Below are 40,830 nucleotides of genomic sequence, written 5' to 3'. Positions count from 1 at the left end.
TCTCCATTGCTTGGTGACCATAGCGTCAGTGACCCACCCGATCCCATCTCGAACTCGGCCGTGAAACCTGACAGCGCCAATGGTACTAACGCTCAAGCGTTGGAAGAGTAGGACGTCGCCAGGCATTGAAGCCGGCGTGCTGTAAAAAACCCATCACAATGACAAAGGGCAAATGCCCTCMAACAGGGCCCCATAAGGGCCCTGTTCGCGTTCATGACGAACGCAGCCATCATCACGCGGGGAAGAAGCACCCCGCCGTCCACGCCGGCACCGCCCGAAACGGACGACAAAACACGCTTCAAGGCTGACACGCTCAGCCCTCAATGGTGACGCGGGGTGGAGCAGCCCGGTAGCTCGTCAGGCTCATAACCTGAAGGTCGCAGGTTCAAATCCTGCCCCCGCAACCATGAACAACCCCCCCACACACACGACAGCCCAGCCCAGGCAAGCGCGCTCGTATGCGCGCGCCTTGGTGCCGCACGCGCGGCAGTAGAACCTGAGCAGGAGCACGCCGCAGGGATGGCACCTTGCGTGTGCAACTGACCTTACACCGACGCGCCCGGCAACTGGACCTGGTCCTTCCGAACTGCATGCTCGACAACATCATCCTGACGGACTTGTTGGGAAAAGTCTGACGACGCCAAACCTGCGCCGGGCCTTCGTCCTGATTGGCGTCGATCCCAGGACCGTCCGGCGCAAACGTCCGCCAGACCATAGCGCTATCCGGGCCACCATCCGTGAAGTCGCCGCCAAGCGGCGACGCTTGGGCTGTCGCCGGATCGGCATCATGCTCGAACGCTCGGGATTGATGATGAACCACAAGAAACTCTCCCGGCTGTACCAAGGGTGCTGTCGGTCTGTTGGTCCGCCGCCGTCGCGGTGGAAAACGGGCGCGTGGCGGTTGCACACCGGCGCATCGCGCTCGCTTCATGCGGCGGCTCAACCTTCGGCCCCTGACCGTGCTCATCCATTTCGCACAGGCGGCCGGGATCGCGGCTTCGTTCCAGGCGGCTCGCGCAGAGGCAGCACCGCCCCGACCCTTGCAACCTTACATCCGATTTTCACGCCGCTCCTGCACCGCTGGATCGACTTCGCCTTCGCCACATGTCACATCGCCATGGAAGAGATCCGGACGACGGGACGGTGAAATCGATATCGGGGCGGAGAGCAAAGTGCTGAGATCATTTCCTGGCAGCGAAACGGAGGCCAGCGCCGCGTGGATCGATCTGATGTCGCCCGACGAGGCCGAAAAGGCCCGGATCGAGAAACGGTACGGCATACGTATCCCCGACCTGGACACGCTTCGGGAAATCGAGACTTCGAGCCGTCTGCGCGTCGATGGCCATGTCCTGTACATGACCGCGCCCCTGATCGCCGGCACCACGACAAATCACTGGAAGCTGGCGCCCACGGGCTTCATTCTTACGCCGGACGTGCTCGTAACGGTCCACTATTCCGACCTTGCACCGTTTGACGCCGTCGCCGGCCAGCTGCGGGACAGCGCGGACCTGACTCCGCCGAGCGTATTGATCACGTTGCTGGAGGACGTGGTGGACCGCGCGGCAGACCATCTCGAGCACGCTTCGGAAATTCTCTCCCGCGCTTCGCAGGCGCTGTTCTTCGAGGAAGAGGCACGACCGGGCCTTCGCAAGGAAACGCGAAAGATCCGGGAGATCATAAGGGATATGGGCCAGGCCAGCGACCGTGCCTCGCGCGTGCGCTACGCGTTCCTGAGCATCGGCCGGATGATAAGCTTCGTTCTGGACCGATGCACGCCCAAGCTCGACGAGAACCTGCGCGAAAGGTTCGAATCGATCCGCCATGACATCAATTCGCTGGACGAATTCGAGACCAGCCTGGGCGGGCGTATCCAGCTCCAGCAGGATGCCGCTACCGCCTTCATCAACATCGAACAGAACGATGTCGTGAAAGTGCTGACGGTGGCCTCGGTCGTCGGCATTCCGCCGGTGATGGTGGTCGGGGTCTACGGCATGAATTTCAAGCTCATGCCCGAACTGGACTGGCCGCTGGGCTACCCCTTCGCGCTGGCGCTCTGCGTGCTGTCGACCGTGATTCCCTATCTTTGGTTCAAGTGGCGCGGTTGGATCTAGGCCTGGGAACGGCGACCCGGCCATTACAGCCCGGCCTGTCGGCGCATCGCGGTTAGCGGTCGAGATTTTCCGAGGCCAGGCCGGGTGACGCTCCGTGTGGTCTTGTTCAACAACCGCGCGCCCCGGCGGCATGGGCGCCGTGGAGAGGCTTGGCACCGCCTGCCGCATTGTTGAGGCCTGTTCATCGGTGCGTTGCCGGAGGCGGGGCTAATGGCGGCGGCCCGGAAAGCCTAGATGAGGAGCCGGCGGTTCGCGCGTGCGGGCCGGCCATCAGCAACGTCGAAAAGGGCGGTCGGCATGATCGGATGGCCGCGCTCTCGGCGCCCGTTTGCACCGCTCAAGCTCAGGAAGGCACTCGCCCCATGGATATCACCCGCAAGGCAGACATGAAGACCGTCGAAGGCCCCGAGGCCTGTTTCACCGGCAAGGTCACGATCACCGGCCAGTTCCAGCGCGAGGATCCCTCGCGCGTGTCCGGCGCCATCGTGCACTTCGAGCCGGGCGCGCGCACGGCCTGGCATAGCCATCCGGCCGGGCAGACGCTGATCGTGACCGAGGGCGTAGGCTGGACGCAGATCGAGGGCGGCGCCAAACTGGAATTCCATGCCGGCGACATCCTTTGGTGTCCCGCCGAGCACAAGCACTGGCACGGCGCCACGCCGCATGAGGGCATGACCCATATCGCCGTGCAGGAAGTGGTCAACGGCACCCCTGTCACCTGGATGGAGAAAGTGACCGACGAGCAGTATCTCGCGCCACTGGCGAAGGATTGAGCCGATGCCGCATGTCATCGTGAAGCTGTGGCCGGGCAAATCCGAGCAGCAGAAGCAGGCCCTGTCCGATTTTATCGCGCAAGGCGTGATGAACCATCTGGGCTACGGCGAGGGAGCGATTTCCATCGGCTTCGATGAGATCGCTGCCGAGGACTGGGAAGACCAGGTCGTGAAGCCCGACATTCTCGGCAAATGGCCGAGCCTGTCGAAGCGGCCGGGCTATGTCGACCCACCTGCCTGAGCCGCGCGGCGTATCGCGAAGCCAGCGCCTATGGCCCGGCTTCGCGCCTCTCGCACTCAATCCATCCCGACTTTGCCGGGTGCCCAATAGGCTTTGGTCCTGATCCGGCCCGGCGGCACGCCATGCCGTTTCAGCGCCAGCCGCAGCCGTTGCACCGTTCCGGCCTTGCCGGTCAGGACGAAGGCATGGCCCGCGCCTGCCAGCGCGGGAAGGGCCGCCTCCATGTCGGCAAGGTGGGCATCGTCGGCCGATCGTTGGAAGATGTGCACTGCGCCCATGCTCAGTTGGTCGGCCACGGCGGTGCTCTCCGTCTCGTCATCGACTTCGAAATATCCCGAGACGATGCGCCGGGGATCGTGCCGCGCCGCCGCGCAGGCCAGTCCGAGGGAGGTTTCGTCACCAAAGAACGCGATCGGACCGTCAAAGGGGCGCAAGTCGAGCGAGGGACGGGGGCCGAACAGGTGGCACTCGTCGCCTTCGCGGGCCTCCCGGAGCCAGTGGCTGCCCGGCGCGCTGCCATGCGCAAAACCCAAGAACTGCATTCGGCCCCTATCGGCATCCCAGTCCATCGGCGTGTAGGTGCGTGCGACGAAGGCGGAATCCATGGCGATCTGCACTTTCTGACCGGGCGCCCATTGCGCGGACCGAAGCGCGGGACCTTCCAGCGAGACGAGGCGGAAGCGCTCGCCCAGCGGCGTATTGGCGGCGATGGCGGCGCGCTTCATGAGCAGCCCGATCAGGGCCTTGCCGATGCGGCCCGGCTTCCGTTCGGGCGCGGCGGGATCGTTGTGGGCTTCCACCATCAGGCGATCCTCACCGTGAATTCATTGCCGCGCCCCTCGCCGATCGGCAGCGGCTGCGAGAGATAGCCGTTCGCCGGATCATGGATATAGGCCTGGTAGGCAGGGTCGAAGGCATTTTCGCCAATGACCGCGGCGCCCGTTCGCAAGCGGGGTTCGATCAGTTTGAGAACCGGCAGGTACAGCGACATGGCGCCATCGATGAGGGCCAGGTCGATCCCGCCGCCCGTGTCGCGCAGCGTTTGCAAGGCGTCGCCTTCCCGGATCTCGACGAGGTCGTCCAGACCGGCTGCGGCCAGATGGTCACGGGCTTTCGCGACTTTGCCGGGCTCTAGTTCGGTGCCGATGACGATCCCGCCGCCATTGTCGCGCAGGCCGGCCGCGAGATAGAGGGTGGAAATGCCCATCGAGGTCCCGAATTCCACGATGCGCCGCGCTCCGGTCGCGCGGACGAGGGCATAGAGGAAGCGGCCGAATTCCGGCGATATCGCCAGGAAATTCCCGGCATAGCTCTGGTAGATGGCCGGATAGTCCTGCCGTTCCGCGGCCAGGTGCTCCCTGACGACCTCTTCGATCGTGGCGCCCGGGGCGTTCAGCTTGGCCATCATCATCGCAAGGTGTTCGCGATCCGATGCTTCGGCGGTCTCATGCAGTCGTTCGAGAAGCGCGGCCACGCGCGGGCTGTCCAGAGTGTTCACGGCTGTTCCTTCAGGGATGGGCGAGGACGAAGGCGCCTCGACGGTGCCTGCCGTCCGGGATAAGGACGCGGCCGGGTGGCGTCATTACGAAGGCTTGCCATGTTGTTATTCAATACCGCCAATGCGGCGTCGCAGCCGGGATCATGCCTGTGCCGGTTCTGAATCCCGCCGATGTCACGGAGTGGGTCGAGCCCGATGACGTCCCGCGGCCGATCGTGGCCTTCGGTGCAGCGATGACGGACGAGGAGGACTTCGAACTCGATCCTCACCGGCATCGGAAGGGTCAGATCCTGCTGGTCCTGCGGGGGGCGATCAGTTGCGAGGTCGAGGGCGGTCTCTGGATCGTGCCTCCGCGCAGCGCGATCTGGATTCCCRGCGGCGCCTTGCATTCCTTCCGGATCACGGGCGCGCTGGAGGGATATTGCGCCTTCGTCGATCCCGCCCTGAGCGGTGCGCTGCCCAAGGCGAGCTGCGCCGTGGCGGTGACCCCGCTGCTGCGCGAGCTGCTCGCGCGCGCTGCCCATCTCAGTTATCTCTACGAAGAGGACGGTGCCAATTCCCGGCTCGTTTCGGTCATCCTCGACGAACTTGCCGCGGCGCGCGTGGAGGATCTCCACCTGCCGATGCCCAGCGACAGCCGCCTGCGCCGGATCATGGATGCGATGATCGCCGCGCCTTCGGATCGCGGCTCCGTTGCGAGCTGGGCAAAGTGCGCCGGGCTCAGCGAGCGGACCATGCTGCGCATCGTCCATCGCGAAACCGGCATGAGCTTCGGGCAGTGGCGCAGGCAGTTGGGCGTCGTCCTGGCGATCAAATGGCTGGCCGGCGGCGCCACCATCCAGCAGGTCGCCGCCGACCTCGGCTACGAGAGCGTGCCGAGCTTCGTGACCATGTTCCGCAAGACGCTGGGGACTTCGCCCGCCCGATACATGGCCGAGCGCCATGCCGGGTGAGCCTGCAAATCGAGTGAGGGGAAAGTCTTAATGCCCTTTACGGGGCGACGGGCCGTTCTGCCGACATACCGCTGTCCTGCTTCCCGGACGCGATCAGGGTCGGCGCATCGGCGATGAACCGGTCCAGGACGCCGTCGGCCAGCTTGATCGCGCCGCCGAACCGGGTTGCGCCGGGAATGGTCTGGATCGCAGCGGCTTCGGCAGCAAGGCGCTGGGCGCCGGCGAAGTAACGGGAGGCCGCCTCGCTGCCCCGATCCGCCGCGTCTAGACCGGCAGCGGTCAGCTGAAGCGCGCGGCCCCAGAGGGCCATGGCATCCAGCCAGGGGCGGGATTGTTCGGCGAAGCCGGGATCGACGGTGCCCGAGCGGATGATGTCGGGCGCGCCGGCGATCTCATCGGCCCGGCGCCCCAGCTCCGCGATGGCGAGGCGGCGCGCGGTACCGTCACCCTGCGCGATGGCGTCGCGCGTCCGGTCGAGCGCGGCTTTCAGGGCCGGCGCCTGCTCCTGCCAGGGCTGACTGCCGAACGTCGGCGCCATGTGCTGGGTGTCGAAGAACAGCAGGAGTGCGGCCGCGGCCTGCGCGTCGCCGCCGGCCAGTTCGCGGGCAGCGGCGCGCCAAGTGCGATCGGCGTCGTAGTCCTTGTCGTTCCACCCGAAGGCGGCAACGCCGGTCACGGCGACGCGGCTGGGCGCCTCCTGGTTCATCGGGTTCGACAGGATGCCGGTCAGCTCCTCGGACAGCCCGGCCTCGCGGCGGGCATAAGGGGCCAGCAGCAGGCGTCCGGTCGTGGTGGCGTAGTCGTTCACGGGGTAGTTGTCCCAGAGCAGCGTCTTGCGGCCGAAGGCCTTGGTCGCGGCGCGGGCATCCGGGATCGAGATGGCGGGAGGCACCACGTCCGTGCCGGTCCACTGCACCACGACCCGGGGATCGAGATGCTTGCGCAGGGCGGCCTTGTACGGGCTTTCTTTCGCATCGTAATACTCGGTCGGCACCATGATCAGCGGGCGCGATGCCTTGTCCTTCCGCAGGAGGTCCGCCTGCACCGCGTTAAGCAGCGCCGCCTGGGCGACACCGGCCGCTTCCGCCCCCGAAGGCCCGAAGGCAGCCGCGTCCCGGTCGCAATTCCACTTGGTGTATTCGATATCGTCGAGCGCCACGTAGAAGCTGTGGACGCCGATCGTCCGCAGGGCATCGAGCTTTCGCTCCATCGCGTCGCGGTCCGCCGGATCGGAGAAGCAGACCGACGGTCCGGGGGAGATTGCGTAGACGAAGTCCACATGGTTTCGCCGCGCCGTCGCGGCCAGCTTGCCCAGCGCGGCCAGGGTCTCGGCCGGGTAGGGCTCCCGCCAGCGGTCGCGCGCAAAGGGATCGTCCTTGGGGCTGTAGACGTAGGTGTTCGCTTTTACGCTGGCGAGGAAATCGAGATGCCTGGTTCTGTCCGCCATGGTCCAGGGCGCGCCGTAGAACCCCTCGATCGTGCCGCGGATGGGCATTGCCGGATGGTCCTGGATGACGAGCGCGGGCAGGACGGGCTGTGCGGCGATCTGGCGAAAGGTCTGCACGGCGTGGAACAGTCCGTCGCCATCGCGGCCGGCCAGCGCGATCAGGCCGCCGCTGCCGATCGGGCGGCTGGCGATCGTATAGCCTTCGGCATGCGTGTCGAGCGAGGCACCGGTGCGCGCCAAGGCATCGCGGACGAGGGCGTTCTCCCCCGTCCCGAGCACGATATAGGGCTGCTGGAAAACCGAAGGGAGCTTGCGCGCCGTGGTGATGGTTTCCACGCCGGCGGCCGATAGAACCTTGCGAAGCAGCACGACGGTCTCGGGGTCGACTCCGGGCGCTGTCACCAGGACGACCGAAGTGCCCAGGGCCAAGGCGCCGCCCGTCAGCTTGATCGAGGTCGGGGCCGGTATCACGACAGGCAGTGTCACCGTGCCGGCCAGGGCGGGGCTCGCCGAAAGGGCCAGTCCCGCAGCCATCAGGATCATGGACGAGCGTGCGACCGCGCTGCCGTTACCTTGCATCAACCCCATTCTCCCCGGTATCATAGTGGTATTATCGGAAATGGCTAATCGCTTTGGCGGTTGGCCGCAACCCATTAAGACCGCGCAAGGCGAGGCGCGCGATGCGATAACGCCAACCTAGGTCCAATCCGAGGGTGGCCCGCGCCGCAACCGGGCGATTCCGTCGCTCCGGAGGCATCGGACCCGTTCTGTTCATCGCTGGCCTCTCCGCAGGCCATAGCTCGTGCGAGCGGGAGGAGGGAAGCAACGGAACGGCTGGGTGTACCGCGCGTTCAGAACGGACTTCCCGCATTCGAGGAACGCTTCATGGCTCAGGGACATCAGCGCCGCGCAGCCCGCGATGGGAGCCTGAAGCGGGTTCGCGGCCGGACTGTGCCGACCGGCCCGACCGCACGCACTCGCGGCGAAACAAGGAGACATTCATGACCGAAATCCCCGCAGTCACGCCTATGCTTGTCGAGGCGGACACCACCGGGCTCAAGGTGCGTTCGCGCGATGGCGACAACCTCGGGCACATCAAGGCCTTCATGGTCGACAAGCGTTCGGGTCAATCGACTTACGCGGTGCTCAGCCTGGGCGGGTTCCTGGGGTTCAACAAGAGCTTCTACCCGGTGCCCTTCAGCGTCCTGGCCTATGACGCCACGGACGACGACTATATCGTGACGATCGACCGGCGGGTGCTGGAAGGCGGGCCGAGCTGGGCCAACAACGCGCCGGAGTTCAACCAGGCCTATGCCGACCGCGTGTCGAGCTATTACGGGACCGCGCCGGGGCCGATCGCTTAGGCGGCGCTCCGGTTCGGCTGGGCAAGTTCGGCCCGATCACGCCGCCGGCAGCACCGTTCCATCGCTGGAGCGGGCTGCCGCCAGGCTTTCGCGCACGCGGGCCAGGGCGAGAGCGGCGGGTTCCTGCTCGCCCATCAGCGCGAAGGACCCGTTGAGGTCGAACATGCAGTGGCCGTGGACGGTGGCCACGAGCGAGCGGGCAAGGCGCGGGGCGTCGGCCTGGCAGGCAGGCGGCAGCACGGCGCGCACTTCGTCCACCACCATTTCGGTCAGGCCGCCGCGCAGAACGTCCTGTTCGGGCGGGATCGTGACGTCGGGCGGAAGGTGATGGTCGTAGATCGCCAGCCAGGCATTGCGATTGGCGCGGGCGAAGCCGAAATAGCCTTCCACCAGCACGCGGATGCGGTCCTCTGCGCCACTGGCCAGGGCCTGCCGGATGTAGTCCGTCCAGAGCACGAAGGTCCGCGTGTTGATGGCGATCAGCAGCTGATCGTACGTGCCGAAGACGTTGTAGAGCGTGCCGATCGAATAGCCGATCCGCTTGGCCACTTCCCTTGCGGAAAAGCGCGCGAAGCCGACTTCCGCGAGGTGCTTGTGCCCCTCCACGATCAGCATCTGTTCCAGTTCCTTGCGGCTATGGTCCGATCGTCTGCCCATGCGCGGCAATGTAACAAATGCCGTTAAAATGAACAGCGTTGAATATGCCTTCGGTCGCGCGATGCGGCGGCCCTCCGCAGAGGGCCGCCGGGTATCGTCAGAAGCGGAAGTTGACGCCGGCGCCCAGGACGCGGGGGTCGTTCACGAAGGCGGTCAGGTTGTTGAAATCGATCGCGCCGATCACGTTCGACTCGTTGGTGATGTTCCGGCCGAACACGAAGACGTCCACCGCGTCGGAGGGCGAACGCCAGCCGATGCGCGCACCGCCTTCGAAGTTCGTGCCGACGTGGAATTCGGTGGCGTCGTAAAGGAACAGGTTGAAGTCCTTCTGCGCCACCCAGTCGGTCTGGGCGTAGAGCTTGCTGCCGCTCGCCAGCTCGTAAGTGTACGAGGCGTTGAAGTTGAACAGCCAGCGCGGCGCCTGCGGGAAGGGATTGCCGTTGATCGAGGCGCGGCGCGTGGTGCCCACGTTGACGATGGGATCGCGCACGGTGCAGGCCGCACCGCAGAAGGCGACCAGCAGGTCCGGGTCGTCGATCCTGGTGAAGTTGTAGGAAACGCCGCCGTTGAACTGGAGGCCGCGAACCGGGTTGGCGGTGGCTTCGAATTCGACGCCCCGGCCCTTGCCGCGCTTGGCGTTGATGAGCTGGTTGAAGTTGCCCTGGCCGCCGATGGCGGTGAACTGCGGGTCCTTCAGGTCGTAGATATAGCCGGTGAGATCCACGCGGAAGAGGTTGTCGGGCGTGGCCGCCTTGATGCCGGCTTCATAGGACGTGATCGTTTCCGAATCCGCCGTCGTCAGGATGTTCGAGGTGGCGATGCGGCCCTGGATCGAAGGACCGCGATAGCCGTGGGCGATGCGGCCGAACAGGCTGACCTGCGGGCTGACTTTATAGAGCGCGCTGACGTCCCAGCTCGGCTGCTTGTCGCCCACATGGCGCGAATCCGCGAAAGGCGCGCCGAGGGTGCGGGCGGCGTCGAGGTCGCGCTGGTCGCGGGTCCAGCGGGCGCCGCCGGTCAAGCGCAGGCTGTCGGTCACGTCGTAGTGGACCTGCCCGAAGACCGACCAGCTGTCGCTCTTCTGGCGCAGTTCGGAGATCACCGTGGGATTAATGCCGCCGGTGCCGTTCCACGAGGCCGAGATCAGCTCGAACTTCTCGCGCCAGTAGAACGCGCCGACCTGCCAGCCGAAGCGGGTATCGCCATTGCTGGCGAGGCGGACTTCGTAGGTCTGCTGGTCGAGGTCGCTGGAAAGGGTGCCGGTTTCCGAGTTGAACGGAATGGTGCCGCTGCCTGCCGTGGTGCCGAGCACGCCGCCGTCGATGTCGCCGCGGCCCGAGCTGCTGCCCTGATAGGCCGAGACGATGGCGGTCAGCGTCGCGCCGCCCAGGTCGTAGTCGACATGCAGCGCCTCGGAGGTGGTGTCCTGCGCCTGCGGGTTGTTGCGGCCGCCGTCGTAATAGACGGTGTCGCGGTCGTAGCGGTCGTTGAGCTTGTTCGAGCCAGTGGTCAGCACATTGGCGCGGTTGAGCGTGCCGGTGCCGCGATAGGAACGGGCCTGGAGCGTCAGCAGCACCGAAAGGCGATCGTCCGGCTTCCACAGGGCGTGGATGCGGCCGGCGATGTCGTCGAAGCCGCCAAGGTCCTTGCCGGGCTTGGTGAAGGAGGCGTCATAGGCGTTGTTCACCCAGTCCTCGCGGTGGTTGGCAAGGCCGGCGACGCGCAGCGACAGGGTGCTCGAAACCGGGATGGTCGCGCCCACTTCGGCGCGGATCGTGCCGAGTTCGCCCACGGTGAACTGCGCCTGGCCTTCGGCATGGTCGCCGGGGCGGCGGGTGTCCATCTTGACGACGCCGGCCGGGGTGTTGCGGCCGAACAGCGTGCCTTGCGGGCCCTTGAGCACTTCCACGCTGTCGAGGTCGAAGATCGGGAAGCCCTTGAGGTAGACGTTCTCCAGCACCACGTCGTCGAGCACGACCGAGACCGGCTGGGAGGCGTTGAAGTCGAAGTCCACGTTGCCGAGGCCGCGAATGTAGAGGCGCGGGGCGTAGCGGCCATTCGAGCTTTCGACGTAGAGGCTGGGCGTGCGGCCCGCCAGCGAGAGAATGTCGCCGCCGCCTTCGGCGATGGCGCTGATCTTGTCTCCGGAGAGGACCGAGACGGCGATCGGCACGTCGCGGATGTTTTCGGGGCGGCGCTGGGCGGTGACGACGATGTCGGCGGAAGCGTCGAGGGTGTCCGGCGCGGTCTGGGCCAGAGCAGGCGTCGCGCCGGCCAGAAGTGCCGGCACGCTGGCCAGCCAGTAAGTCTTCGTCTTCATCGTTGCACCCCTTGCGCGCGGCCGGTAGCTGACGAGCCGCCGCGCCCGCGAGACCTTGTGGTCTGGCGGACAGGGGGTCGCACCGGCGTTCTTCCTTGAAGCGCGGCCCTTAGCCCCCGATTGTGACATTTCCGATAAATTTCTTCCGTGCATCCACAAGAAATCGTAACCCGGTCATATGTTTATTGAAATTATGACATTTTTGCGACGGTATGGTTTCGCGGCGGCCGCCGGTCTGTCCCTCTCGGCACTCACGATGGCTGCGGGCGCGTCTGCCGATGCCGGCGCCGATTCCGGTGCTTTCGATGTCGTGCCGCTGGGCGTGGCAGGCGGCGTGGTCGAAGGTTCGACGACCGCCTGGTACATCGCCCGGAAGGGGCAGGAGCAGGGGCTCGCCTGCGATGCCGGCACGCTGGTTCCGGGCATCCGCGTGGCCATCGCCAGGGGCGGGTTTCCGGCCGGCACCCGCGCCGGGGACGTGCTGCACCGCAGGATCGGCGCCTATCTCGTCACCCATCCGCATCTCGACCATGTCGCCGGCCTGGTGATGGTTTCGCCTGACGACAGCGCGAAGCCGATCCTGGCCCTGGCGGAAGTGAATGCGGCGCTGGCGGCCGATTACTTCAACTGGAGCGCGTGGCCCAACATGGGCGACCGCGGGCGGCCACCCTTGCTGGCGCGCTATCATTACCAGGATCTCGATCCCGTCGCGGCGCCCGTGCCGGTCGCGGCGACGGGCCTGACCGTCACGGCATTTCCGCTTTCGCACGGCGGCGCCCTGTCCACTGCCTTCCTCATCCGCGCAGGGGAGCAGGCGCTGCTCTGCATGGGGGACACCGGCGCCGATGCCGTCGAGCATTCGACCCGGCTCGACGCGCTCTGGCAGGCCGTGGCGCCGCTGGTACGCGCCGGGCATCTGCGCGCGATCATCGTCGAGACGTCCTATCCCGACCCGCGCAAGGACGCCGAGCTGTTCGGCCACCTCACCCCGCGCTGGCTGCACCGCGAACTGGCGCGGCTGGCGCAGCTGTCGGGCGGGACGGGGGCGATGAAGGGGCTGCCCGTGGTGATCGGCCATATCAAGCCCTCGGTCGACGGGGACCCCGCGATCGCCGCGACCATCGCCCGCCAGCTGGCCGAGGGTGACGGCCCGCCCGTCCGCTACGTCATCGCCGAACAGGGCGCCGCGCTGGCGTTCTGAACCCCATCCTGAAGAGGCAGCGCACGTCGCGGCGCACCTTGTTCCAGGCCATCCATGTGCCGGTGCCGCAGACGAACATGACGGCGGCCAGCAGCGGCAGGACCACCAGGTCCCACCACGGGCGCCGGCGCAGCAGCGGCAAGTCCAGCCGGTGCAGGCCGTCCTGCAGCCAGCGGAACCCGCGCCCGTTACGGTCGACAGCGCGCAGGAGCCGGCCGCTCACCGGATCGATGTAGAGGCGCGTCGCCTCGGCATCGGCCAGAAGGGCGCGCCAGACCGGAAGCGGCGCGGGGGAACGGCGGCCATAGTAGTAGGCGTCCTCTTCCTCCAGGAGTTCGAGCGAGGCTAGCGAGGGCCTGCCCGACAGCGCGGCGCGCAGCGCGTCCTCGCCGAAGAGAGCGGGCCTGCCGGCAGCGTCGAAGCGCTGCGACGAAACTTCGCCGTCCGATATGGGCAGGCCCGATACCAGCAGGAAAGTGCGCCCGCCGAGCGGGGCGGCCTCCACCCGGCGCGCGCCGCGCGGCAGGTCGCCGAGCGCGGAGAGCGCCCGGCGCACATCGCGCCAGTGCATCGGCCCGGCCAGCCGCCCGGCCTCGGCAGGGCCGGCCGAGGAATCGAGGAAGCCCCAGGGGTTCATCGAAAACAGGCCGCTCGCGACCCAGCTCAGGGTCAGCAGGCCGAAGAACAGCCCAAAGACATGGTGCCACCACCACAGGCTCTTGTAGGGCGAGCCAAGAGTCCCGTCCCGCCTGCGCTGCAGCCGCGCGATACCGGCCCAGATGCCGGTGCCGGTGAGGAAGCAGCCGGAAAGCGAGGTCCAGACCACGACCTGGTTCCACAGCGCGCCGTCCTGCCGCAGGATCGTAGGATACAGCCAGTGTGGCACGGCGCCCAGCCAGCCCCAGAAGCGCTGGAAGCGGGTGGTCTCCTGCACCACCTCGCCCGAACGGCCCGAGATGTAGATCACGGTCTCGGCGGGATCGGCATAGTCGGCGCGGTAGAGCGGGGCGCTCCGCCGGTAGGTCTGCACCGTCCACTGGTCGATGCCGGTTTCGGACAGAGCGGGCGCTGCGCCGCCGATCGCATGGCCGCGGGCGTAGTCCGCCGCGATCCTGGCGAGGTCGGCGCGCCCGGGCGGGGCAAGCTTCCGCCCCATGGCCAGGTCGATGGTTTCTGGCATGGTCCGCATCTGCGCGATGGAGCGGTCGCCGGTGGCCGCGGAAACGATCCGCAGGACCGGGCGGCCGGCCATCATCTCGACGCGCGCGGAGGCGATCGGCAGGTCTGGCGCGAGGCCTGCCTCTTCCCACGCGGTATCGTTCCAGACCGGACCGGGCGGCAGTTGCAGCGGCGCCAGGCCCTGCAACTGCGCTGCCGGCTCCAGCCTCGGATAGTCCACGTAGATCATCACGAAGCCCGACAGGCACCAGAGGGTCATCAGCAGCCCGACGAAGACGCCGAGCCAGCGATGAAGGACGAGGACGGGGCGCGGCAGCAAGCTGCGGGGCAGCAGGCTACCGGGCGCCTTGGAAGGCTGGAGCGCGGTCACGGCGTCAGAAACTCAGGCCGTATTGCATCCGCAGCGTGCGCGGCACGCCCCGGTTGAAATAGAGGAAGCGGCTGTTGCTGCCATCGAGCACGCCCTGGTCGGTCGCGGCCGAAAGGTAGCCGCGCGTGGCATATTCCCGGTCGAGCAGGTTCTCGATATTGACGCCGAAGCGGTTCCGCCGCGCCGCCCCATCGACGTAAAGATAGGCGCCGACATCGAGCAGGGCGTAGTTGCCGTAGTTTTGCCGCCCCGCGCCGGATGCGGTCGACCAGACATCGCCGATCCAGCTGGCGTTGAGGCTCGCGCCGAAGGGCTGGTCTTCGGGCGCATAGGACAAGGCGGCCTTGGCATATTGCTTGGGGTTGCGGTCCAGCTGCGTCGATGCGCCCTTTTCGCGCACGCGGGCATATGTGTAGCTGGCCGAGATGCCCCAGCCGCCCGGCCAGCGCGCGTCGAGTTCCAGCTCCGCGCCTTGCGAGCGGACCTTGCCGTCGAGGTTGGCGTAAGTGCCGCCGGGGAAGGCGGGATCGTCGTAGACGCTGTCGATCATGTCCGTGATGCGGCGGTCGAAATAGGTCGCCTTCCAGCCCAGCGAGGCCGCGCCCAGCGGCAGGATGCCGCCTGCCGAGAGGTTGAGCGAAAGGCTCTGCTCCGCCTTGAGGTTCGGATTGCCCACCTCGCAGCAAGGGTCGTTGCCGTAGAGCTGCGAGGCGTCGGGCAGCACGAAGGCGGTGCCGCCATTGGCTTCCAGATAGAGCGCCTCGGCAAAGTCGTAGCGGCCCGAGACGTTCCAGATCGTCTTGCGCGCGCCGTCCGTGCGATTGTAGCGCAGGCCCGCCGCCAGGCGGCCCTTCGACGAGATCTCGTCGGTGGTGCGAAGCTGCAGGATCCCGGCGTGGACCTGCTCGCTGGTCGGCGCGATCAGCAGCACGTCGTCCCGGCCGCTGAAGTTCTGGAAGTCGTAGCCCAGCAGGTATTCCAGGCCGGGGTGCAGATGCAGCTTCATCACCGCGCTGCCGCCCCAGTCGCGGTAGCCCCAGAAGGTGCCGGCTGGATAGATCACCTGGGGCTGATGGCCGGGCAGCGAATTGCGGATCTGGATGTAGGCGGTCTTCCAGTCGTGGAAATAGCCTTTCAGGAAGAACTGCACACTGTCGCTGCCGGTGTAGTCGAGCCGCAGGCTGGCCACTTCCTCGTTCCGGTCGTTGCGGCTCTCGCGAATGCGGGTGGGGGATAGGTTGTCGAGCTTCGCCTCGGTATGCTGGTACTGCGCGTTGAGCGCGAGATCCGGCGCCAGCGCGTACTGGTACTTGAGCCCGGCCGACCACAAGTCGTAGCCGAGGTGCCGGTCGGTGAGGCTGGGCTGATAGGCGCTGTAGGGCAGGTAGCCTTCCGAGCGATTGTGCGAGGCATAGGCCACGAAGCGGTGGTCGCCCAGGGCGCCGCGCGCATAGCCGTCCAGGGTCGTGCCGCCCCAGCTGTCGACCGAGGCATTGACCTGGCCGCCCGGATCGTCGGAAAAGCTGCGCGTCACCACGTTGATCACTCCGGCCGAGGCCTGGGTGCCGTAGAACACGCTCTCTCCGCCGCGCAGGACCTCGATCCGCTCGATCATGCTGGCGGGCAGCGTGTCGTTGGGCGAGGTGCTGCCATACAGGCGGTTGTTGAGGCGGATGCCGTCCATCGTCCAGAGCACGTCCTGCGTGCGCGAACCCTGCAGCGAGACGTCTACGTAAGTGAACGGGCCATTGCGGCCGCGCACGTAGAGGCCGGGTACTTGGTCCAGCGCCTTGGTCACATCCACCGCGCCGCTGTTGCGGATCTGCCGTTCATCGACGGTGACGACGTCGTTGCCGTAGCGGGAGAGTTCCTGCGGCAGCGTCTCTTCCAGGCTCTGCCCGGTGACGACGATCGAAGGGCCATCCGCCTCTGCGGCATCGGCCTCCAGGCCCCCGAACTTCCGGCCCTCGACCTTCCCGCCATCCGCGGCCCGGGCCTGCGCGGCGCAGGCGAGAGTCAGCGCCGCGGCAAGCGCCGCGTGCGAAACGGTTGCGATCTTCATTTCATTCCCCTGCCGGGCGCCAAGCGAGCTTTTGGCAAGGGTCTGCCGCTCGCGAACCCAGGCCCGCGAACGACCGGCGCACTGACCGGCCGGGCGCCCGGATTCGGGACGACCGCTCAGCGCACCGTGCGGCCCTTGCCGCTGGTTCGTCGCTCAGACGGAAAAATCACCGTGCCCCGGCCATCCCCTGGACCAAAGCAAGAGCGACCGTACGCTGGCAGGTCTCCTGGCTCACGGGTCATCGCTCGATGCACGGCCTTCCCAGGCCTCGCAGGATTTAGCGTCCGGCCCAGTGGCTGCGGCAGGGGGCATTGCCCCGCCGCGTGATGTGCATCGCGCTCACCGCTTACAGTTGCAGGGACAGCCTCGGATTCAAGAGGAAGCCTCTCTCACCGTGTTCCCTATTAAGCCTCTTTCGAGGCACCAGCGCGATCATTGCCCGCCCTCCTTGCGGAAATGGCGGACGCGATGAGCTAGCCGGGGCGTGCGCCCTGTGCAAGCGGGATGTATTCGCGTGGGCGAAGCCGGCCAGAGCGCGCCCGTTCCGGTTCACGTCCGTTCCGAGCGGAGCTGTCGCGGCGGAGGAAACTCAGTCGTTCTTGTCGGGACGGCCGGAGCCGACGTCGTCGCGCGGCTTGCCCTTGGCGGTGCGCTGGGACTGCGCATTGGCGCCCGACAGCACCGGGCCGCAGGCGGCGGACTTGGCATCGCCCACGTCCACGAAGGCGAGTAGCCCCGCCACCGGCGTCGCCGCCACGGCCAGTCCAAGGCCCACCCCGGCGCGGCCGAGCAATTGCGGGCTGATGACCTGAAGGGAGGGCTTGGCGAAGCGGCCGCCGATGCCGACGGGTGACTGCCCGGAAAACAGGCTGAACTTCTTGCCGTCCGCGCGGAAGCCCATGTCGAGCGCCTCGGTATCGAAGCTGAAGCCGCCGCGCCCGGTGATGACATTCTTCGACGTGTCGATCAGGATCGGGTCGGCCGCCGCCGTGCCGCCTCGGACCGTGAAGGCCACCAGGCCGCAGTTGAGCTGGACGGGCTTCTTCAGCTTGCCCTCGAACATCTTGGAGGCGAATGTGCCGAGGTCCAGCTCGGCCAGCTGCACGTTGCGCGTCCAGAAAGTGCCGCGGGGCATGATGAAGGCGATCCGGCCCGATGCCGAAGCGAGCGAATCGTGGATCGTGTCGCCGCGGCCTTCCAGCTTGATGCGGCCGCCGATCGTGCCGGTCGTGCCTGATTCCACCACGCCGTAGCCGGCCAGCAGACGGCCCATCGGCGTGGACTTGAGGCGAATGTCGTAGCTTACGGCCGAGGGGCGCTGACGCGTGTCGAACACCAGGTCCGAGGCGACATCGCCGCGCGCCATCGAGAATGTCAGCGGCGACAGGGCCAGTCGTCCCCGGTCGAGCGAGAGCTTCAGGGCGATGTTCTGCACCGGCACATTGCGTGAGCGGACCACGCCGACCTTCCAGTCCAGCCCGGCGTCGAAGCGCTGCATCGTCTCCACGGGCAGGGCGGCGTCCGGCAGGACGCGCTGGGCGCCCGCGCCGGTGGCGGCGGCCGCGGCCACGGCGCCTTTCGATGCCACGATGTCCGGGTTGTAGCCGATGAACGGCGCGGCATCGACGATGTCCAGCCGCCTGGTCGCCAGCACGGCATCCAGCCGCAGCCGCTCGGCATTGGTCACCGTCAGCTTGCCCGAAAGGTCGGACTGGCCGAACGTGCCGGTCATGCCGGTGAAGCGATAGGTCTCCCCGTCCTTCACCAGCTGCGCTTTCAGTGCGTAGCGGCGGGTCTGGGGAATGGCGACGTCGATGATGCCCAGCAGTTCGGACAAGTCGCGCCCGCGGGCGCGGACCTTGAGCGGCACGTCCTCGAAATCGGCGATGGAAGGCAGGGTGCCCGAGACGTCGACCTGGTTGTTCGCCGCCCAGGCCGTGAGTTCCAGGGCGTTGCTGCCGCGATTGACGGTGGCGTCTGGGGAGAGCAGCCGGGCGCTCACGCGGAACGGGGTGCTGCGCAAGGTGCCGTCGCCGCGCAGCGACACCGCCTTGCCGATCCTGGCATCGGTGGAAGTGACGGGATCGACCACCAGATTGGCAAGCAGCGGCATCTGCGGGTCGAGATAGCGGACGCGGGTGTCCGATATGGTGGCGCGGTCGATCCGGGGGAATTCGAAGGGCTTGCCCCCGCCGCCGCTGCCGAAAGTCCAGCTGTTGCGGCCATGGGCCTTGTCCCATTCGAGGTCCACGGCGCCGCCCTGCAGGTCCAGCGTATGAACGTGACGACGGCCGAACAGCAGTGAAAGCGGGGCGATCCGCGCCTCGATATGGCGGGCGGCGAACATCTGCGGGCGGCCCGCCCATTCCGGGTTGGAGACGCTCAGGCCGTCAGCCAGGAACTTGATGCGCAACGGTGCGAAGTAGAGCTGGAAGTCTCCGCCCACCCTTACCTGCCGCCCGGCGGCCGAGCTGGCGATGCGTTCGAAGGGGTGCTTCAGGAACCGGCCCTTGGTGATGAAGAGGACCAGCCAGGCCGCGAAGACCAGCGCGACGATCGCGATCAGCACATTGCGCAGGATGCGCAGCAGACGGGTGCGGTCCGGCCGCTTGCCCGGGGGGCGATGCCCCGTCTCTTCCCGTGCATGGTCCTGCACATCGATCTGCGCCGCTGCATCCATGTGGGCCTAAGCGCCGACGGGCCGTTTGGTTTCCCGGCAAGGCGCAAGTCCCGCACGTCCGGGCGAAAAATCCCCGAAAGAGCCCAATCGGGCGGGGCTGAGGGAACGGCACGTCATACCTTGGCATGGTTGCGCAGGCGACGAAAACTGTCAGCTTCGTGGCACCCTTCGCCGGGAGAGGGGTTTGAACCCTTCGGTGCCCCATTCGATGTCCCGACACGAGGTGAAACATGGCCAGGAACGTTGCCGAACAATTCATTGCCACGCTGGAAGCCGCCGGTGTCAAACGAGTCTACGGCGTGGTCGGTGACAGCCTCAACGGGCTGACCGATGCCATCCGCGCCCATGGCCGGATCGAATGGATCCATGTTCGCCACGAGGAAGTGGCCGCCTTCGCCGCCGGCGCCGAGGCTCACCTGACCGGCAGCATCGCGGTCTGCGCGGGAAGCTGCGGGCCGGGCAACCTGCACCTCGTCAATGGCCTGTTCGACTGCCACCGCTCCCGCGTGCCGGTGCTGGCCATCGCTGCCCAGATTCCTTCGCCCGAGATCGGCTCGGGCTATTTCCAGGAAACCCACCCGCAGGAGCTGTTCCGCGAGTGCAGCCATTACTGCGAGCTGGTTTCCGATCCTTCGCAGATGCCGCGCAGCCTGGAAATCGCGATCCGCACCGCCATCGGCGAGCGGGGCGTCTCCGTCCTGGTCATCCCCGGAGACGTGGCGCTGAAGCCCGCCGCCAACGAGGCCTGGCCCAAGCCGCTGGGCCTGCTGCCCAAGCCGCCGGTGGTCGTGCCCGAAGAGGCGCAGCTCGATGCCCTGGCGGCCATGCTGGAGCCGGACAAGCGCGTGACCCTGCTCTGCGGCTCGGGCTGCGAAGGCGCGCACGACGAACTCCTGGCCCTGGCGGAAAAGCTCAAGGCGCCGATCGTCCACGCGCTGAAAGGCAAGGAGCACGTCGAGTACGACAATCCCTACGACGTGGGCATGACCGGGCTGATCGGCTTTTCCTCGGGCTACTACGCGATGATGGATACCGACATCCTGTTGATGCTGGGCACGGACTTTCCCTATCGCCAGTTCTACCCCACCGGCTCCGATGTGCGGACCCTGCAGGTCGACATCCGGCCCGGCCAGCTCGGCCGCCGGGCCTCTCTGGACCTGGGCGTGGTGGGAGACGTGGGCGCGACGATCCGCGCGCTGCTGCCGCGCCTGCCGGACAAGCCGGACCGCAAGCATCTGGACAAGGCGGTCGAGCACTATCGCCGTACTCGCAAGGACCTGGACGGGCTGGCCGAAGGCAAGCCGGGCAAGACGCCGATCCATCCGCAGCAAGTGGCCAAGGCGCTCAGCGACCTGGCGTCCGAGGACGCGGTGTTCACCTTCGATGTCGGCCTGCCCACGGTCTGGGCGGCGCGCTACTTGCGGATGAACGGGAAGCGGCGGCTGATCGGCTCGCTCTGGCATGGCTCCATGGCCAATGCCATGCCGATGGCGCTGGGCGCGCAATGCGCCTTTCCTGGTCGGCAGGTGATCTCGCTATCGGGAGACGGTGGGTTCGCCATGCTGATGGGAGACCTGCTGACGCTGCGCCAGTACCGCCTTCCCGCCAAGATCGTGGTCTTCAACAACGGCACGCTGGGCTTCGTGGAAGTGGAGCAGAAGTCCACCGGGTTCCTGCCTTTCGGCACAGAACTCGACAATCCGAACTTCGCGGCCATGGCCGAGGCGATCGGCATCAAGGGAATCCGGCTGGAAGACCCGGCCGACGTCGAATCCGGCCTGGCCGAGGCGCTGGCCCATGACGGTCCGGTGCTGGTCGATGCCGTGGTCGCCCGGACCGAGCTGCCGATCCCGCCCAAGATCAATGCCGAGATGGCCAAGGGCTTCACGCTCTACATGCTGCGTGCGGTGATGAGCGGTCGCGGCGACGAACTGGTCGATCTGGCGCGCACCAACCTCTGGCATTGAGTGGGCGTCGCTGCGGCCGGCGCGGGAACGCCGGCCGCCCGGCGCGCCTTCAATAGATGCAGATCTTGCGGCTGGCACCCTGGACCCAGCAGGCGGGATCGCGCGGGCTGCGCGTGAAGGCGCCTTGCGGCACCATCCGCGCGCCGTTGTCGTAGTCCACCGTGATGCGGTTCGGCGCCGTCTTGTCCGCGTAGTAGGCCCGGCCTTCCACGTCGATGGCGAAGCTGCCGTCGCCGTTGCGGGGATAGAAAGTGCAGACCTTGCGCGGATCGCCGTCCAGCACGCATTGCGCCGGGCGGCCTTTGCTGACGGTGCCACCGTCATAGTCCGCCACCGGCTTCAGCGGGCTGCCGACATGGAGTTCGTTGCCGTGGCTGTCCTTCACTTGCGCGCCCGCGGGTGCCGAAAGGGCGGCGGCCAGGGAGAATATCAGGGCCGGAAGGCGAAGCGCGCGCATGATGATTCTTTCAAGGTTCAGGGGCAGGTTTCAGGGGGCGGATACAGAAGGCTGACCTTCGCTGATCGCATCCCGGCAGGGCCGCGGGCAAGGGGTGAACGGGAAATGTCATGATCGGTGCGTGCCGGAGGGTCGCCGCTGTTTGCGCGGCGTTCGGCGCGCCCTGGCGAAACCGTGCTTGGCCTGGTTGCCAAGCTCCTCTAAGGGGCCGGGCCAGTGGCCGCCCGGGGACCGGGATCGGCCCTGTGTGGCAGGTTTCGGACAGGCCCCGGGCACGACCAGCAGGAATTTTCGGATGACGGTTTTCAGATGATAGGCGCAAAAGACCTGATCCAGCTCGGCACGCTGGTGGCCGCGCAGCACGGCTGGGCCGCGGCCAGGGCGTTCAAGGCCTACGAGATGCCGGATGCCGACAAGGCCCGGCTGGCGGCCTGCGCGGTGGAGATCCTGAAAGTCTTTCCCAAGGCCGCGAGCGAGGATCGCGCGGCTTCTGCCTGGCTGAGCGCGGCGCTGGCGGTACAGCTCGAACGGCACCTTTCGGCGCCCGTGCAGGTGGTGGCCGGGGTGCTCTCGGTGGATGGAACGCCGGTTCATGGCCGCCGCGAGCCGGTGGACGGTCCCGCCGTGTTCAGCGCCGAGGACCTGCACTGGAGCGGGCACGTCTGGGTCATGGTCGGGCCTTACGTGGCCGACATCGCCATCTTCCGCGAGGCTGCTTCCGCCAACTGTCCGGCCGAACTGGCGCGCCACGTCCATTCGGTGTTCGGACCGGACAAGGGCCTCTACGTCGATCACTGGCGGCGCACCAGGCGCTCTGGCCTGGGCTACGAGCCGCAATATGTCCTGAGCAGCGAGGAAGTGACGCGGCTGATGGGCGGCGCCTACCGGCTGATTTCGCCGGCCTGAGACGGATCGCCGGCGGCCAGCAGGCGGCGCACCAGCCCATCCAGGGTCAGCCGCTCGGCGCGCGGCGTCAGGGCCAGGGCGGCCTCTGGCATGACCGGATAGGCGGCTTGTGCGGGGTCCTGCACGATGGCCATGCCTCCGGCCGCGGCCACGGCGGCCAGGCCCTCCGCGCCGTCATGGTTGGCGCCGGTGAGCACGGCGCCGATCAGCCCCGGGCCATAGGCATCGGCGGCGCTTTCGAAGAGCACGTCGATCGAGGGGCGGGAAAACTGCACCGGCCCCTCCACCGAAAGCGAGATCGTGCGATCCGCCTCCACCAGCATGTGATAGTCCGGCGGGGCGAAGAGGATCGTGCCGGGCGCGGCCGGTTCCTTGTCGTCGGGCTCGCGCACGTCGAGCGGGCAGCGGGCCGCGAAGAGCGAGGCCAGCACGTTGCGACGCTGGGGCGGGACATGGACGACAACCAGCACCGGCAGCGGATAACCGCGCGGAAGCTGCGGCAGCACATGCAGCAGCGCTTCCACCGCGCCGGCCGAAGCCCCGATGACCACTGCACGCGGCGCGCTCGGGGCGCTTTCGGTCATGGATCGCGCCTCTGGTAGATCTTCTCCTCGCGCACGAAAGCGCTGAAGGCCCCGGCATATTGCGAGAAGCGCAGGCTCTCCCGCGCGCCCAGCCCCAGGAAGCCCTTGCGTGCCAGCGATTCCCGGAACAGCCCCACCGCGCGGTCCTGCAATTCCCGGTCGAAATAGATCATGACATTGCGGCAGGAGATCAGGTGCATCTCTGCAAAGACGGCATCGGTGACCAGGCTGTGGTCGGAAAAGACCACGCGGTCGCGCAGGCTCTTGTCGAAGACGGCGCGGCCATAGGCCGTGGAATAATAGTCCGAGAGCGAGGACTTTCCGCCCGAAAGCTGGTGGTTCTCGGTAAAGGCCCGGATCCGGTCGAGCGGGTAGATGCCGCGCGCGGCGGCGTCCAGCGCTTCCTGGCTGATGTCGGTGGCGTAGAACAGCGTTCGGTCCTCCAGCCCTTCCTCGCGGAACAGGATGACGAAGGAATAGAGCTCCTCGCCGGTGCTGGATCCCGCGATCCAGACCTTCAGCGAAGGGTAGGTGCGCAGATGCGGCACGACTTTCTCGCGAATGGCGCGGAAATAGGCGGGGTCGCGGAACAGTTCGCTGACCTGCACGGTCAGGAAGCCGAGCAGGCGCGTGACGATGGCGGGATCGCGCAGCATCCGGTCCTGCAGCGCCGAGAAGGTCGGCAGGCCGAGCTGGTCGCGGGCCTGCCGCAAGCGCCGTTTCAGCGAGGCCTGGGCGTAGCCCCGAAAATCGTAGTGGTAACGGCTGTAGAGGGCCTCCAGCAGCAGGCGGATCTCGATATCCTCGATCTTCTCCTCCTGGATCCTGTCGTTCTCCATCACGATCGTCCCGCGCGGTGCTTCATCGCGGCATCCAGACCCGGACGAGCGAGAGCAGCTTGTCCACGTCCAGCGGCTTGGACATGTAGTCGTTGGCGCCGGCCTCGATGCAGCGTTCCTGGTCGTCCGGCATGGCCTTGGCGGTCAGGGTGATGATCGGCAGCTTGGCCCAGCGCGGGTCCTGGCGGATTTCGCGCGTGGCGGTGAGCCCGTCCTTCACCGGCATCATCACGTCCATCAGCACCAGGTCGATGCGGCGGCCGTCATCGCCGGAGGAGCGGTCGAGCGCGTCGATCGCCTCCTGCCCGTTGCGCGCGATCTCCACCACCGCGCCTTGCGGTTCGAGGATGTTGGTGAGCGAGTAGACGTTGCGCACGTCGTCCTCCACCACCAGGATGCGCCGCCCTTCGAGGATCGCGTCGCGGTTGCGGGCCTGCTGGATCATGCTCTGCTGTTCGGGCGGCATTTCGGTGACGACCTGGTGCAGGAACAGCGACACTTCGTCGAGCAGGCGTTCGGGCGAGCGGGCGCCCTTGATGATGATCGAATCCGAATAGCGGCGCAGGCGTTGCTCGTCGTCCGGCGTCAGATCGTGGCCGGTATAGACGATCACCGGGGGGAAGGCATAGGCGCCCTCGCGGCTGAGGGTTTCCAGCAGGGTGAATCCGCTGGCATCGGGCAGGGCGAGGTCCAGCACCATGCAGTCGAATGTCTGGCTGGCCAGCAGCTCCAGGCATTCGGCGGCAGTGGCGGCGGCCACGGTTTCGACATCGCCCGAAGTCAGCAGCCGCGCCACGGCGTCGCGCTGGACGGGGTCGTCCTCGACGATGAGCACCCGGCGCGTGGAGGAATCGAGCTTGGCGGCCAGGGCCTGGAGCACGGCCGAAAGATCCTCGCGCTTCACCGGCTTCACCAGATAGCCGATGGCGCCCAGCGACAGGGCGGTCTGCGTATGGTCGGAACCCGACACGACGTGGACCGGGATATGGCGCGTCTCGACATCGCGCTTCAGGCGGTCGAGCAGGGCGAGGCCGGACTGGTCGGGCAGGCCGATGTCCAGCACGACGGCATGGGGACGGAAGCTGCGCGCCAGTTGCAGCGCCTCTTCGGCGGTGCCGGAAACGAGGCACTGGAAGCCCATTTCCCGCGCCATGTCGCGCACGATGCCCGCGAAGGAGGAATCGTCCTCGACCACCAGCAGGACGCGCTGGGCCATGGCGGCCGTGTCGCGGTCGTCCTCGACCGGGCGCGGCAGGACGGCCGCGGCCGGTGCGCGCCCGGCGGGAGGCGTAGGCGGGGCCGGCTGGGGGGACGCCGCGAACTGGGACGCGGTGAATTGCGGCATGCCGGAAGGGGCGGGCGCGAAGACCGAAGGCAGCGCCGGTGCAAGGGCACTCGCGCTGCCCGGCCCGGCCTGCGCCGGGTCATGGGCGAGCGGCATGCGCAAGGTGAAGCGGCTGCCCTTTCCGGCCACGCTCGCCAGCGAGATCGCGCCGCCCAGCAGGCGGGCCAGCTCGCGTGAGATCGAAAGGCCAAGGCCGGTGCCGCCGTACTTGCGGTTCACCGTGCCGTCCGCCTGCCGGAACGCCTCGAAAATGGCGCGTTGCTGGTCTTCGGGAATGCCGATGCCGGTGTCGGTGACGGCCAGCAGCAGGGCATCGTCGCCGTCCGGCGCGATCTCCAGCCGCACGCTGCCCGCCTCGGTGAACTTGAAGGCGTTGGACAGCAGGTTCTTGAGGATCTGCTCCAGGCGCTGGCGGTCGGTATCGAGCGTGGCGGGGCAATCCGGGGCGATGCGGATCTCGAAGTCCAGCCCGCGCGTCTGCGCCACCGGCTGGAAGACCTGCCGCATGTCGCTGGCGAGCCGGTCCAGCAGCACTGTCTCGGGCCGGATCTGCAAATGCCCGGCCTCGATCTTCGAAAGGTCGAGAATGTCGTTGATCAGCGCCAGCAGGTCGTTGCCGGACGCTTCGATGGTTCGGGCATATTGCACCTGCTCGCCCGAGAGGTTGGCGCGCGGATTGTCGCCCAGCAGCTTGGAGAGGATCAGCAGCGAATTGAGCGGCGTGCGCAATTCGTGGCTCATGTTGGCCAGGAAGTCGGACTTGTAGCGGCTGGCCTGCTCCAGCTCCTGCGCCTTCAGTTCGACCACGGCATTCGAGCGGGCCAGATCGTCGCGCTGGTGCTCCAGTTGCTGGGCCTGTTCCTCCAGCTGCGAGTTGGTCTGCTCCAGCTCGACCTGCTGGTGCTCCAGCCGCACTTGCGATTCGCGCAGGGCGCGGCCCTGTTCTTCCAGCTCTTCGTTGGAGACGCGCAGTTCCTCGCTCTGGACCTGGAGTTCCTCGGCATGGTGCTGCAAGTCGGCGCGGTAGCGGGCCGAGCGCAGCGCGACGCCCGCCGCGTTGGAAATCTCGCGCAGGAACGCCAGGACCTGGTCGTCCACCGGCTGGAGGAAGCCCAGCTCGATCACGCCGTGGACCGTTTCGTCGGCCACGACCGGGGCGATCAGCAGATGGCGCGGCTTGTCGCTGCCGAAAGTGGAGCCGATGGTGAGATAGCTGTCGGGAATGTCGGCCAGGAGCACCGGCTCGCCATCCGCCGCGACTTGCCCCAGCAGGCCCTGCCGCAGCGAGAAGCGCTCGACGATGCCCGCATCCTCGGGCACGCCGTAAGCCGCGACCCGGCGGAAGTGATGGCCGTCCCCGGAAAACACCGCGCCTGCCTGCGCGCCCACGAAGCGGACCAGGAAGGCCAGGATGCTCTCGCCCAGTTGCTCCACCGGCTGGTCGCCCAGCACGGCGGAGGCCAGGCCGACCTGGCCGGATTGCAGCCACTCGCGCTGCCCCGCGGCAATCGCCGCGCGGCGGATCAGGAAGCCGATCACCAGGGTCAGGACGATGCCCAGGAGGCAGGAGGCCACGCCGCTCGCCCAGGCCGACTTGTAGGCTTGCTCCATTTCCGTGAGCCGCTCCTGCCGCAGCCGCGCCTCTTCCAGCTGCATCTGCGCGAGCTGGCTGCGGACCGCGTCCATCTCCACTTTGCCGCGATCCGAGGCGACCAGCAGCAGCGCGGCTTCGAGGCCGCCGTTCCTGCGCGCCTCGATGGTCTCCTTCAGCTCGGCCAGCTTGGCATCGATATGGCGGCGCAGCGGCTGGAGGCGGCTCTGCTGATCGGGATTGTCGCGGGTGAGCGCGGTGATCGTCTCAAGCTGCCCGCCGACATCGGCCAGGGCGCTGCGGTAAGGGTCGAGATAGCTCTCCCGCCCGGTCAGCAGGTATCCGCGCTGCCCGGTCTCGGCATCCTGCACCGCCGAAAGCAGGCCGTTCAGCGACACGATCACTTCGTGCGAATGGACGATCCTGGCGGCATCGTCGCGCAGCACGCGCACATTGAGGTAGGCCACCGTCCCGCTGGCCAGGAAGAACAGGATCGCGATCGCGAGGCCGAACGTCGTCTTGGGATCGAGACCGGGGCGCGACCGGGTGCGCAGGGAAGAACTGCCGAGAATCTGCTGGGCAGGATCGGTCTGTGGGAAGGGTGAATGCATGGGCCTGCCAGGAAAGGAGAGCGGAACCTCCCGCTTGCGGGGAAATACGCCAGCGATCAAGGCGTTCCGTCACCGGAAGGAAATCCTGAGCGCAATCTCCGCGATCCCACGGCGGCAGGTGGCCGCATTTCGGGCGAAACCCTTCGGATTCTGCCCGGCCGGGCGTCACCCGGCGCCAGTCACTCCTTCAGGCCAAGGCCCTTCAGCGCCGCGAAGGGGCCGCTGTCTTCGGGCGTGCCGATTCCGGCGGCCTTGCGCGCGGCATCGGCTTCCGGCCCGGTCAGGAACGGATCGATGGCCAGCGCAAGGCTCTGCGCCACCGCTTCGCCGAGGTCGATATGGCTGCCGGTATATTCGACTTCGTCGCAATCGTCCGAATCGAGTTCGATTTCCTCGTCCGGCGTATGATCGCCGGCCTGGGGAACGAAGCGGAAGTAGACCGGCTCGTCCAGCGATACGGCGATATCCTCGGCCGAAACGGCGCAGGCCTGGATGTAGTCCGCCTTGATCCGGCCGCGCCCTTCGACCTTGCGGTCGCGGCGTTCCAGTTCGATGTCGGCGGCGAGCCGGTCGATCCGCACGAGACCGAAACGCACCGCCAGCGCGGCGCGCTCGGCCGCGTCGGCTTCGACGCGGTGGGCGGCTTTGACTTCGGCCTGGCGGATGTCGAGGCTGCGGGAGAATTCGGGCTTGAAGGCAGGGGTGTCGGTCATCGCGCAATGCTCGCGTTCATGAGGTCGGGATCGGAAACGGCGTCGAGCTGGAGCGCCAGCGCCTTCACATGGGCGGCAAGGGCCAGGCGGTCGGCGCCCTCGATCAGCGTCACGTTGCGGCCGAGGACTTCGGCCAGCGCTGCGCCGCCTTGCGGCAGCGCTTCACGAAGCGCGCCGATGCGGCCGCCGAGCACGCTCATCAGCTTGCCCATGCGCTTGCCCACCACCAGGTCGCCCACGCCGGACTGGCGCAGCTGGCCGTCCATGTCGTCCACGAACAGCTCGGTCAGATGGACCGAGGGGGTGATGAGCGCGCCGTCCCGTTCCATCCGCAGCATGACGAGCGCCAGCACCAGCGTGACCGCATCGAAGCGGCCGGCCACGGTATCGGCCACGCCGAACTGCGCATACCAGGGCTTTTCGCGGGCGATCTCCACCACCCGGTGCCAGAGCGGACGGACTTCTGCGCGAGGGTCGGAACTCTTGCCGACGAGACGGGAAAGCAAGGACACGGACAGTCTGACCTTTCGTTCATCGGCAATTCAATCGACCTGCCCCAACGCCCATTGCGTGACGGGCTGGCGGGCTCTAAGGCTCGGTGCCGTTATCTGGCCGATATATGGGCCCTGCGCCGGGTGGCAATGCCCGAACCAGGCCTCGGCCCCGAATGGAGTGGGAAAATGCGCAGTTACGGTCACATGGCTAAGGCGGCAGGCATCGCGCTGGCGCTGGCTGCGCTGACGGCAGGATGCACGTCGGTCCGCGACCATCGCGGTTACCTGATCGACCAGACGCTGCTCGATTCGGTGCAGCCCGGCATCGACAACCGCCTCTCGGTGGAAAAGACGCTCGGCCGCCCGACGTTCGTCAGCCAGTTCGGCGAGAAGGACTATTACTACATCTCGCAGACGGTGAAGACCCCGCCGTTCCGCCGTCCGCAGACCTCGGAGCAGACCGTGCTGCGCGTGCGCTTCGATCCGGCCGGCAATGTCGTCGGCGTCGACAAGCGCGGCATGGAGCAGGTGGCCCGCATCAACCCGAACGGCGACACCACGCCGACCCTCGGCCGTCACCGCGGGTTGCTGGAAGACCTGTTCGGCAACATCGGCGCCGTTGGCGCTGGCGGCATGGGCGGTGCCGGTACCCAGCCCACGGGCCCCGGACCGAACGGCAGCTGATTCCAGACGGAGAGAGGGCGGTCACGAGATCGCCTGCAAAACGTCCGTGAGACCGCCTATCGGTTTCGCGGACGTTTTTTGTTGTTTCGGGCGCGCGGGTGGTTGCGCCTTACCCGCTTGAACCCTGAGAATGCCGACATATATCCCGCGGCATGGATAATAGCGGGGCTAGCCACGGCCTGATCCAGTGGCACGGTACGACGATCATCGGTGTGAAGAAGGGCGACAAGACCGTCATCGCCGGTGACGGTCAGGTTTCCATGGGCAACACGGTGATGAAGCCCAATGCGCGCAAGGTGCGCCGCATCGGCGACGGCAAGGTGATCGCGGGCTTCGCCGGCGCCACGGCCGACGCCTTCACCCTGTTCGAACGGCTGGAGCGCAAGCTGGAGCAGCACCGCGGCCAGCTCATGCGCGCGGCCGTCGAACTCGCCAAGGATTGGCGTACGGACAAGTACTTGCGCAATCTCGAAGCGCTGATGATCGTGGCCGATGCCGATACCTTGCTGGTGCTCACCGGCAATGGCGACGTGCTGGAGCCCGAAGGCGGCCCCGAAAGCCAGATCACCGCAATCGGCTCCGGCGGCAACTATGCCCTTGCCGCTGCGCGCGCCATCGACAGCTACGAGGACGACGCCGAGAAGATCGCGCGCCGCGCCATGGCCGTCGCCGCCGACATCTGCGTCTTCACCAACGACCGCGTGACGGTCGAGACCATCTGAGCTTCCAGGACACCATGAAAGACAACCTGACCCCCAAGGCCATCGTCCGCGCGCTCGACGCGCATATCATCGGCCAGAGCGAGGCGAAGAAGGCCGTCGCCGTGGCGCTGCGCAACCGCTGGCGCCGGCAGAAGCTCTCGCTCGACTTGCGCGACGAGGTGACGCCGAAGAACATCCTCATGATCGGCCCGACGGGCTGCGGCAAGACCGAGATCAGCCGCCGCCTGGCCAAGCTGGCCGATGCGCCTTTCGTGAAAGTGGAAGCGACCAAGTTCACCGAAGTCGGCTATGTCGGCCGCGACGTGGAACAGATCGCCCGCGATCTCGTGGAAGAGGCCATTCGCCTCGAAAAGGACCGCCGCCGCGATTCGGTGCGTGAGGCTGCCTCCAAGGCCGCGATGGAGCGCCTGCTCAATGCCCTGGTCGGCGAGGGCGCATCCGAGGCCACCCGCGCCTCGTTCCACCAGCGCATCACCGAAAACGCCATGAACGAGACCGAAGTCGAGATCGAAGTCGAGGACACGCCCTCGGCGCCGATGGAGATCCCGGGCATGGGCGGTTCGGTCGGCATGATCAACCTCTCGGACATCATGGGCAAGTTCGGCGGCCAGAAGCTGACGCGCCGCAAGATGAAAGTGCCCGACGCCTGGGACAAGCTGGTCGACGAAGAGTCGGAAAAGCGCATGGACCAGGACGATGTCGCGCGCACGGCGCTCGCCAATGCCGAGACCAACGGCATCGTCTTCCTCGACGAGATCGACAAGATCGCCGTTTCCGACGTGCGCGGCGGCTCGGTCAGCCGCGAAGGCGTGCAGCGCGACCTGCTGCCGCTGATCGAGGGCACCACCGTGGCCACCAAGTACGGTCCGATGAAGACCGACCATGTCCTCTTCATCGCCAGCGGCGCCTTCCACGTCGCGAAGCCGAGCGACATGCTGCCCGAACTCCAGGGACGCCTGCCGATCCGCGTGGAGCTGAAGGCGCTGACCGAGGAAGACTTCGTGCGCATCCTTTCGGAAACCCGCGCAAACCTGGTGGCGCAGTACAAGGCGCTGCTCGAAACCGAGGAAGTGACGGTGGAGATCACCACCGATGCCGTGCAGGAAGTGGCCCGCATCGCCGCGCTGGTGAACGAGACCGTGGAGAACATCGGTGCCCGCCGCCTGCAGACGGTGATGGAAAAGCTCCTGGAGGAACTCAGCTTCGAGGCCGAGGACCGCAAGGGCGAAACCGTGGTCATCGACCGGACTTACGTTCGCGAGAAGCTGGAAGGCCTGGCCGGAAACGCCGACCTTTCGAAGTACATTCTCTGATCGGACCGTCGTCCCGGGTCCGGCCCGGGACGACTTCAGTTGTTCCTTGAATGTTCCGCCGAATCGATTAGCCTCCCCCGCATCAGAGGAGATTCGCGATGAAGTTGGAAGGTGGATGCCAGTGCGGTGACGTGCGCTATGTCGTGGACGGAGAGCCGGAACACGTCGCGCTCTGCCACTGCGCCGATTGCCGCAAGTCCTCCGGCGCGCCGGTCGTGGCCTGGGCGGCCTTCAAGACGCCGGATTTCGCGCTGACAGCCGGAAACCCGTCGGTCTACAACTCCAGCGGCAGCGCCATGCGCCACTTCTGCCCCCGCTGCGGCACGGGCATTTCCTATACGAACGAAGCCTATCTTCCCGGTCTCGTCGACATCCAGGTCGCCACGCTCGACGATCCCGACGCTCTCCCGCCCCAGGCCCATATCCAGGTGGCCGAACGCGTGGGCTGGATGCAGCATATGGGCGAATTGCCGGAGTTCGAGCGCTATCCGGGGTGATCGAACCGGACCTGGCCCCACCGAGGGCAGCTGACCTGGCGCTCGATCTGGCGCGGGATGGGGCCTGTCTCTGTCCTGGCGGCGCGCTTCCGAACCTGAAGGACTTGCAGGACGTGCTGGCGAAGTGGCCGGATGGCCGCGCGGGATGCCGCATCGCCGGGGATCCCGAACTGGCCGAGATACTGTCGCCCAGCGGGCCGGTCGGCGCCATCGTCGCCCGGCACCGAAGCCGGCCCGGGAAGCCGGTAAGGGCCGTGCTGTTCGACAAGAACGACCGGGCGGACTGGTCGCTCGGCTGGCATCAGGACCGGACCATCGCCCTGCGCAGCCGCGCCGAGGCGCCGGGGTTCGGGCCATGGACAGTGAAGCAGGGGATCGACCATGTGGAACCGCCCTTTGCGGTGATCGAAGCCATGATGACCTTGCGGATTCACCTTGATCCGGTGGACGAGGACAATGCGCCCCTGCTGGTGGCGCTGGGCTCTCACCGGCTCGGCCGCATTGCGGTCGACAGGATCGGGGCCGTCGTGGACGAAGCGCCGATCCATGCCTGCCTGGCCGAGGCGGGCGACGTCTGGCTCTATCGCACGCCGATCCTCCACGCGTCCCATGCGGCGCGGCCTGGGCGGCGCAGGCGCGTGCTCCAGGTCGATTACGCGGCTGGGGACTTGCCAGCCGGGCTGGAGTGGTTAGGCATCTGATTCGCTGGAGCAGTTTCCGATCCGACCGACCGGCCGGGCTGCTCCAGCGGCGTGGTTTGCCGCGTTTTCCGGGCCAGCGGGTGAATCCTCCCGGTAGAAAACGCTCTAGCGAGAGAGAGATGCCAGGATGTACCAGACCCCCGAGGACCGCCCGATCTACCGCCTGCTCACCGGAGCTGACGACCGTGCCTTCTGCGAGCGTGTGTCCGAAGCACTGGCGCAGGGATGGCGCCTCTATGGCTCGCCGTCGCTGTCGTGGGATACCGCCGAAAACTGCATGAAGGCGGCCCAGGCCGTGGTCTGGCACGAGGCCGACGTCGTCAAGGACTGAGCCCAGACCGAGGCGTTCTCAGGCGCCCATGGCGATGGGGTGAGCCGGCGCGGCCTTGCCAGCTTCCCGCGCGCCTGCGCCAGGAGCGCTTTCATCCAGCGCCTCCTCAAGCTGGGCCAGATCGACATGGAACGGGCTTTGCTTGTGCCGGTAGATTTCGGCCCAGCCCTGATACTGGACATTCTCGTCGAAGCTCGGGATCAGCTGGACATAGCGGTCCACCTTGTGCCCGATCCCGATGGGAAAGTGATCGTGATAGACGCTGGGCGGCATGATCTCGATCACCCGGGAGGTGCGGGCTTTCAGCGCCAGATAGGCCAGCGCCGCCCCGTGGATGGCGACGACGTCGTCGGCCTCCTGCATCAGGGCGATCTGGTCCGGGATCGCGTGATCTTCCATGTAGACCACGGTGAAACCCCGGGCCTCGAGCATGGCGTCCAGCTGCGCCGCATTGAGGGGCGACCTTGGGCCGCGGCGGGAAACGAACAGCTTGCGGCGGCCCGATGGCGCGGCGCCGTAGTCGGTGTAGACTTCGCCGGTATAGCTGTAGAGCGGCGCGTCGAAATGCGCCTCGATCCCGAACTGCGATAGCCCGCGCGCCAGCCGGAAGCTGAGTTTCTCGCCCGACACCGGCCGATAGGTGCAGAGCGGATCGATCCCGAATTGCAGGAGCAGCTCGCGAAACGCCGGCTGTAGCGGGCGGAACACGAACGCGGCGTCCCCCGCCGCGCGCCGGGCGGAAAGGCACAGCGGGACGATGTCCATCAGCAGGTGCGAGACGTTGTTGGGCTCTATGTGGCGGGTATCGAGGAACAGGCCCGCGTCGATCGGCTTGCTCCACCGGCCGATGGCGCGCTTGGCCAGCGCGCGGGGACCGAAGCCGGCGAGATCGGCGGATCGTTTCGAGCAGGTCCGTTCCGACAGCAGGGTCAGCGCGCGGAAGTCCATCGGCCGGCCCACTTCCAGCGTCAGGCGGCGCTCGCCGGCGAAGAGCCGCACTTCAATCGGCTCGCGCCGGGGCACCGGCTGGACGAAGTGCCTGACAAACGGGTCGGTGGTGGCGAGCATCTTTTCCCTGCCGATCGAATCCGCGCCGGATGCCGGCCGGTGGCGGGCATTTTTCCGGATCTCGCGGCGAGGGGCAATCCGAAGGTCGGCCCGGGGCTTTTCGGGAAGGGAAACGAGGGATGCCTGCGCCTTCAGGGCGCTGCGTGGGAAGAGTGGTTCGGGGTCAGTCCGGTCGGGGCGCCTGGTCGCGAATGGCGCCATCGGGGAGAGCGACTTGTCCCTTCTCGGCGGAGACGGCCGCCACCGGGCGAACCGGCGCGGGCTCCTCCTGCGCCAGAACCGGGCCGGCGATCACGGCCGCAGGGATCAGGGGAGCCAGGGCCGCCATGTGCAGGAGGACGGCGGACATCGGTGGGATCTTCACGCGGGCAGGCTCCGGAGGATTGGACCCTTGCGCAACCCACGAGGGCGGGCAAGGTTCCTGCCCGCCCTGCGCTATTCCGCCGCCTCGATCATCGCTTCGGCTTCCGCCGCCTGACGGGCCCACATCTCGGCATAGAGACCGTCCTGCCGCAGCAGTTCGGCATGGGTGCCGCTTTCGGACAGGCGGCCGTCGTTGAGCACCAGGATCCGGTCCGAATCCGAGATCGTCGACAGGCGGTGCGCGATCGAGAGGCTCGTGCGGTTTTCCGAGACGCGGTGCAGGGTCGCCAGGATGTCCTGCTCGGTGCGGGTGTCGAGCGCGGATGTCGCCTCGTCCAGCAGCAGGATCGGCGGGTTCTTCACCAGCGTGCGGGCAATGGCGACGCGCTGCTTTTCGCCGCCCGAGAGCTTGAGGCCGCGCTCGCCCACTTCCGTGGCGAAGCCTTGCGGGAGGCGGTCGATCAGGCCCATCAGCGCCGCGCCGCGAGCGGCCGATTCGATGTCCGCCTGAACCGCGTCGTCACGGCCGTAGCCGATGTTGTAGCCGATGGTGTCGTTGAACAGCACCGAATCCTGCGGGACGATGCCGATGGCGGCGCGCAGCGATTCCTGCGTGATGCCGGCGATGTCCTGGCCGTCAATGAGAATGCGGCCTTCCTGCGGATCGTAGAAACGGAACAGCAGCCGCGCGAGCGTGGACTTGCCCGCGCCCGAGGGACCGACGACGGCGAAGTTCTGGCCCGCCGGAACTTCGAACGTCAGGCCCTTGAGGATGCGGCGGTCGGGCTCGTAGCCGAAGACCACGTTGTCGAACACGATCGAGGGCCGCTGGATCACCAGCGCCGGGGCGCCGGGCCTGTCCGAGACTTCCTGCGGTTCGTCGAGCAGGCGGAACATCTCCGCCATATCGATCAGGCCCTGCCGGATCGTGCGATAGACCATGCCCAGCATGTCGAGCGGGCGGAACAGCTGCGTCAGGTAAGTCTGCACGAAGACGAGCTGGCCGGCGGTATATTGCCCCTTGTACCAGCCCCACACGGTATAGCCGAGCGCGCCGGCCATCAGCAGGTTCACCACCACGCCTTGCGCGATATTGAGCAGTCCCAGCGAATTCTCGCTCTTCACTGCCGCCACGGCATAGGCGCGCGTCGCCTGCGCATAGCGTTCCTGCTCGCGATGCTCGGCGGAGAAATACTTCACCGTCTCGTAGTTGAGCAGCGAGTCCACCGCCCGCGCCAGCGCCTGCCCGTCCAGCCGGTTCATCTGTTCACGCAGCTTGGTGCGCCATTCGGTGATCGTGCGCGTCACCCAGATATAGGCGGCAATGGCCAGGGCCGTCGCGATCACGAGGCCGGGCCCGAAATTGATGTAGAAGATCACGGCCACGACCACGAGCTGCAGGATCGTGGGCGCGATGTTGAACAGCATGAAGTAGAGCATCGTGTCGATGCTCTTGGTGCCGCGCTCGATGGTCTTGGTCACTTCGCCGGTACGGCGCGCAAGGTGGAAGCGCAGCGAAAGGCGGTGGAGCTGGCCGAACACGTTCTCCGCCAGTTCGCGCGTCGCGTCCTGGCCGACGCGCTCGAACACGATGTTGCGGAAGTTGTCGAAGGCGGTCTGGATCAGGCGGCCGGCCGCATAGCCCAGCACCATGAGCATCGCCAGTTGCACCAGCCTGGGTCCGGTGGCGCCCATCAGGTCTACCGCCCATTTCATCAGGTAGGGCAGCGCCAGCTGCGTCGCGGTGGACAGCAGGATGAACACGCAGGCCCAGACGATCCGCCAGCGCAGCGCCGGATTTCCGACGGGCCAGAGATAAGGCATGAAGCGCAGCAGGGTGCGCCAGCCATCGTGGCGGGCGCGCGAATCGGTGACGGCGGTGTCTGGCGGCATCGGCGCTATTTAGGGTGCCGGCGCCAATAGACAATCGCGCGGGCGTGACAGGGGTCCGTGACAGGGGCACGCGACGGGCGGGCGCGAGACACTAAGCACCGTGCCAATCTGCGGCCGCGAGCAGGGCGTAACCCCCGCTCCGGGCATAAGCCAGCCGCTCAGGACCCCTTTGGCATGTCGAACAGGATGCGCCGGGTGGAGAAGTCGATGGCGATCCGCTTGAACACCCGCAGTTCGCGCATGCCCAGGAAGATGGCGGGTCGCTTGCGCAAGTTCAGCTCCTTGAAGGCCGGCGCATCGGCGAAGGCGATCAGCACGTTGGAGATGTTCACGTCGTCTATCTGCAGCTTGCGGGCGAGGCCGAGGCCCGCGGGAAGCTCGTGGCCCGTCACGGAGAGCAGGGTGGTCTGGCCGGTGGACCTGTCGCGGATGGCGCGTTGCAGGGCGAGGTTGCCGATGGTGGAGCTGGCACCGGTGTCGATCACCACATCGGCGCGGATACCGTCGATCAGGGCGTTGGTCATGATCAGCCGCCCCGCCTTCTTGCGGGCGCGCACGATGATCTCGTAGCCGCTGCTGCCGCCCAGGCTCTGCGCATCGCCGATGGCGATGGTGTTCTTCGTGAAGTCGAGCACGACCCGCTGGTCCTGCAGGCTGTCAGTGCCGACGATCCCGTCCGCGCCGATGTGCTGGCGTTCGAGCAGGGGTACGGTGAGGCCCGAATAGGATTTCAGCCCGATGTCGAGCGAGTCGAGCCGGGCGGTGGCGACGCTGCTCGTGCCGCCCATGCTGATGACCCGCACGATCGGCCCCGGCACCAGTCCCAGCTTTCCCGCCAGCGCGGACGACACCACCGTGGTCTGCGAGCCGGTGTCGATGAGGAAGTTGTAGGGGCCGCGGCCCTCAACGCCCACCGAGACGGTCATGCGGTCGTCATCGTCGGCCTGGCCCTGGATCGGCGCATCCATATCACTGTCGAAATGCTGCGGGCCGGGCTGCTTCGGGACCGGTTGCGGCAGTTGGACCGCGATCGGCTGGGATGGCGGGGGGAGAGGCTGTGCGCCCAGGATCGCCACTTCGGCGAAGATGAGCGTCAGCCCGAGGGCTGCTCCTGGCATCGTTCTCTCCTGCGCACCGCTATTTTGCGGATGTCGCAGGGTCGATCATATCACTCGGGCCGGGGCGACACCAATGTTTCCGCATGGCCGCCGTCCCGTTCCGGCGCATGCGGCAGTGCAGGGGAATCGAGGAAGAACGGGTCGTGCGCCGCCGAAACCTTGCGCATGAACCAGGCATCGCTCGCGGCCACTTCCGCGAGGTCCCTCGCGCCGAGCAGGCGCGGGCTGGACGAACCTTGCGGGAAGCGGACGAAGCGCTGGTTGGCGGCGATCCGGTCGGGGAAGAAATGCGCGACCAGCGTGGGCACGACATGTTCGTCGCTGCAGAGCGTGCCCTTCAGGCGGCCGCTCCGCAGCAGCGGCGGAAGCTCGCGGGCCAGCATGTCGAGCGCATCGGCGGGAAGCGACCACCACTGCGAGCCATAGGCCCAGGTTTCGAAGGGCTGCGCGCGTTCGCGTCCCAGCTTGCCGCGCGTACGGTCCAGCCAGCGCGCCAGGCGGCGAAGCTCCCAGGTGGCGGCATAGGCGAGCCGGTCCCGCGCGGGGTCGAGCCGCAGCCAGCGGGTGTCGAAACGATAAGTCTGCATGCGCTCGGCCATGTGGCCGGGCCGCACTTCGACATGGCAGAGGTTCGCCCCCAGCGCGCGCGCCATGTCCGCGCGGGCGGCCACCGGCCAGTCGGTGCCGCTGAGCAGATGGGCGCGCTCGCAGCCGAGGCGGGTCGCCTCTCGTACCAGCTTCGCGGTGGCGGCCACCTGGCTCCAGTGACCCCAGCGCACGGCGACCGGGTCCGCCACCAGATGCACGCGTCCGGCGGGACCGGGCAGGCGCTTGCGCAAGGCGTGCCAGAGCGCCGAGCGGCGGTCGGCGTGAATCACCGCGAAATCCTCGGCGCTCGCGGCCAGCAGCGTTTCGATCAGGCGTTCGAGCTGCTCCGGCGCATCGTGGGCGAGCAGCAGGTAGGCCATTCTCACGGCCGGTCAGCCCGCCCGGCGCGACAGGATCGGGCGGGACAGCGCCTCGGCCATCATGCGCACTTCCTTCCAGGCCGGATGGCGCGTCGCCGCAAGGGCTGCCAGCCAGGCGAGAACGCCGGTGGCGCTGAGCACCAGCAGGGCGAGCAGGCCCAGCTCCATGCCTTGCCAGCGTGCGATCATCAGCGGCACGCCCGCGGCCAGCGCGCAGATGCCGCTGCGGACGTAGACGTTCATCAAGGCTGCGAAGCGGAAGCCGATCAGCCGGCCGAGATAGACCGCGTAGATCGCCCACCAGACGAAGCCGTAGATCACGCGGCTCATGCCTGCGGCGTCGAGGCTGATGAAGCAGCCTGCGGTCAGGATCACCACGGCGGCGGACGTGTCGAGCAGATTGACCCAGACGAGCTTTCGGATCTGGCCCAGCAGCAGGGGCACGTCCATTTGCAGCGGGACGGCGACGAAGAAGATCTCCCCCAGCGCGGTCCAGCGCAGCAGCGGGGCGGAGCCGATCCAGTTGGGGCCATAAAGCAGCATGACCAGCGGCTCGGCCGCCAGGGCCAGGCCGATCATCGCCGCCCAGTTGAGCGCGGTATAGCAGGCCACGAGGTGGAGATAGGGCTCGGCGAGCGGCTCGCCCGCATCGCGCTTGCGGGCGAAGGCGGAGTAGAACACGCTGCCGATGGCGCCGGTCACCAAAGTGGTGAGCTGGCCGGCCAGGGCGCTGGCGCGGCTGAACAGGCCGGTGGCGGCGATCCCGAGCAGGCGGCCGACGATCAGGTCCTGCGAACGCTGGCCGATGGCGGCGCTGGCGCTCAGGACGAAGGACATCGAGCTGAACCCGAGCATGGGGCGCACCGATCCGGCGTCCTTCGGCATGCGGGGACGGACGGGGCGATGGAGGTTGGCGATGGCCGCGCGCGCCATGGCGGTGGCCAGCACGCCCCAGGCCAGCGAGGAGGCCCCGAAGCCGCAGGCGGCAAGGGCGATGGCGGTTCCGTTGCCGGCCAGAGCGCTGCCGGCGTTGACCTGGAAAAGCGTGCGGAAATTCATCTCGCGCACCAGCAAGGCTGCAGGAACGGTGGCGTAAGGCGTGATCAGGTAGGATGCCGCGATCAGCCAGAGCAGCGGCGCGATGGCCGGCTGGGCGTAGAAGTGCGCCACGATCGGCGCGGCCACGGCCACCACCACGGCCACCGTCCAGCCGATCGTCACGGCCACGGCGGCATAATGGGGCAGGGCCGCGGGGCTCATTTCCGGCTGGCCCGAGATGAAGCGGGTGATGCCCAGGTCCTGGAAGATCGAGACCAGCATGGCCGCCGCCAGCGCGATGGAGAACAGCCCGACATCGGCCGGCAGCAGGAACAGGCGCGAGATGACGATGCTCGCGACGAACTGGATGGTGAACGTCGCGTATTGGGCGGCAAGGGACCAGAGCGCGGCGCGGCGGACCGACATCGCGCTCAGTTCCGCGCCAGCGCGGCGGCAAGGCGCGCGGCGCGCAGGGGCTCGCCGAAGCGAAGAAGCCGGGCGACCGTGCGCCACAGTCCATCGCGGCGTCCGCCCTCGCGCACATGGTCGAGGAGAATCTCGAAGCCGTCGTCCCGCATTGCGGCAGGCGACCAGCGCAGGCTCAGGGCCACACGCTCGCGCGCGGCCTGTGATACGCCGCTCCGCCCGAACAGTGCGTCGAGTTCGTCGATGGCGGGCAGGCGGGAGAGATGCTCGGTCGGATCCGGGCGTCCGTCGCGGCGCTCTTCCCAGGCCAGGCGCGCGATCACGGCCCCGATCTGCTGCTCGGTGGAATGGCGCGCGGATACCTGGTCGGGATAGCGGCGATAGCGCAGCAGGCGTTCGGGAATGTTGCCCATCCGGGTCACGCTGGAAAGCCTGAGCCAGAGGTCCAGGTCCTCGCAGTGGCGGAACGCGGCGTGATAGCCGCCGACGGAGAGCACCACGTCGCGGCGATACATCACTGCGGGATGGCAGATGAGCTGTTCGCCCTGCTCGATTGCCGCCAGCATTTCCTCGTGGACGAGCGGATGGTCTGCCCCGCTGCGCACCAGCGCTTCGCCGTGCTCGCCGATGTCCTCGCTCCAGCTTCCGACGACGCCGTAGTCCGGATGGTCGGTCAGGAAGGCGACCTGGCGAGCGAAACGCTCCGGGCGGCAGATGTCGTCGGCATCCATGCGGGCCACGAGCGGCGCCTGGGCCATGCCGAGCAATTGGTTGAGACTGGCGATCAGGCCGCGGTTTTCACGGATCACCGGTCGAACGCGCGAATCGGCCTCTGCATATCGCCGGATGATCGCCGCCGAACCGTCGGTCGATCCGTCGTCCAGGATCAGCAGCTCGAAATCGGCAAAGCTCTGGCCAAGCACGCTCTCTATGGCGAGCGGCAGGAATCGCTCGCCATTGTAGACGCTCATGGCAACGCTGATCGCCGGTTTCGGCATGGACGCTTCGGAACTCCCTCTGGACGCGGCAAATGGCTCGGCTGCTGCCTTATGCGAGGCTGGTAAAGAAAGCGTGAGGCGATTGTCCAAGGTCCCCCTCAGGGACAGGGAAATGGCCAGGGGTTGATATCCCGCGATCCACCCCCATATTTGCCCGTGAAGAGGTCGAACCCACGGGAAACCGCGGTAATTTCAGAAATGTCGTTTTTTTGAAATTAGTGTTTGACCGAATCACGGGTGGCACTTAGAGGGCCTCTCACCGCAGCGGACCACACGGTTTTGCAGCGGTCGCCAACAGAGACGGACAGCTTGTTCCCCCATCGCAAGAAAGCGGGGAGCGCTAGTTG

The 40,830-nt window shown here is 67.2% G+C and carries 35 protein-coding genes, 1 tRNA gene, 1 rRNA gene, 1 pseudogene and 1 riboswitch; of the genes and pseudogenes, 17 read left to right on the top strand and 21 right to left on the bottom strand.

Annotated elements, in window-relative coordinates; all coding sequences use genetic code 11:
* The first annotated feature begins 9 nt into the window (after positions 1 to 9).
* The 6 genes and pseudogenes from rrf (at position 10) to AB4Z00_RS25045 (ending at position 3,125) form a co-directional block, all read left to right on the top strand.
* Positions 10 to 124, top strand: a 5S ribosomal RNA gene (rrf, locus tag AB4Z00_RS25070).
* Between the two features lie 206 nt (positions 125 to 330).
* A tRNA-Met gene (locus AB4Z00_RS25065) sits at positions 331 to 407 on the top strand.
* 156 nt (positions 408 to 563) lie between these two features.
* Positions 564 to 911 (top strand): annotated as a pseudogene (locus AB4Z00_RS25060) (IS3 family transposase); the annotation flags it as partial.
* 261 nt (positions 912 to 1,172) lie between these two features.
* Positions 1,173 to 2,111 carry a magnesium transporter CorA family protein gene (locus tag AB4Z00_RS25055; protein WP_431567882.1) on the top strand — a complete coding sequence of 313 codons (939 nt, stop codon included), beginning with the start codon at positions 1,173 to 1,175 and terminating at the stop codon, positions 2,109 to 2,111.
* A 362-nt stretch (positions 2,112 to 2,473) separates the two neighbouring features.
* On the top strand, positions 2,474 to 2,884 hold the full coding sequence (locus AB4Z00_RS25050) for a (R)-mandelonitrile lyase (protein WP_442047686.1): 411 nt from the start codon (positions 2,474 to 2,476) through the stop codon (positions 2,882 to 2,884).
* A 4-nt stretch (positions 2,885 to 2,888) separates the two neighbouring features.
* Complete coding sequence (locus AB4Z00_RS25045) at positions 2,889 to 3,125, top strand: tautomerase family protein (RefSeq protein WP_442047685.1); 237 nt, start codon at positions 2,889 to 2,891, stop codon at positions 3,123 to 3,125.
* A 56-nt stretch (positions 3,126 to 3,181) separates the two neighbouring features.
* On the opposite strand, the gene AB4Z00_RS25040 is transcribed toward AB4Z00_RS25045, so the two are convergent.
* A complete protein-coding gene (locus tag AB4Z00_RS25040) occupies positions 3,182 to 3,928 on the bottom strand; it encodes a siderophore-interacting protein (RefSeq protein WP_442047684.1) in 747 nt (248 codons plus the stop codon).
* Positions 3,928 to 4,623 carry an O-methyltransferase gene (locus tag AB4Z00_RS25035; RefSeq protein WP_442047683.1) on the bottom strand — a complete coding sequence of 232 codons (696 nt, stop codon included), beginning with the start codon at positions 4,621 to 4,623 and terminating at the stop codon, positions 3,928 to 3,930. Before AB4Z00_RS25035 ends, AB4Z00_RS25040 begins: the two co-directional genes overlap by 1 nt.
* A 149-nt stretch (positions 4,624 to 4,772) precedes the next feature.
* Between AB4Z00_RS25035 and AB4Z00_RS25030 the strand changes: the two genes are divergently transcribed.
* Positions 4,773 to 5,576, top strand: coding sequence for an AraC family transcriptional regulator (locus tag AB4Z00_RS25030; protein ID WP_442047682.1), 804 nt, complete (start codon positions 4,773 to 4,775; stop codon positions 5,574 to 5,576).
* 37 nt (positions 5,577 to 5,613) lie between these two features.
* Here the strand turns inward: AB4Z00_RS25030 and AB4Z00_RS25025 are convergent, their stop codons facing one another.
* The gene (locus AB4Z00_RS25025; RefSeq protein WP_442047687.1) at positions 5,614 to 7,602 is read right to left on the bottom strand and encodes a beta-N-acetylhexosaminidase family protein; all 1,989 of its coding nucleotides are present in this window, start codon (positions 7,600 to 7,602) and stop codon (positions 5,614 to 5,616) included.
* Positions 7,603 to 8,024: 422 nt separating this feature from the next.
* Here AB4Z00_RS25025 and AB4Z00_RS25020 point away from each other — a divergent pair, with 422 nt between their 5' ends.
* Positions 8,025 to 8,387, top strand: a complete 363-nt coding sequence (locus AB4Z00_RS25020; protein ID WP_134096304.1) for a PRC-barrel domain-containing protein — start codon at positions 8,025 to 8,027, stop codon at positions 8,385 to 8,387.
* Between the two features lie 36 nt (positions 8,388 to 8,423).
* Here the strand turns inward: AB4Z00_RS25020 and AB4Z00_RS25015 are convergent, their stop codons facing one another.
* Both AB4Z00_RS25015 and AB4Z00_RS25010 read right to left on the bottom strand, forming a co-directional pair.
* The gene (locus AB4Z00_RS25015) at positions 8,424 to 9,044 is read right to left on the bottom strand and encodes a TetR/AcrR family transcriptional regulator (protein ID WP_442047681.1); all 621 of its coding nucleotides are present in this window, start codon (positions 9,042 to 9,044) and stop codon (positions 8,424 to 8,426) included.
* A 97-nt stretch (positions 9,045 to 9,141) separates the two neighbouring features.
* A complete protein-coding gene (locus tag AB4Z00_RS25010; protein WP_442047680.1) occupies positions 9,142 to 11,364 on the bottom strand; it encodes a TonB-dependent receptor in 2,223 nt (740 codons plus the stop codon).
* Positions 11,365 to 11,620: 256 nt separating this feature from the next.
* Here AB4Z00_RS25010 and AB4Z00_RS25005 point away from each other — a divergent pair, with 256 nt between their 5' ends.
* Positions 11,621 to 12,565: an MBL fold metallo-hydrolase gene (locus AB4Z00_RS25005; RefSeq protein ID WP_442047679.1), complete on the top strand. Its 945-nt coding sequence runs from the start codon at positions 11,621 to 11,623 to the stop codon at positions 12,563 to 12,565.
* Here AB4Z00_RS25005 and AB4Z00_RS25000 read toward each other — a convergent pair.
* The 3 genes from AB4Z00_RS25000 to AB4Z00_RS24990 all read right to left on the bottom strand — a co-directional run bounded on the left by AB4Z00_RS25000 (position 12,531) and on the right by AB4Z00_RS24990 (position 18,856).
* Positions 12,531 to 14,114, bottom strand: coding sequence for a PepSY domain-containing protein (locus tag AB4Z00_RS25000; protein ID WP_442047678.1), 1,584 nt, complete (start codon positions 14,112 to 14,114; stop codon positions 12,531 to 12,533). The genes AB4Z00_RS25005 and AB4Z00_RS25000 overlap by 35 nt on opposite strands.
* A gap of 4 nt (positions 14,115 to 14,118) precedes the next feature.
* Positions 14,119 to 16,176, bottom strand: coding sequence for a TonB-dependent receptor plug domain-containing protein (locus AB4Z00_RS24995; protein ID WP_442047677.1), 2,058 nt, complete (start codon positions 16,174 to 16,176; stop codon positions 14,119 to 14,121).
* Positions 16,177 to 16,375: 199 nt separating this feature from the next.
* Positions 16,376 to 16,617: riboswitch (cobalamin riboswitch) on the bottom strand.
* Positions 16,618 to 16,765: 148 nt separating this feature from the next.
* Positions 16,766 to 18,856, bottom strand: coding sequence for an AsmA family protein (locus tag AB4Z00_RS24990; protein ID WP_442047676.1), 2,091 nt, complete (start codon positions 18,854 to 18,856; stop codon positions 16,766 to 16,768).
* Between the two features lie 230 nt (positions 18,857 to 19,086).
* Here AB4Z00_RS24990 and poxB point away from each other — a divergent pair, with 230 nt between their 5' ends.
* Positions 19,087 to 20,823 carry a ubiquinone-dependent pyruvate dehydrogenase gene (poxB, locus tag AB4Z00_RS24985; RefSeq protein WP_132270180.1) on the top strand — a complete coding sequence of 579 codons (1,737 nt, stop codon included), beginning with the start codon at positions 19,087 to 19,089 and terminating at the stop codon, positions 20,821 to 20,823.
* Between the two features lie 49 nt (positions 20,824 to 20,872).
* Here the strand turns inward: poxB and AB4Z00_RS24980 are convergent, their stop codons facing one another.
* Positions 20,873 to 21,280 carry a hypothetical protein gene (locus tag AB4Z00_RS24980; protein ID WP_442047675.1) on the bottom strand — a complete coding sequence of 136 codons (408 nt, stop codon included), beginning with the start codon at positions 21,278 to 21,280 and terminating at the stop codon, positions 20,873 to 20,875.
* A gap of 309 nt (positions 21,281 to 21,589) precedes the next feature.
* Here AB4Z00_RS24980 and AB4Z00_RS24975 point away from each other — a divergent pair, with 309 nt between their 5' ends.
* The gene (locus AB4Z00_RS24975) at positions 21,590 to 22,186 is read left to right on the top strand and encodes a hypothetical protein (RefSeq protein WP_442047674.1); all 597 of its coding nucleotides are present in this window, start codon (positions 21,590 to 21,592) and stop codon (positions 22,184 to 22,186) included.
* Here AB4Z00_RS24975 and AB4Z00_RS24970 read toward each other — a convergent pair.
* The 5 genes from AB4Z00_RS24970 to AB4Z00_RS24950 form a co-directional block, all read right to left on the bottom strand.
* Positions 22,162 to 22,770 (bottom strand): chemotaxis protein CheB, encoded by a 609-nt coding sequence (locus AB4Z00_RS24970; RefSeq protein WP_132270186.1) that lies wholly within the window; start codon positions 22,768 to 22,770, stop codon positions 22,162 to 22,164. The genes AB4Z00_RS24975 and AB4Z00_RS24970 overlap by 25 nt on opposite strands.
* Positions 22,767 to 23,609 carry a CheR family methyltransferase gene (locus AB4Z00_RS24965; RefSeq protein WP_132270188.1) on the bottom strand — a complete coding sequence of 281 codons (843 nt, stop codon included), beginning with the start codon at positions 23,607 to 23,609 and terminating at the stop codon, positions 22,767 to 22,769. Before AB4Z00_RS24965 ends, AB4Z00_RS24970 begins: the two co-directional genes overlap by 4 nt.
* A 22-nt stretch (positions 23,610 to 23,631) precedes the next feature.
* Complete coding sequence (locus AB4Z00_RS24960) at positions 23,632 to 27,156, bottom strand: response regulator (RefSeq protein WP_442047673.1); 3,525 nt, start codon at positions 27,154 to 27,156, stop codon at positions 23,632 to 23,634.
* A 179-nt stretch (positions 27,157 to 27,335) separates the two neighbouring features.
* Positions 27,336 to 27,869, bottom strand: coding sequence for a YceD family protein (locus tag AB4Z00_RS24955; protein WP_134096315.1), 534 nt, complete (start codon positions 27,867 to 27,869; stop codon positions 27,336 to 27,338).
* Positions 27,866 to 28,381, bottom strand: coding sequence for a ubiquinol-cytochrome C chaperone family protein (locus AB4Z00_RS24950; protein WP_134096316.1), 516 nt, complete (start codon positions 28,379 to 28,381; stop codon positions 27,866 to 27,868). Before AB4Z00_RS24950 ends, AB4Z00_RS24955 begins: the two co-directional genes overlap by 4 nt.
* A 168-nt stretch (positions 28,382 to 28,549) precedes the next feature.
* On the opposite strand from AB4Z00_RS24950, the gene AB4Z00_RS24945 reads away from it, so the two are divergent.
* The 6 genes from AB4Z00_RS24945 to AB4Z00_RS24920 all read left to right on the top strand — a co-directional run bounded on the left by AB4Z00_RS24945 (position 28,550) and on the right by AB4Z00_RS24920 (position 32,611).
* Positions 28,550 to 29,047, top strand: coding sequence for an outer membrane protein assembly factor BamE (locus AB4Z00_RS24945; protein WP_243654483.1), 498 nt, complete (start codon positions 28,550 to 28,552; stop codon positions 29,045 to 29,047).
* 152 nt (positions 29,048 to 29,199) lie between these two features.
* A complete protein-coding gene (gene hslV / locus AB4Z00_RS24940) occupies positions 29,200 to 29,769 on the top strand; it encodes an ATP-dependent protease subunit HslV (RefSeq protein WP_132270196.1) in 570 nt (189 codons plus the stop codon).
* Between the two features lie 14 nt (positions 29,770 to 29,783).
* Entirely contained in the window at positions 29,784 to 31,082 is a 1,299-nt protein-coding gene (gene hslU, locus AB4Z00_RS24935; RefSeq protein WP_132270198.1) for an ATP-dependent protease ATPase subunit HslU, read from the top strand.
* A 98-nt stretch (positions 31,083 to 31,180) separates the two neighbouring features.
* Positions 31,181 to 31,579 (top strand): GFA family protein, encoded by a 399-nt coding sequence (locus AB4Z00_RS24930; RefSeq protein ID WP_132270200.1) that lies wholly within the window; start codon positions 31,181 to 31,183, stop codon positions 31,577 to 31,579.
* A complete protein-coding gene (locus AB4Z00_RS24925; RefSeq protein WP_442047672.1) occupies positions 31,576 to 32,280 on the top strand; it encodes a phytanoyl-CoA dioxygenase family protein in 705 nt (234 codons plus the stop codon). Before AB4Z00_RS24930 ends, AB4Z00_RS24925 begins: the two co-directional genes overlap by 4 nt.
* A gap of 127 nt (positions 32,281 to 32,407) precedes the next feature.
* Entirely contained in the window at positions 32,408 to 32,611 is a 204-nt protein-coding gene (locus AB4Z00_RS24920; protein WP_132270202.1) for a DUF1737 domain-containing protein, read from the top strand.
* Positions 32,612 to 32,629: 18 nt separating this feature from the next.
* Here the strand turns inward: AB4Z00_RS24920 and AB4Z00_RS24915 are convergent, their stop codons facing one another.
* The 7 genes from AB4Z00_RS24915 to AB4Z00_RS24885 all read right to left on the bottom strand — a co-directional run bounded on the left by AB4Z00_RS24915 (position 32,630) and on the right by AB4Z00_RS24885 (position 40,483).
* A complete protein-coding gene (locus tag AB4Z00_RS24915) occupies positions 32,630 to 33,679 on the bottom strand; it encodes a glycosyltransferase 61 family protein (protein WP_442047671.1) in 1,050 nt (349 codons plus the stop codon).
* Positions 33,680 to 33,842: 163 nt separating this feature from the next.
* A complete protein-coding gene (locus AB4Z00_RS24910) occupies positions 33,843 to 34,028 on the bottom strand; it encodes a hypothetical protein (RefSeq protein WP_442047670.1) in 186 nt (61 codons plus the stop codon).
* A gap of 86 nt (positions 34,029 to 34,114) precedes the next feature.
* On the bottom strand, positions 34,115 to 35,935 hold the full coding sequence (locus AB4Z00_RS24905) for an ABC transporter ATP-binding protein/permease (RefSeq protein ID WP_314469112.1): 1,821 nt from the start codon (positions 35,933 to 35,935) through the stop codon (positions 34,115 to 34,117).
* A gap of 158 nt (positions 35,936 to 36,093) precedes the next feature.
* A complete protein-coding gene (locus tag AB4Z00_RS24900; RefSeq protein WP_442047669.1) occupies positions 36,094 to 37,053 on the bottom strand; it encodes an aspartyl protease family protein in 960 nt (319 codons plus the stop codon).
* 50 nt (positions 37,054 to 37,103) lie between these two features.
* A complete protein-coding gene (locus tag AB4Z00_RS24895) occupies positions 37,104 to 38,021 on the bottom strand; it encodes a beta-1,6-N-acetylglucosaminyltransferase (protein ID WP_442047668.1) in 918 nt (305 codons plus the stop codon).
* Between the two features lie 12 nt (positions 38,022 to 38,033).
* A complete protein-coding gene (locus AB4Z00_RS24890) occupies positions 38,034 to 39,485 on the bottom strand; it encodes an oligosaccharide flippase family protein (RefSeq protein ID WP_442047667.1) in 1,452 nt (483 codons plus the stop codon).
* Positions 39,486 to 39,490: 5 nt separating this feature from the next.
* Entirely contained in the window at positions 39,491 to 40,483 is a 993-nt protein-coding gene (locus AB4Z00_RS24885) for a glycosyltransferase (RefSeq protein ID WP_442047666.1), read from the bottom strand.
* Between the last annotated feature and the right edge of the window lie 347 nt (positions 40,484 to 40,830).

It is taken from the genome of Novosphingobium sp. YAF33 (genome assembly GCF_052113265.1).
Taxonomy (GTDB): domain Bacteria; phylum Pseudomonadota; class Alphaproteobacteria; order Sphingomonadales; family Sphingomonadaceae; genus Novosphingobium.
This window is presented reverse-complemented; position numbering and strand designations above follow the sequence as displayed.

What these genes read in the sequence shown, in the direction of transcription:
- AB4Z00_RS24980 (WP_442047675.1), bottom strand. Translation starts at nt 21,280, where the DNA reads ATGCGCGCGCTTCGCCTTCCGGCCCTGATATTCTCCCTGGCCGCCGCC.
- AB4Z00_RS25015 (WP_442047681.1), bottom strand. Translation starts at nt 9,044, where the DNA reads ATGGGCAGACGATCGGACCATAGCCGCAAGGAACTGGAACAGATGCTG.
- AB4Z00_RS24930 (WP_132270200.1), top strand. Translation starts at nt 31,181, where the DNA reads ATGAAGTTGGAAGGTGGATGCCAGTGCGGTGACGTGCGCTATGTCGTG.
- AB4Z00_RS24955 (WP_134096315.1), bottom strand. Translation starts at nt 27,869, where the DNA reads ATGACCGACACCCCTGCCTTCAAGCCCGAATTCTCCCGCAGCCTCGAC.
- poxB (WP_132270180.1), top strand. Translation starts at nt 19,087, where the DNA reads ATGGCCAGGAACGTTGCCGAACAATTCATTGCCACGCTGGAAGCCGCC.
- AB4Z00_RS24905 (WP_314469112.1), bottom strand. Translation starts at nt 35,935, where the DNA reads ATGCCGCCAGACACCGCCGTCACCGATTCGCGCGCCCGCCACGATGGC.
- AB4Z00_RS24900 (WP_442047669.1), bottom strand. Translation starts at nt 37,053, where the DNA reads ATGCCAGGAGCAGCCCTCGGGCTGACGCTCATCTTCGCCGAAGTGGCG.
- AB4Z00_RS24890 (WP_442047667.1), bottom strand. Translation starts at nt 39,485, where the DNA reads ATGTCGGTCCGCCGCGCCGCGCTCTGGTCCCTTGCCGCCCAATACGCG.
- AB4Z00_RS25045 (WP_442047685.1), top strand. Translation starts at nt 2,889, where the DNA reads ATGCCGCATGTCATCGTGAAGCTGTGGCCGGGCAAATCCGAGCAGCAG.
- AB4Z00_RS25005 (WP_442047679.1), top strand. Translation starts at nt 11,621, where the DNA reads ATGGCTGCGGGCGCGTCTGCCGATGCCGGCGCCGATTCCGGTGCTTTC.
- AB4Z00_RS24975 (WP_442047674.1), top strand. Translation starts at nt 21,590, where the DNA reads ATGATAGGCGCAAAAGACCTGATCCAGCTCGGCACGCTGGTGGCCGCG.
- AB4Z00_RS24910 (WP_442047670.1), bottom strand. Translation starts at nt 34,028, where the DNA reads ATGTCCGCCGTCCTCCTGCACATGGCGGCCCTGGCTCCCCTGATCCCT.
- AB4Z00_RS24920 (WP_132270202.1), top strand. Translation starts at nt 32,408, where the DNA reads ATGTACCAGACCCCCGAGGACCGCCCGATCTACCGCCTGCTCACCGGA.
- AB4Z00_RS24895 (WP_442047668.1), bottom strand. Translation starts at nt 38,021, where the DNA reads ATGGCCTACCTGCTGCTCGCCCACGATGCGCCGGAGCAGCTCGAACGC.
- AB4Z00_RS25020 (WP_134096304.1), top strand. Translation starts at nt 8,025, where the DNA reads ATGACCGAAATCCCCGCAGTCACGCCTATGCTTGTCGAGGCGGACACC.
- AB4Z00_RS25010 (WP_442047680.1), bottom strand. Translation starts at nt 11,364, where the DNA reads ATGAAGACGAAGACTTACTGGCTGGCCAGCGTGCCGGCACTTCTGGCC.
- AB4Z00_RS25025 (WP_442047687.1), bottom strand. Translation starts at nt 7,602, where the DNA reads ATGCAAGGTAACGGCAGCGCGGTCGCACGCTCGTCCATGATCCTGATG.
- AB4Z00_RS24945 (WP_243654483.1), top strand. Translation starts at nt 28,550, where the DNA reads ATGCGCAGTTACGGTCACATGGCTAAGGCGGCAGGCATCGCGCTGGCG.
- AB4Z00_RS24995 (WP_442047677.1), bottom strand. Translation starts at nt 16,176, where the DNA reads ATGAAGATCGCAACCGTTTCGCACGCGGCGCTTGCCGCGGCGCTGACT.
- AB4Z00_RS24970 (WP_132270186.1), bottom strand. Translation starts at nt 22,770, where the DNA reads ATGACCGAAAGCGCCCCGAGCGCGCCGCGTGCAGTGGTCATCGGGGCT.
- AB4Z00_RS24965 (WP_132270188.1), bottom strand. Translation starts at nt 23,609, where the DNA reads ATGGAGAACGACAGGATCCAGGAGGAGAAGATCGAGGATATCGAGATC.
- AB4Z00_RS24915 (WP_442047671.1), bottom strand. Translation starts at nt 33,679, where the DNA reads ATGCTCGCCACCACCGACCCGTTTGTCAGGCACTTCGTCCAGCCGGTG.
- AB4Z00_RS24885 (WP_442047666.1), bottom strand. Translation starts at nt 40,483, where the DNA reads ATGCCGAAACCGGCGATCAGCGTTGCCATGAGCGTCTACAATGGCGAG.
- AB4Z00_RS25040 (WP_442047684.1), bottom strand. Translation starts at nt 3,928, where the DNA reads ATGGTGGAAGCCCACAACGATCCCGCCGCGCCCGAACGGAAGCCGGGC.
- AB4Z00_RS25050 (WP_442047686.1), top strand. Translation starts at nt 2,474, where the DNA reads ATGGATATCACCCGCAAGGCAGACATGAAGACCGTCGAAGGCCCCGAG.
- AB4Z00_RS24990 (WP_442047676.1), bottom strand. Translation starts at nt 18,856, where the DNA reads ATGGATGCAGCGGCGCAGATCGATGTGCAGGACCATGCACGGGAAGAG.
- hslU (WP_132270198.1), top strand. Translation starts at nt 29,784, where the DNA reads ATGAAAGACAACCTGACCCCCAAGGCCATCGTCCGCGCGCTCGACGCG.
- AB4Z00_RS24960 (WP_442047673.1), bottom strand. Translation starts at nt 27,156, where the DNA reads ATGCATTCACCCTTCCCACAGACCGATCCTGCCCAGCAGATTCTCGGC.
- hslV (WP_132270196.1), top strand. Translation starts at nt 29,200, where the DNA reads ATGGATAATAGCGGGGCTAGCCACGGCCTGATCCAGTGGCACGGTACG.